This is a genomic window from Nocardioides gilvus (genome assembly GCF_003194605.1).
In the GTDB taxonomy this organism is placed as follows: domain Bacteria; phylum Actinomycetota; class Actinomycetes; order Propionibacteriales; family Nocardioidaceae; genus Nocardioides; species Nocardioides gilvus.
This window is the reverse complement of the sequence record NZ_QHKY01000001.1, coordinates 1,022,522-1,078,576: the sequence shown is the minus strand read 5'-3', so window position 1 is coordinate 1,078,576 and position 56,055 is coordinate 1,022,522. Positions and strand designations below refer to the sequence as shown.

The window sequence follows — 56,055 nt, the reverse complement described above, 5'->3', positions numbered from 1 at the left end:
GACGGGTGATCGGCACCCCCGGAGGCACCCCCGAACGACCGGCCCTCTTCTTCACCGGCCCGGACGAGTTCCGTGCGTGGCTCGAGGCGAACCACGACAGCGCCCCCGAGCTCTGGATGGGGTTGCGCGGCAAGCATGTCCCCGACCACGGGCTGACCTGGGTGGAGGCCGTCCCGGAGGCGCTCTGCTTCGGCTGGATCGACTCGGTGGCCCAGAGGATCGACGGGGACTCGCGACGCCAGCGCTGGACTCCACGGCGACGGGGCAGCAACTGGAGCAAGATCAACGTCGCCCACGTCGAGCGGCTGCTCGCCGAGGGCCGCATGCACCCGGCGGGAGTGGCGGCGTACGAACAACGCCGGGAGGACCGTACCGGCGTCTACGCCTTCGAGGGCGAGCGCCGGGACCAGCTCCCGGAGCCGCTGCTGGCCCGGTTGGAGGCGGAGCCGCTGGCGGCAGCCTTCTGGGCCGGCGCGATCCCGTCGTACCGCGCCACGGTGGTGCACTGGGTGACCTCCGCGAAGCGGGAGTCGACGGTGGAGTCCCGGATGGCGGACCTGGTCGAGGACTGTGCGCATGGTCGGCTGGTGAAGCCCCAGCGGTACGGCGACGAGCCGGCGTGGGTGCGCCGCCTGCGGGCGGAGTTGGGGCTGGCCTGAGCGGGGGCCTTACTGGGTGGGGTCAGCCTGTCGGGGCGGGCTCGCGGGGCACTAGGATGCACCGAGCAGCCAAAGCCGTCTGAGGAGTCTTCATGCCCATCGCAACCCCCGAGCGCTACGCAGAGATGCTGGACGCCGCGAAGTCCAGGTCCTTCGCCTACCCGGCCATCAACGTGTCGTCGTCGCAGACGCTGAACGCGGCCCTGCAGGGCTTCACCGAGGCCGGTTCCGACGGCATCATCCAGATCTCCACGGGCGGCGCCGAGTACCTCTCCGGCCCCACCGTCAAGAACATGGTCACCGGCTCCGCCGCCTTCGCAGCGTATGCAGCCGAGGTCGCCAAGAACTACCCGGTCAACGTCGCGCTGCACACCGACCACTGCCCCAAGGACAAGCTGGACGGCTTCGTACGTCCGCTGATCGCCCTGTCGGCCGAGCGCGTCAAGCGCGGCGAGGCGCCCCTCTTCCAGTCCCACATGTGGGACGGCTCGGCCGTGCCGATGGACGAGAACCTCGCGATCGCCGAAGAGCTCCTGGCTGCCTGCACCGCCGCCAACATCATCCTCGAGATCGAGATCGGTGTCGTCGGTGGCGAGGAGGACGGTGTCGTCGGCGCGATCGACGAGAAGCTGTACACCACCCCCGAGGACGCCCTGGCCACCGCTCGCGCGCTCGGCGTCGGCGAGAAGGGCCGCTACATGACGGCCCTGACCTTCGGCAACGTGCACGGCGTCTACAAGCCGGGCAACGTCAAGCTGCGCCCCGAGATCCTCAAGGCCGCCCAGGAGGCCGTGGCCTCCGAGCTCGGTCTCGACGCCGGCGCGAAGCCCTTCGACCTGGTCTTCCACGGCGGCTCCGGCTCCACCGCCCAGGAGATCTCGGACGCCGTCGACTACGGCGTCATCAAGATGAACGTCGACACCGACACCCAGTACGCGTTCACCCGCCCGGTCGCGACGCACATGTTCCAGAACTACGACGGCGTCCTGAAGGTCGACGGCGAGGTCGGCAACAAGAAGCTCTACGACCCGCGCTCGTGGGGCAAGGCCGCCGAGGCCGGCATGGCTGCCCGCATCGTCGAGGCCTGCGAGAACCTGCGTTCCGCCGGCACGAGCCTGGGCGCCTGACGGGCACAGCACCACATACGTTCACCACATCCGTACGGCCGGTTCCCCTCGGGGAGCCGGCCGTACGGCATTTCGCTGCCCCCCGCCCCCGCCGCAGCCCCCCCGGGACGTCATCGTCTCCGGTCGTCGGGGCGACCGCTGGTGATGACGTCCGGCAGGAGGGTCGGCGGGGTTCAGCGCGAGGCGACCGAGTCCACCTTCTCGGGCGGTGCGGCGAAGTGCCGGGGCCGCTCGAAGAAGAGGACGGCGACGAGCCCGAGGACGAACGCCACCGGGATCGCCCAGAGGGCCTGGCCCAGCGCCGCGGAGTAGTCGGCCGCCAACGCGGGGTCGATCGGCTCGGCAGCCTGCAGCCCGGACTCTCCTCCGCCCGAGGCGGGCAGGTCGTAGGCACGCAGGCGCCAGTCGATGACCAACGCCGACACGGCCGCCCCGAGCGTAGAGCCGATCTGACGGGTCGTGTTGTAGATGCCCGCCCCGGCGCCGGCCTGGTGCATCGGGAGGTTGCGGTTGGCGGTCGCCGACAGCGGGCCCCACAGGAAGGCGGAGCCGATGCCGAGCAGCACCATCGAGATGACCGCTGCCCAGACGGGGGTGTCGGCGTCGAGCACCAACGCCAGACCGGCCACCGCGATCGCCGCGCTGGAGAAGCCGAAGGCGGTGAGCGTACGCGGGTGCTTGCGGTCGGTGAGCCCGCCCACGGTGCGAGCCAGCACGATCGACCCCAACGCGAGCGGGGCCATCAGCAGGCCGGCCTCAAGCGGTGACCATCCTCGTACGGCCTGGGCGTAGAGCATCAGCGGGAAGCCCATCGTCATGAACGAGAAGGCGACCATCGTGATGGCGATGTTGGCGACCGCGAAGTTGCGGTCCCGGAAGAGCGTGAGCGGCAGCAGCGGCTCGGTGTTGTTCCGCGACTGCCAGAAGATGAAGAGCGCCAGCAGACCGACGCCGGCGATGATCAGGCGCCACACGGTGATCGGACCGTCGATGCGACCCCAGTCGTACTGCTGGCCCTCCTGCAGGCCGAAGACGAGACAGAACATCCCGGTGCCGAAGAGCACCACCCCGATCCAGTCGAACCGGTGCGGGTGGGTCGCCAGGTCAGGGATGTGGCGTACGGCCATCACGAAGGCCAGGACCCCGACCGGGACGTTGATGAAGAAGATCCACTCCCAGCCCCACGTCCCGACGAGGAAACCACCCAGGACCGGGCCGATGAGGGTCGCGGCGCCGGCGGTGGCGCCCCACAGGGCCATCGCCTGGCCGCGGCGCGCCACGGGGAAGATGCGGGTGATCACCGCCATCGTCTGGGGCGTCATGAGTGCTGCGCCGACTCCCTGCACGGCGCGGGCCGCGACCAGGGTGCCGATGTCGTCGGAGAGCCCGCACCACAGGGACGAAGCGGTGAAGACGACCAGTCCGCTCAGGTAGATCCTCTTGGGGCCGTAGCGGTCACCGAGGCGCCCGGTGATCAACAGCGGCACCGCATAGGCGAGCAGGTAGGCGCTGGTGACCCAGATCGCCTCGTTGACGCCTGCGTTGAGCTCGGTGATCAGGGCAGGAGTCGCCACCGTGAGGATCGACGTGTCGACCATGAGCATGAAGAAGCCCAGGACCAGCGCCCACAGCGCCGGCCAGGGGTGCTCGAGGGTCTCGTCGACGTGCTCGCGCGGGGGTGCCCCCTGCGCCTGACTCACCGGACCTCAGCCCAGGAGTTCGTCGTACGCCGCGGGGCTGGAGTCACGGAGGAACTCCGAGCACCGCTCCCACTCGGCGGTCTCGCCGATGGCGCGGGCCGACAGGGCGAGCAGGGCGAGGGCACGCAGGAAGCCGCGGTTGGGCTCGTGGTCCCACGGCACCGGGCCGTGGCCCTTCCAGCCGTTGCGGCGCAGCATGTCGAGGGAGCGGTGGTAGCCGACGCGGGAGTAGGCGTAGACGGTCACGTCGTCGGCGCCTGCGTCGCGGGCCTGCTCGGCCAGGGTGGCCCAGGCGATCGGCGACTCCGGGTGGTTGCGTACGACCGCTGCGGGGGCTGCGCCGTCGGCGAACTCAGCGGCTGCGGGGTCGACGGGAAGATGCGTGGGCGGGGGGCCTGCCATGAGGTCAAGGTGTGCCATGGGATGAAGGCTAGGCGCAGGCCCCCGGCGACGGCCACAGCACGGCCGGTTCGGGACGAAGCTGCGGGTGCGGTCAGTTCCGGTACGCGCGCACATCCGCCAGCAACGGCGCGCTCGCGGTGGCCAGGAGGAGCAGCGCCAACGGCACCACCACCGCGAAGCCGAATTCCAGGTAGCCCGCCGCGCCCAGCACGCCACCGCCGAAGAAGAGGCCGACGAGCATCGACAGCATCGCCAGTTTGCGCGGGTCTGCGACCACCGGGTCGAGGTGGTGGCTGCGGTGAAGGTAGGCCAGTTTGCCGAGTTCGATCCCGATGTCGGTGACCATGCCAGTGACGTGGGTGGTCCGGATCTGGGCGCCGGAGATCTTGGTGATCACGGCGTTCTGCATCCCCATCGTGAAGCAGAGGACAGCGACGAAGACGAGTTCGCGGTGTCCCCAGGTGAGCCGGTCGGCGAGCAGGCCGAAGAGCAGGACCAGCACCGCTTCGATGATCAGGACGTTCGCGTAGCGACTCCGCAGGTCGCGGCGCCGGCCCCAGTTGAAGACCACGGCACAACTGGCGGCGCCGGCGAGGAAGGTGGCCAGGCCGAGCACCCCCACGAGCACGACGTCGCGTCCACCACGGACCAGGTGGTCGGCGACGCCGGCGGTCAGGCCGGTCATGTGCGAGGTGTAGACCGCCACGGCCACGAAGCCCACGGAGTTGAGCACCCCCGCTGTGAAGGCGAGCAGGCTCGCGAGCTGCAGGTTGCGGCGCCGGGTGCGGAGAGGTCCGGCGACGCTCAGCAAGTAGCGCCGCAGGGTGAGCCACACAGCGCGCACCCGAACTCAGGCCGCTGCGGCACCCAACAGTGCGCGCACCTTCTCCGCGCCGAGCGCCACGATCAGGGTGGGCAGACGCGGTCCGCGGTCGGCGTCGACCAGGAGGTTGTAGAGCAGGGTGAAGAAGGCCTTCTGGTCCGCCTTCACCTCGTCGGTGGGCTTGTCGTCGAGGCTCAGGCCGCGGGCCAGCTTCGGCACCCCGTAGACCACCGTCGTCACCTCGTCCTGGGTCAGCTCGGCCGGCAGGTGGGCCAGGAGCAGGTCGACCCACTGGCGCTCGTCGGCGCCGAGGGACGCGAGGCGGGCGGTGTCCGGGGTCTCGCGCACGGTCGTACGCTCCTCGGCCGGCACGAACTCGGCCGTCCACTGCATGGCCTTGCTCAGACGCGGCTCGAGGTCGGCGACGGAGTCGTGCGGGAAGCCGACCGAGCCGATCACCTCGGAGATCAGGTCGGCGGAGCCCGCAGTCACGTCGGCGACCGAGGAGAGCGTACGGAAGGGGACCTTGACGGCGCTGGTCGCCAGCGGCGCGTCGGCGGTGCGGACGGCACGCTCGTGGGCGAGCACCGCGACGTCGCGCTTGGCGGGGTCGGCAGCCTTCTTGGTGAGCGCGTCCCACTCGTCGTAGAGCCGCACCACCTCGGGGCCGAAGTCGATGCTGAAGGTCTGCTTGGGTGCGCGGCGCACGTAGAGCCAGCGCAGGATCGAGGGCTCCAGGATCTTGAGGGCGTCGGCCGCGGTGGGGACGCCGCCCGAGGACGACGACATCTTCTGCATGCCGGCGAAACCGACGAAGCCGTACGCGACGAACGACGGCGCGCGGCCGCCGAAGACCTTCACGACGTCCTTGCCGACGGTGTACGACGACCCGGGCGTCGCGTGGTCGGCGCCGCCGGGCTCGAAGTCGACGCCCTCGAAGGTCCAGCGCATCGGCCAGTCGACCTTCCACACGAGCTTGCCCTCGTCCTGGGTGGCGACGTTGGTGACGCCTTCGAATGCGCAGGAGGTGCACGCGTACGCCAGGTCGGTGGTGTCGTCGTCGTAGGCGAGGAGGGTCGTGGTGTCGCGGCCGCACTCGCGGCAGTAGGGCTTGTAGGGGAAGCGGGCCAGGTCGGCTGAGGCCTGGATCGGGGCCTGGATCGGCTCCGTGTCCACCTCCGCGGTCGAAACGGCGTCGGCGTCGGCGTCCTCGCCGGTGGCGGGCGCTGCGGCCTTGGTGCGGTACTGGGCGAGGATCTTCTCGATCCTGTCGCGGTTCCGGATCGCGGTCAGGATCTGCTCGCGGTAGGCCCCGGACCGGTACATCTGGGTCTGGGAGATCTCCTCCATCTGCACGCCCATCTCGGCCAGCGCCTCACGCAGCGGGGCCTTGAAGTGCTCGGCCCACGACTCGTGGCAGTCCCACGGGTCCGGGACCGCGCTCAGTGGACGGCCGATGTGCTCGGCCCACGAGGAGTCGACGCCTGCGGGCACCTTGCGGAAGCGGTCGTAGTCGTCCCAGCTGTGCAGGTGACGCACCTGCTGGCCGCGGCGCCGCAACTCGTCTGCGACGAAGTGGACGGTGAGGAACTCGCGCAGGTTGCCCAGGTGGACCGGGCCCGACGGGGAGGCCCCCGAGGCACAGGTGACGAGGTCGCGGGCCTGGCCGTCGGCCCGGGCCTGTTCGGCGTGACGCAGGGCGTCGTCGGCCGCGCGCGTCACCCAGTCGACAGGCTCGCCGCCCTGTCCCTTGCCCTTGCCGCGTCCCCGGCCCTTGGCGGGCTGCTCACCCTCAGGGCGAGCGTCGGGGGTGGGCTGCGGCTGGGCGTCGGACGACACGGACGACTCCTGGTGCGAGAGGAAGGGATGCGAGGTCGAACGCTACCGGTCCCGGCTCGAAATACAGATGTGGCCGCAGGAACATCCCCCCACGGTGTCCTGCGGCCAACATCCAAAGGCGGCGGGGACCCCCAGGTTCCGTGCCGCTGAAGGGATTGTGCCACTAATTCCGTACGGGATCCGAGTTTTCCTGCCAGTGGCACTAAGATGCCACCATGAAGACCCCGCGTGTCCTTGAGTCCCTTGGCCTTCCGTCCAGTAGCCAACGCTTCTACCGACAACTGCGCGTGGCCGACGGTTTGAGCGTGGAAGAGGTGGCTGAGCGGCTGGAGATGAGTCCGGAGGAACTCGTCGACCAGATGGCCCCGCTCGTCGCCGTCGGTGTGGCCAGTCTCACAGACGGAACACTGCGGGTGGTGCCGCCCCAACACGCGGTCGGGATCCTGCTGGAGCGCGAGGCATCCGCGCTGGCCCTCGGCGTCGAGCGGGTCGCGAGCCTCGTCGCGAGCGTACGGTTGCTCGGCTCCGGATCCGCTGCGACCGACGGGCTGGATCCCGGCCTGCCCAACCAGCTCGACGGTGAGGTGGTGGACAGCGCGGCGCCGATGGAGATGATCGAGGCGTGGGTCGCGGAGAGCTCCGGCGACATCATGTTCCTGCGCCCCGACCAGTGGCGGCTCCCCTCCGAGCCGAGGTCCGCCGCCTTGTTCGACCAGGTTTTGCAGCAAGGGCGGCGCGCCCGCGCCATCTATCCCGTACGCGCTCTGCACGAGGCCCGCTCGATGCTGATCGCCCGCAGCGAGGCGGGCGAAGAGATCCGACTGCTCCCCGAGGTGCCGACCAGGCTCGGGATCGTCGGGCAGAACCGTGCCCTGATGCCGGAGTACCCGGGCGCCACCGGCATGCGCACGACAGTGCTGCGCGACCCCGGCCTGGTGGCCATCCTGTCCTTCTACTTCGAGGTGCTGTGGGACCAGAGCGTCGCCCTGCACAGCCTCATGGAGGGTGACAGCCGCGAGGAGTTGCAGGATCTGCTGCTCACCGAGCTGGCCTCGGGGGCGCGTGACGAACAGATCGCCCGGAGACTGGGGATCGGGTTGCGCACGGTGCGGCGCCGGGTCGCCAACCTGATGCTGGAGTTGGGCGCGGAGACCCGCTTCGAGGCGGGGGTGGAGGCGGTCCGTCGCGGACTGATCTGATCCGGGGCCACTGCTCGAGGGTCAGGGCAGGAGTATCGCGTACGCGTCGCGCTGCAGGTGCCACGTGCGGCTCGTCTCCGGGCCGTAGATCTCACCGTCAGCAGATGCCCAGAACTCCTCACCACTGATCGTGACCTCACGCCCCTGGAGGTAGAGCACGTCGTCACGCTCTGCGTGTTCGCCGCGGGCCACGTCAGCGGCGTACGCCATCGTGGCCAGCGCACCTTCCGGCAGCGCCACCATCACGTCGATGGCGCCGTCGGAGGCGTCCGCGTCCGGCGTCAGCTCCGCACCGCCGCCCACGGAGGTGCCGTTGCCCAGGGAGACCATGAGGACCGGGTCCTCGGTGGTCGTGACGACCTTGCCGTCGATCTCCACGCGAAGCTCGAAGGGGACGCTGGACACAGCCGCCTGGACAGCGCCGATCGGATAGCCGAGCTTGCCGAGGTTGACCTTGCCGGCGCCGAGCGCCCCCAGACGCTCCTTCCAGACGGCGCCCAGCTTGCTGGCCTCCGCGCCTGCTCCGACGTGCACGTTGTTGACCACGATCCCGCCGGTCTCGTCGACCAGCAGGTCGACCTTGCGCGGCGCACCCTCGAGCACGACCCGGGCCGCCTCGACGGGCTCGAGCGGGATCTCCAGGGTGCGGGCGAAGTCGTTGCCGGTGCCCAGGGGGAGCAGGGCCAGGGTGGACTCGGCCAGCGCGCCGCTGCGATGCAGGGCCGCGACCACGGCGTGCAGGCTGCCGTCGCCGCCGGCGACCACGATCGTACGTCCGTCGGCGCCCGCCAGGACGTCGTCGAGCTCCTCGGGGCTGGAGGTCGCACAGACCTCCACCTCGGCCACCTCGGTACTGCCCCGCCAGACCTCCAGCGCGGCCTCGAGCGACTCGTCGTCGGAGGTGCCGGCGCCGGAGTTCTTGATCACCAGGAGTGAACGCATGCCCGTGACGGTAGCCCCCGCTGCCTGCGCCGGGGTAGTCGGTGCGAGCACCTGTCCGCGCCTCAGGACCACGGGGAAGGCCGGCATGTTTGGTAGAGTCTCGGCGCAAGAGCTCCGGTGCCTTGTGCCGGAGCTATTTCTTTTGTGACGAAGGTGGCTGCAATGCCCGCGATCATGGTTCTGGGTGCCCAGTGGGGCGACGAAGGCAAGGGGAAGGCGACCGACCTCCTTGCCTCCACGACCGACCACATCGACTACGTGGTGCGCACGTCCGGTGGACACAACGCCGGCCACACGATCGTGATCAACGGCGAGAAGTTCGCCACCCACCTCCTGCCCAGCGGCATCCTCACGCCCGGGGCGACCTGCGTCATCGCCAACGGCGTCGTGGTCTCGCCCGAGGCCCTCTTCCGCGAGCTGGACCTGCTCATCGACCGGGGTGTCGAGCTGGCCCCGCTGGTGGTGAGCGCGAACGCCCACGTGATCGCCTCTTACCACTCGACCATCGACAAGGTCACCGAGCGGTTCCTCGGCAAGAACCAGATCGGCACGACCGGTCGTGGCATCGGTCCGGCCTACGCCGACAAGATCAACCGGATCGGCATCCGGATCGCGGACCTGTTCGACGAGGGCATCCTGAGGCAGAAGGTCGAGGCTGCCCTCGACACCCGCAACCACCTGCTCACCAAGCTCTACAACCGTCGCGCGATCGAGGTCGACGCCGTGGTCGAGGAGTTGCTCTCCTACACCGAGCGCCTGCGCCCGATGGTCGCCGACACCTCGCTGCTGCTCAACCAGGTCCTCGACGAGGGCAAGACGGTCCTCTTCGAGGGCGCGCAGGCCACGATGCTCGACGTCGACCACGGCACGTATCCCTTCGTCACCTCCTCCAACCCGGTCGCCGGCGGCGTCTGCGTGGGCGCCGGTGTCGGCCCCACCCGCATCGACCGCGTCATCGGCGTGATCAAGGCGTACACCACCCGGGTTGGCGCGGGTCCGTTCCCCACCGAACTGTTCGACGCCGACGGCGAGGCGCTGCAGCGCATCGGCGGCGAGATCGGCGTCTCCACCGGCCGTACGCGCCGGTGTGGGTGGTACGACGCGGTCATCGCGCGCTACGCGACCCGGGTCAACGGGCTCACCGACCTCTTCCTCACCAAGCTCGACGTGCTGTCGGGCTGGGAGAAGATCCCGGTCTGCGTCGCGTACGAGATCGACGGCGTGCGCCACGACGAGATGCCGATGACGCAGACCGACTTCCACCACGCGAAGCCGGTCTACGAGTACCTCGACGGGTGGACCGAGGACATCTCCGGTTGCCGCACCATCGAGGAGCTGCCCGCCACCGCGCAGGCCTACATCACCCGCCTCGAGGAGCTCTCCGGCACCCGGATCTGGGCCGTCGGCGTGGGTCCGGGCCGCGAGCAGACGGTGGTCGTCCACCAGGACTGAAACGCTCACCTCCTTGCCGGGAGGGCGCCCCGTGGGCACACTGTGCCCCATGTCACACCACACAGATCTCAGCGCCCTCACCGTCGTGATCACCGGCGCCGCCCGCGGCATCGGGGCCGCCACTGCCCGCCAACTCCGCGATGCCGGGGCGCGGGTGATCATCAGCGACCGGGATGAGGAACTGCTCGCCACCACGGCGGGCGCCCTGGGGGTCGACTCATACCCCCTCGACGTCACGGACCCAGAGCAGTGGGCAGGCCTGGCGGCGTACGCCGGGGAGGTCGACGTGCTCGTCAACAACGCCGGGATCATGCCGGTTGGCCGCTTCCTGGAGGAGTCGCCCGGCACCACGCGGGCCGTCTTCGAGATCAACACCCTGGGCCCGGTCCACGGCGCCCGTGCCTTTTTGCCCGGCATGGTCGGCCGCGGCCGCGGCCACGTGGTCAACGTCGCCTCCGCCGTCGGCCGGGTCGCGCTGCCCGGGGGAGCGACCTACTCCGCCTCCAAGCACGCGGTCGTCGGCTTCTCCGAGGCCCTGCGTGAGGAGGTCGCTCCGCTCGGCATCGACGTCTCGATGGTGCTTCCGGTGATCGTGCAGACCGAGCTGGCCCGCGGGGTGTCGAGCACCCGCGGCGTCCCGCCGCAAACTCCTGAGGAGGTGGCTGCCGTGATCGTCGACGTGATCCGCAAGCCCGCCGCCGAGACGTGGGCTCCCCGATGGGGGCAACCGATCGCCAAGTTCGCCTCCGTCCTTCCGCGCGGTGTGCAGGCGATGGCCAGCCGGGCGCTCAAGGCCGACACCGTGCTCACCGGCGCCGACGCTTCGGTGCGGGCGGCGTACGAGGCCGACGTACGCGGTCGCTGACGCGCAGATCCGGCCCACCCGCCGACGCTGTTCGCGCGCGCTGAGACGCCGCCGCCAGCGCCTTCCGGCGTCCCTAGGATGCTCGCGCCTTCCACGTCGGGAGGTCGACAACGGAAGGAACCACTCACCATGCGCCTTCGTGCACTCGTCTCCGTCGCGGCTCTCGTCGCCGGTGCCCTGCTCGTCCCTGCGCCGGCCCAGGCCCTGGAGCAGGACGAGGTCTTCGACGTCAAGCTCAGCGCCAAGGACATCCGGATCAACAAGGGCGGGTGCCAGGACATCCCATACACGGCGACCCACACCCAGGGCGTCCTGGAGTCGTTCAGCCTCGGGTCCTACGTCTACGCCAAGGACCGTGAGCTCTCCTTCACCTTCTCCAAGGTGGAGAACTCCGCCGGACCGCTGAAGGCCACGTGGTTCTGGTGCCCCTCCAACTACGGCCCCGGCACCTTCACGCTCAAGCAGAACCAGGTCCGCTGGATGCTCCACCCGGACCTGCCCACCACTGGCCAGTTCATGCTCAAGCAGGAGTTGAAGCAGACCCTCAAGCAGGACAGCAAGGCGAAGGTCAGCAAGGTCGCCAAGCGCAGGGGCCGGGTCAGCCTGACGGCCAAGGTCACCCACTTCAACCTCCTCGACTACACCAACGCGTGGACTCGTGTCCCCAAGGGCACGAAGGTCAAGCTGCAGCTCAAGAAGGGCAAGAAGTGGAAGACCATCGACACCGGTCGCGTGGGCAAGAAGGGCACCGTGAAGCTCAACGGCAAGGCAGCCAGGAAGAAGGCCACCTACCGCGTGGTCAGCTCCGCCTCCAAGCGCACCTGGTCAGCGACCAAGTCGTTCAAGCGCTGAGCACGTCTGCCGCTCCACGCCCCATGTCGTGACGCGTGACGCCCCGTCGGCCATGTCCGGCGGGGCGTCCCCGTCCCGCGGGGGCGACCGCCGGGTGAGGGTGGGGCGGCACGGCACCTAGAATCACCCCCTGTGAAGACCCTCGTGATCGGTACCGGCGGGCGCGAGCACGCGCTCGCCCTGGCCCTCTCCCGCGACCCGTCGGTCACCGAGGTGCACGCCGCACCGGGCAACCCTGGCATCGGGGCCTTCGCCACCCTGCACACCGTCGATGTGATGGATCCCGCCGCGGTGGCCGCGCTCGCCACCTCCGTCGCCGCCGACCTGGTCGTGATCGGCCCCGAGGCGCCGCTGGTGGCCGGGGTCGCCGACGCCGTACGCGCCGCTGGCGTCGCGGTCTTCGGCCCGTCCGCCGCTGCGGCCCAGCTCGAGGGGTCCAAGGCCTTCTCCAAGGAGGTCATGGCAGCCGCCGGCGTCCCGACCGCCGGCTCCCGCACCTGCACCACCGCAGCCGAAGCCGCGGCCGCGCTCGACGAGTTCGGGGCGCCGTACGTCGTCAAGGACGACGCGCTCGCGGCCGGCAAGGGCGTCGTGGTCACCACCGACCGCGCCGAGGCCCTGGCCCACGCCGCGACCTGCGACCGGGTGGTCATCGAGGAGTTCCTCGACGGACCGGAGGTCTCGCTCTTCGCGGTCTGCGACGGCACAGGCGCGTACGCCCTGCAGCCCGCCCAGGACTTCAAGCGCATCTTCGACGGCGGTCGAGGCCCCAACACCGGCGGGATGGGCTCGTACTCGCCGCTGCCGTGGGCGTCGGCGGACCTGGCGGAGATCGTGATCGCCTCCGTCGTGCAGCCGACCCTGGACGAGATGGTGCGCCGCGGTGCGCCGTTCGTCGGGTGTCTCTACGTCGGCCTCGCCCTCACCGAGACCGGCCCACGCGTCATCGAGTTCAATGCCCGTTTCGGGGACCCCGACATCCAGCCGGTCCTGGCGGTCCTCACCTCCCCGGTGGGCGAGCTGCTCGCCGCCGCCGCCGAGGGTGAGATCACCCGGGTCGAGCGGCCGACCTTCTCCGAAGGGGCTTCGGTCACCGTCGTCCTGGCCTCGGCCGGCTATCCGGAGTCGTCGTCGAAGGGCGACGTGATCACCGGTGTCGAGGCGGCCGACGCGCTCGACGACGTCGACGTCATCCATGCCGGCACCGCCGTCGACGCCGACGGACGTCTGGTCACCGCAGGTGGGCGGGTGCTCGCGGTCCGCGCCTCGGGTGCCGATGTCGCCGACGCCCGCGCGAAGGCGTACGCCGCCGCCGACCTGATCTCGTTCGACGGCCTCCAGCGCCGTGCGGACATCGCATCCGAACCACTGGGCGTCATCGAGGGCGCTTCACTCAAGGAGTCCGATCACTGATGTCTGCCACCGTCCCCAACGTCCTCGCCACCCGCTACGCCGGCGCCGACCTGGCCGCCATCTGGTCGCCGGAGCACAAGATCGTCCTCGAGCGCCAGCTCTGGGTCGCGGTGCTCAAGGCCCAGCGTGACCTGGGCATCGACGTGCCCGACGGGGTCGTCGAGGCGTACGAGGCCGTCGTCGCGCAGGGCGAGCAGGGCGTCGACCTCGACTCCATCGCCGCGCGGGAGCGGGTCACCCGCCACGACGTGAAGGCGCGGATCGAGGAGTTCTCGGCGCTCGCCGGCCACGAGCACATCCATAAGGGCATGACGTCGCGCGACCTCACCGAGAACGTCGAGCAGCTCCAGCTCAAGCAGAGCCTCGAGCTGCTGCGTGACCGCGCCGTCGCCACCCTGACGCGCCTCGCGCGCCTGGCCGCCGAGCACGAGACGACCGTGATGGCCGGGCGTTCGCACAATGTCGCGGCCCAGGCCACGACGCTCGGCAAGCGTTTCGCGACGGTGGCCGACGAGTTGCTGATCGGCGTCCAGCGCGTCGAGGAGCTGCTCGCCCGTTTCCCGTTGCGGGGCATCAAGGGCCCGATGGGCACCGCCCAGGACATGCTCGACCTCCTCGACGGTGACGCCGACAAGTTGGCCGAGCTCGAGACCCGGGTCGCCGCCCACCTCGGCTTTGACCAGGTGCTGACCTCGGTCGGCCAGGTCTACCCGCGCTCCCTCGACTTCGACGCCCTCTCCGCTGTCGTGCAGCTCGTCGCCGCGCCTTCCAACCTGGCGACCACGATCCGGCTGATGGCCGGCATCGAGCTGGTCACCGAGGGCTTCAAGGAGGGCCAGGTCGGCTCCTCGGCGATGCCCCACAAGATGAACACCCGTTCCTGCGAGCGGGTCAACGGCCTGGCCGTGATCACTCGCGGCTACCTCTCGATGGTCGGCGAGCTCGCCGGTGACCAGTGGAACGAGGGCGACGTCTCCTGCTCCGTCGTACGCCGCGTCGCGCTGCCCGACGCCTTCTTCGCCGCCGACGGCCTCTTCCAGACCTTCCTGACGGTGCTCGACGAGTTCGGCGCCTTCCCGGCCGTGATCCAGCGCGAGCTCGACCGCTACCTGCCCTTCCTGGCGACCACCAAGGTCCTGATGAGCGCCGTACGCAACGGGGTCGGCCGCGAGGTCGCCCACGAGGTGATCAAGGAGGCCGCCGTCGGGACCGCCCTGTCGATGCGCGCCGGTCAGGTCGAGAACGACGTCTTTGCCAAGTTGGCCGCCGACGAACGCCTGGGCCTGACCCGGGAGCAGATCGAGGCCCTGGTCGCCGAGCCGATCACCTTCACCGGCGCGGCGGTGGCCCAGACCCAGGCCGTCGTACGCAAGGTCGACGCGCTCGCGGCCCGGCACCCGGCCGCAGCGGCGTACGTGCCCGGCGCGATTCTCTGAGGTTCCTCACGGACCGCCTCGCTCTGTGCGGTGTCTGAGTGTCACCCGGTGACACCCAGACACCGCACAATGCGTCTGCTCCGGCGCGTCAGGGCTTGATGTCGAGCGCGACCTCGAACTCCATCAAGTTGGTGCCGGTGGCGACCGGCTTGCCGTGCTGCCCGGCGTGGGCCGCGCGGGCGTCCCCGTCCCGCCAGGCGACGAACGAATCCTCGTCGGCCCAGTGGGTGACGACGAAGTAGCGCTCCTCGCCTGCGGTTGGACGCAGCAGCTGGAACCCGAGGAAGCCCGGGCTGCCGGAGATGTAGTCGGCGCGTTCGCTGAAGCGGCGCTCGAGCTCGGCGCCGGCCTGGGCGGGGACGGAGATGGCGTTGATCTTCACGACTGACATGACTCCACGCTAGCCACGGTCGTGGGGCTTCACCACATGCCCAGGTGAGGGACACCGTTTCGAGCCGGCGTCGGGCGGGTAAAGGCACGCGGGGGCAATGGTGACCGCGACGTCGTGGTCCACGACGAGAGGGGCACCAGTGCCTGATCCGAGCACCGACGACGCCCTGGTGAGCCGCGGCGAAGGTGGCAAAGTTCTCAGCACCGGCCCGGGCGGCGTCCATCTGGCGGTGTTCGTCCCGGCCATGGTGACGCTCGTCGTCGTCTCCGGAGTGGCCATTGCCTTGCCGGACCAGACCCAGGCGTTGCTGGGTGACGTGCAGAGCACGATCGTGGAGGGCTTCGGCTGGTACTACGTCCTCGCGGTCGCCGGATTCGTCGTCTTCTCCCTGTGGATGGGGCTGAGTCGTTTCGGCGACATCAAGCTCGGTCCTGACGAGGAGGAGCCGGAGTTCAGCGTGCTGGCCTGGTTCGGCATGCTGTTCGCGGCCGGTATGGGGATCGGGTTGGTCTTCTGGGGAGCCGCGGAGCCGCTGACCTTCACCTATTCCGACGTCAAGCCCGGGATGACCGGCGAAGGCCCGGAGCTGGCGCAGAAGGCGATGGCCCAGGTCTTCCTGCACTGGGGCTTCCACGCCTGGGCGATCTACGTGGTCGTCGGGCTCGCGCTCGCCCACTCGATCCACAGCAGGGGCAACCCGGTCTCCATCCGGTGGGCGCTCGAGCCCCTCCTCGGCGACCGGGTGCGCGGCTGGATGGGAGACGTGGTCGACACCGTCGCGGTGGTCGGCACCGTCGCTGGTGTTGCGACCTCGCTCGGGCTCGGCGTCACCCAGATCTCGTCCGGCCTCGTCCACATGGGCCTGTTCGACGAGACCAGTGACGAGCTGCTGGTGGGGTTGATCGTGGTGATCACGCTGCTTGCCACCGCCTCGGTGGTCAGCGGGGTGGGCCGTGGGATCAAGTGGCTCTCCAACCTGAATCTCGGGCTGGCGGCGATCTTCCTGCTGGCGGTGCTGGTGCTCGGCCCCAGCCTCTTCCTGCTCCGTGAGTGGGTCCAGAACATCGGTGTCTACGCCCGCGACGTGCTTCCCCTGTCATTCAGCACGAGCGCTTTCACCGGTGAGGAGGGGCAGCGGTGGCAAGCGTCGTGGACCACCTTCTACTGGGGTTGGTGGATCTCCTGGGCGCCGTTCGTCGGTGTCTTCATCGCCCGCATCTCCCGTGGTCGTACGGTGCGGGAGTTCGTCGCCGGGGTGCTCCTGGTCCCCACGATGGTCACCTTCTTGTGGTTCTCGGTCCTGGGTGGCGCAGCGATCCACCGGGAGATGTTCGGCGAGGGAGGACTGGTCGGTGAGGATGCCGACGGCAACCCGGTCGTGGTCGCGGAGAACGTTCTCTTCGACCTGCTGGGCGGCCTGCCTGCCGGGACGTTCCTCTCCGGGATGGCGATCGTGCTGGTGGTGATCTTCTTCATCACCTCGGCCGACTCGGGGTCCCTCGTGGTGACCATGCTCGCCTCCGGCGGAGAGGCGGAGCCGCCGACGTGGAGTCGGGTGCTCTGGGCGGTCGTCGAGGGCCTGGTCGCCATCGGCCTCCTGCTCGCCGGAGGCCTGGTGGCACTGCAGACCGGCGCCATCATCACGGCGCTGCCGTTCAGCCTCATCATGATCGCGATCTGTTTCGCTACCCACCGGACCTTCCGTGCCGAGCACCTGATGCTGCTGCGGGCCGAGCGACGTCAACGCCGTGAGGAGTGGCAGCGTCACGTCACCTCCGACCTGACCGACAACTTCGACGAACACTTCGGGGCCCCGGTCAACAAGCAGGTCGAGCGGCTCTTCTCCCGCCGCGATCGCCAGCGGGGCATCCGGCGGAAGGACTAGATGGTTAGGCTGCGCGGGTGGCCGACCTCAACATCCCCGCAGCCCCCGCCATCGACGGCACCACCCATCTGCACAGCGGGAAGGTGCGTGACCTCTACCGGATCGACGCGGGCGAACACGCCGGCCGACTCCTGATGGTGGCCAGTGACCGGATCTCTGCCTACGACTACGTGCTCACCTCCACGATCCCCGACAAGGGCGAGATCCTCACCCGGATGTCGCTGTGGTGGTTCGAGCAGCTGGCCGACCTCGTCCCGAACCACATCGTGTCGTCCGACGTGCCTGCCCAGGTCGCCGGCCGCGCGGTGGTGTGCGAGAGCCTCGACATGTACCCGGTCGAGTGTGTGGCTCGTGGCTACCTCACCGGCTCCGGGTTGGCCGACTACCGCGCCTTCGGCGAGGTCTGCGGGATCGCGTTGCCCGTCGGGCTCGAGGACGGCTCCCGCCTGCCGGAGGCGATCTTCACCCCGGCCGCCAAGGCCGCCGTGGGCGACCACGACGAGAACGTCTCCTACGCGGCGGTGGAGAGCACCGTCGGGGCCGAGCGCGCCGCCGAGTTGCGCGACCTGACGCTGAAGATCTACTCCCGCGCCGAGGAGATCGCCCGCGAGCGCGGCATCATCCTGGCCGACACGAAGTTCGAGTTCGGCGCCCGTGCCGACGGCACCACCGTGCTCGGCGACGAGGTGCTGACCCCCGACTCCTCGCGCTTCTGGTCGGCGGCCGACTGGTCCCCGGGCCGCACCCAGCCGTCGTACGACAAGGACAAGGTCCGCAACTGGCTCACCAGCCCTGCCTCGGGCTGGGACAAGGCCTCCGACACCCCGCCGCCAGCCCTGCCCGACGAGGTCGTCGAGCTGACTCGGGCGAAGTACGTCGAGGCGTACGAACGTCTCACCGGCACCCGTTTCTAGAAAATTGAAAGTTTTTTCTCTTTGGGTGCATCCAGGAGGGGCCTGACTCCGGATAAGAGAGCAACAGGGCGCCACAGGGGCGTCTTGATGTTCGAGGAGAAGTCCCATGAAGCGTCTTGTTGGTTCCCTCGCGGCCCTCGCCACCGCCGCCACCCTGTTCACCGTTGCTCCCGCCACCGCCGCTGACGCTGCGAAGCCCAAGGAGCGTTCGCTGGTCTCCGTGCTGACCTCGGACGGCAACCACTTCGACAGGAACGCAGGTGACTTCGACATCGTCACCGAGGCCGCCCTGGCCGTCGTCGCAGCCAAGCCCAACTCTGCGGTCGGTGTGCTGGCTGACGGCAGCGTCCGCGCCACCGCCTTCGTGCCGACCGACCAGGCCTTCCGCGTCCTCGTCAAGGACCTGACCGGCAAGACGTTGCGCTCCGAGAAGCGCATCTTCAACACCTTGGTCAGGGTCGCCGGCGTCGACACCATCGAGCAGGTGCTGCTCTACCACGTGATCGCGGGCAAGAAGCTGACCAGCAAGAAGGTCCTCAAGGCCAACGGCACCCGCTTCAAGACCGCCCAGGGCGAGAACGTGCGCATCAAGATCCGTCGCAGCCACGGCACCCCTGTGATCTCCATCGTTGACCAGGACCGCAACGACCGCAACGCTCGCGTGATCCTCAAGAAGGTCGACATCAACAAGGGCAACAAGCAGATCGCCCACGGCGTCGACCGCGTGCTGCGTCCGATCAACCTCCCCTGACGGCCGCTGCCCCACCACATGCAGCCCCCGACCCCCGGCTCGTCGTGCGGACCCCAAGCCGCGTGGCGAGCCGGGCAGGGGGACTGTACGGTGAGCAGGTGAGTTCGTCATCCGGGGTCGAGGCAGACGTCCTCGATCTGGCCACGGGTCTCCGTGACGGAGACCGGGAATGCCTTGCAGAGATCTTCCGGCGCTGGTCGCCGTTGGTGCACACGATCGCGTTGCGCTCGCTGGGCACCCACCACGAGGCCGAGGACGTCACCCAGATGGTCTTCATCTCGGCCTGGCGCAGCCGTCACACCCTGACCCCGACGGAGAACGCCCTGCCCGCCTGGCTCGTCGGCATCACCCGCCACCGGATCTCCGACCGGCTCGGCGAACGCTCCCGCGAGGCCCGCAAGGTCGCCTCGGCCGTGGCCATGGTGCCCGGGTCTCGCTCAGGTGGCTCGCCGGGGGGCGCCTCGGCGGAGGCTGCCGACGTCGATGCCGCAGCAGGTGTCGTCGACCGGCTCGTCGTGGCCCAGCAGCTCGAGGCGATGGGAGACCCCAGAGGTGCGATCCTGCGGCTCGCCTTCCACGAGGACCTCACCCACGAACAGATCGCAGAACGTACGGGTCTCCCGCTCGGGACCGTCAAGAGCCACCTGCGCCGCGGCCTGGCTCAACTGCGCAAGACGCTTGAGGAGGTACGTCCATGAGTGCGCACGACGGCCCGCCCTCGGGCCCGCACGCCGCCGAGGAACTCCTCGCTGCCCTGGCCATGGGGGAGGGCCCCGAGGAGGTCGACGAGACCACCCGGTCCCACGTCGCCGCATGCGACTTCTGTACGTCCGAGGTCGCCGCCCTGCGCGAGACCCTCGCCCTGGTCGTCGCGGCCGGTGCCGAGACGTTCACGGCGCCGCCGGCCTCCGTCTGGGCTGCGGTGAGCGCCGGTCTGGGCGCCGAGACGAGTGAGCCAGCACCGCCTGCGCCGAGGGTGGCTGCTCATGGTCCGTCGGGCGCCGAATCTGCCCAACTCACCGATCCTTCCGATGCCGTGGTGACGCCGTTGACCCGACGCCGCGCCCCCGTGCCTGTGTGGTTGGCCGCCACCGCTGCCGCGGTCGCGCTGGCTGCCGGGGTCGGGATCGGGACGCAGGTCGTCGGCGACCCCGAGGAGAGTGGGCCCTCGGTCCAGGTCCTCGGCTCCACCGAGCTCGCCTCCCTCGACGACTCGCCCCAGGCGCGAGGCTCCGCGCAGGTGCAACGCCGCGACGATCGCGTCGTCCTGCGCGTCGAGCCCTCCGATCTCGACGGTCCCGAGGGCACCCGCGAGGTGTGGTTGATCAACACCGACGGGAGCCGGATGGTCTCCCTCGGACTGCTCGCGGCGGGCGACGCCGGTGAGTTCGACTTCCCCGAGCGCCTGCTGGAGCAGGGGTACCGGATCGTCGACATCTCCTACGAGCCCGACGACGGTGACCCGACCCACTCGGGCCAGAGCCTCGCGCGGGGCACGATCGACGGCTGAGCCCTGTGCGCAGTCGGCGCCACCCACTACATTCGTGGGCATGACGAATCTCGCGTCCCTGCTCTCGGAAACCGCCGCCACTCACCCCGATCGCACCGCGATCGTCCTGGGGGAGACCCGGCTCAGTTACGACCAGCTCAACCAGTACGCCGACCTCGTCGCCAGCCTGCTCGCCTCCCGTGGCGTCGGGCCGGGCGACAAGGTTGCGCTGACCTGCCCCAACCTGCCCTACTTCACGATCGCCTACTACGGCATCCTCAAGGCCGGCGCGACCGTCGTACCGCTCAACGTGCTGCTGAAGGGCCGGGAGATCGCATACCACCTGGCCGACTCCGAAGCGAAGGCGTACTTCTGCTTCGAGGGCACTCCCGACCTCCCGATGGGGCAGGAGGGTCACGCCGGCTACCAGGCGACCGAGGGCTGCGAGCACTTCTTCGTCATCACCGCCGAGATGGGCGCAGCCTCACCGATCGAGGGGGCCGAGACTATGGTCGGTGCGATGGCGGGCGCCAGCGCCGGATTCGTCGCCCCGGAGATCGCGACCGACTCCGGCGCCGTCATCCTCTACACGTCCGGCACCACTGGCCAGCCCAAGGGCGCTGAGCTGACCCACGGCAACATGCTCTCCAACGCCCTGACCAGCGACCGCCTCTTCGGTGCGGACGTGGAGCACCCCGACACGTACCTGTGCGCCCTCCCGCTCTTCCATTCCTTCGGGCAGACCGTGATCCAGAACAGCGCCATCGCGTACGGCGGCACGATCGTGATGCTGCCGCGCTTCGACGCCGCGGCTGCCCTGCAGTTGATGGCGAAGGAGGAGATCACCTTCTTCGCGGGCGTGCCGACGATGTACTGGGGTCTGCTCGGCGTGCTGGACGACTCCGGGGTCGACGTCAAGGCCCTCGCCGACAGGTTGCGGGTCGCGGTCTCCGGCGGTGCGGCGCTGCCCGTCGAGGTGCACCGGGAGTTCGAGCGCCGCTTCGGCGTCACGATCATGGAGGGGTACGGCCTCTCGGAGACCTCGCCGGTGGCCAGCTTCTCCGTCTTCGGGGAGCCGGTGCGGGTGGGTTCCATCGGGCCGGCCATCCCCGGCGTCGAGATGAAGCTGATCAGCCCCGAGCCGGGTCACTGGGACGAGGTGCCCGCCGGCGAGATCGGCGAGATCGCCATCAAGGGCCCGAACGTGATGAAGGGCTACTACAACCGCCCCGAGGCCACGGCCGAGGCGATCCAGGACGACTGGTTCCGCTCCGGCGACCTGGCCCGTGTCGACGACGACGGCTGGTACTACATCGTCGACCGCTCCAAGGACCTGATCATTCGCGGTGGCTACAACGTCTACCCGCGCGAGATCGAGGAGGTGCTGCTGACGCACCCCGACGTCTCGCTGGCCGCGGTGATCGGTGTGCCTCACGACAGCCACGGTGAGGAGATCAAGGCCGTGGTGATCCGCAACGCCGGGGCGACCGTGACGGAGGACGAGCTGTTGGCGTGGGGCAAGGAGCAGATGGCGGCGTACAAGTACCCGCGCATCATCGAGTTTCGCGACTCCCTGCCGATGACCGCGACCGGGAAGATCCTCAAGCGCGAGCTCTGAGAGGCGTACGAGGAGGCGCGGCCGGTCGGGCCGGTCGCGTCACTCGTAGCGAGGGTCGTACTCGAAGACGACCCACCCGGTGGTGGACCCGTCCCGCTTCTTTTGCCACAGCACCTCGATCTCCACCGGGGTCGAGGCTGTCGAGTCCGAGTAGCCGTCGACGAACATGCAGTCCTCGACGACCTCGGGGTCCTCGACCACTTCGGGATTGATGTCGTCCCCGGACTCGCAGGGCTCCGACTCGACCTCGTAGCCCGCTCCTTCGTAGACGTCCTCGGCTTCCTGCTTGGTCATGCCCGCGTAGGCGTAAGAGATCGTGGTGTTCTTGAAGGGGTAGCCCTCACCCACGTCGTCGATCATTCGGTAGTGGTGAGTCTCCGCCGCGGTGGGGTCGCCGAGGTGGTCCAAGTTCTCCTCGGCCCACTCCTCGACCATCGGGGTGGCGAGGACCGAGCCGCCCTCGGAGTTCAGTTCGAACTCGGACGGGTCGTAGGCGCCGGCGCCGGATGACATCGCTGTGATGAATGCCATCTTCAACAGAACCCCCGTGAGGGCAAGGGCCCCGAGCGTCAGGAGCACCAGTGCCCCCACGCGCAGGGCCCTCTCCCGGCCGGATCTGGGGCTGAGTCGCTCAGACATGGTGGTTCCTTCAAGTCGAAGTACTGGAAGTGCCAGTCAAGTGGCTGACGCGCCGGTGCGCCGCGGTACTGCTACTCATTTCCCCGGTGGGTCTCCGCATGGACAAGGCCCTGAGCGTTCCGTGCACCGAGGTTGGGAGAGGAGCAGCGCCGTAGGCTGGCGGCCATGGGAAAAATGGTCGGAATCGCCTTCGGGCTCCTCATGCTGATCTCCGGTGGCGTCTGGACCGCTCAGGGGCTGGGCTGGATCGGCGGCACCGCGATGAGCGACGTGGAGATTTGGGCGACCATCGGTCCGATCGTCGCCGGACTCGGCGTGGCGCTGATCATCGTCTCGGCCAAGGGTCAGCCCAAGTAGCAGCTGCCCCCACTCGGGACGTCATCACGTTCGTTCGCCGGGGCGACCGCTGGCGATGACGTCCGCCGCTCCCCGCCCGGGACGTCATCACGTCCGTTCGCCGGGGCGACCGCTGGCGATGACGTCTGGCGCTGGCGGATAGACTCGACGCAGGACTTTCCCCCGCGCGCACCAGGAGCAGACCCCGTGGCCACAGTCGTCGTTGACGTCATGCCCAAGACCGAGATTCTCGACCCGCAGGGGAAGGCCGTCCTCGGCACGCTCCCGCGCCTGGGGTTCGCCGGCTTCACCGACGTCCGTCAGGGCAAGCGGTTCGAGCTCACCTTCGACGGCGAGGTCACCGACGAGGTGTTGGCCCAGGTCACCGAGCTCGCGGGGACCCTACTCAGCAATCCCGTCATCGAGGACTTCGAGGTCCACGTGGAGGACGCCCGATGAAGGTCGGTGTCGTCACCTTCCCCGGCACCCTCGACGACGTCGACGCGAGCCGCGCCGTCCGTATCGGCGGCAACGAGGCCGTCGCCCTGTGGCACGGTGACCACGACCTGCGCGGTGTCGACGCGGTCGTGCTGCCGGGCGGGTTCTCGTACGGTGACTACTTGCGTTGCGGCGCGATCTCCCGCTTCTCCCCGGTGATGACCGAGGTGATCGAGGCGGCGAGCAAGGGGATGCCGGTCCTCGGCATCTGCAACGGCTTCCAGATCCTGTGCGAGTCCCACCTGTTGCCCGGCGCGTTGATCCGCAACGACCACCGCAAGTTCAACTGCGTCGACCAGCGCCTGCGCATCGAGAACAACACGACCGCCTGGACCTCGGCCTACGACGCCGGCCAGGAGATCGTCGTCGTGCTGAAGAACGGTGAGGGCAACTTCATCGCCGACGAGCCCACCCTCGACATGCTCGAGGGTGAGGGTCGTGTCGTGGCGCGCTACGTCGGCGACAACCCGAACGGCTCACGCCGCGACATCGCCGGCATCACCAACGAACGCGGCAACGTGGTCGGCCTGATGCCGCACCCCGAGCACGCGGTCGAGGCGCTCACCGGGCCCGGCACCGACGGTCTGGGCTTCTTCACGAGCCTGGCCGAGCGCGTCTTCGCATGAGCACGACGCCCACTCAGCCGGCCCGCTCGACAACGGTGACGCCGCGGCGGTTCTTCCTCTGGATCTCGCGGGCGGAGGCGGTCACCTGGGCGCTGCTGCTGCTCGGGCTCTTCCTGAAGTACGTCACCGAGACCACGGACCTCGCGGTCAGCGTCTTCGGCATGGTGCACGGCGTCGTCTTCATCACCTACTGCCTGACCAACGGACTGCTCTGGGTCGACCAGAAGTGGAAGTTCGGCCAGCTCGTGCTGGGCGTGCTGTGCGCGATCCCGCCCTTCCTCACGTTGTGGTTCGACCACCACGCCGAGCGCAAGGGCCTGGTCTCCGACCGTTGGCGCCTGCGCGACGAGGAGCCCTCCTCCCTGCTCGAGAAGGCGGCCGCATTCGTGATCCGCAAGCCGCTCCTGGGCCTCGTCGTCGGCCTCGTCGCAGTGGCCGTGCTCACCGCTGTTGCACTGGTGATCGGTCCTCCTGGCGGCGGGGACCACTGAGGGTCCCTCGGTTCCCCTACACTCCCCACCGTGCCCGCTCGCTTCACGCATTTCCTTTCAGTAGCGGCCGGATGGCTGGTCGTGGTGGTGGTTGCCACCGCCACCGCGATCGGGTTCGTCCACCGCTTCCTCGCGCCCGAGGGTGAGCCGTACTTCCTCTTCACCGAGGTCTTCGGTGACCATCCGGCGGCCTCCCTGCTGATCTGGGCGCTCTGCCTGGCTGCGTACGCCGCTCTCTTCCGGCTGCTGTGCCGCCGCCTCGACGCGTGGCGCCACGGCGTCGTCTCCGCGCCGCCGAAGAGGCCTCTCACGCAGAAGATCGAGCGGCTGACGCAGTGGGCCTTCTCGCGGTGGTACCGCGCCGCGCTGGTGCTCGCGATCGCCTGGTCTCCCTGGATCCTGCTGTCGTGGCCCGGTCAGCCCAACCCCGACTTCGCCCGGATGATCGGCGAGTTCCTGCTGCAGCGCTCCGACTTCACCGACGGGGTGATCGCCCCGTACGAGGCGTACCCGACGTCGTACTACCTGATGCCGGACGGCGAGCGCATCTGGTCGAACCACCACAACTTCTACCTGATGCTCTACTACGGCGCGGTGTCGAAGGTGAGCATCGTGCTCTTCGACAGTCTGATGCCGGGGATCTTCCTGATCAGCACGCTCTCCCTGCTCTTCACCCTGCTCGCCTTCGGCCGGGCCTTCGCGATCCTGGGCCGCTTCGTCTCCAGCTGGAAGGTCCGTGCGCTGGCCCTCGGCCTGGTCGCGGCATCTCCGCTGATCGCCGTGTGGAGCATGTCGCACACCAAGAACCACCTCTTCTCCGCGGCGCTGGTGTGGTGGCTGGCCCTGGTCGCGCAGTACGTCCACTCCCGGGAGCCGGTGGGCCGGCGCTGGTACGTCGAGACCACGCTGCTCTCGTTCATGGTCGCTGTCTCCGTGCTCTTCGGGTGGATGCTCCTGGTCGCCCAGGCGCTGGTCATGCTCGGCGTGCGGCGGGGGAGATACGCGCCGCTCGCCGTGATGGCGGTCCCGGCGCTGCTGGTGCACGGCACCGTCTCCGCGGCGGTGGCGGTCGGGGTGCTGATCCCCTCGGACCCGATCGAGACCAAGGGGGTCCAGCTGCAACAGCTGGCGCTGATCCTCTCCGAGCACCCGGACGCGCTCTCGACCCAGGACCGTGCCGCGTTGTCCAAGATCTTCGACCTCGAGGCGATGGCTGAGGCCTACGACCCCGACATCTCCGACCCGGTGAAGTCGTCGGGCCCGTACGCGACGAAGACCGAGAGCTTCCGCTACCAGACGGTGCAGCCCGAGGACTGGGACGACTTCACCGGGATCTGGCTGCGCGCCGGCGCCGAGCACCCCGACACGTTTGCCGACGCCCTGGTCTCGAAGAGCTACCGCTACCTGGATCCCTTCGACCGCGGCACCCACTGGTACCCGCCGTGGGCGGGCGACTACGAACGTACGGTCGGGGAGCACTCGGTCGCGCCCGTCGCCCTCAACAGCGGCCCGCGCCCGGCCCTGCGTGAGGCGGCGTACACCTGCTACGACGCCGCCCTGTGTCGCCCGCTGTTGTCGCACTCGCTGCGTACGGTGCTCCTGGTGCTGATCTGCGCGGCCGCGATCACCGTGGGTCGCCGCTTCTCCTGGCTGTGGGCGATGCCGTTCGCACTGCAGGTCGGCGTGGTGGCGATGTCGCCGCTCGCAGCCGGAGGTCGTTACGCGCTCGGTTTCACCTACGGCCTCGCTGTCGTCATCCTCCTGATGGCGATCGACGATCGCCAGCCTGCTCGGGAGCGGGCGGGGAGGCCACCCGCCGATGCGAGAACAGCCAGCGGTACCCGAGGAAGTTGACGACCATCCCGACCGCCATCGCGGCGATCTTCGCGCCCGGGGTGACGACGGCGTCGGGCAGCGCCGGGATGAGCTCAGCGCTCACGGCGATCACGCCGAGGATGACCAGCGACTGCACGAGCAGGCCGGTGAAGAGCGTGACCGCGACGAACCGCAGGTAGGTGCCGACGCCGCTCGTCTCCGAGCGGAACACCCAGGCCCGGTTGAGGAAGAAGCTGACCGTCATCACCACCACCGTCGACACGACGTTGGAGACCACCGGCGCCAGGCCCACGGCCAGGGCGAGGAGGGAGAAGAGGGCGACGTCCAGGGCCGAGTTGAAGAGCCCGACCAGCACGTACCGGTCGAGGCTGCGCGACCCGATCTTCATCGTGTCGGCGTGGCCGGGAGCTGCAGGTAGAAGAGACGTCGGGTCTCCTGGCGGCCCCGCAGCACCCCGTTGAGGATCAGCCCGACACCCAGCATCAGCACGGCGATCATCACCAGCGTCGCGGCCAGGATCGCGGTCGGGAACCGCTCCACCACGCCCGTACGCAGGAAGTCGGCCACCACGGGCAGGCCCAGCACCAGTCCGAGGGCCAGGGAGAGCGCACTGGCCAGGTTGCAGACCAGCAGCGGCCGCTCGTGGAGCAGCAGGTGGCCGAGCAGGCCGAGGATCTTGAAGCCGTCGCGGAAGGTGCTGAGCTTGGACTCCGACCCCTCCGGGCGGTCCTTGAACCCGATCGGCACCTCGATCTGCGGCACCCGCAGGTTGGCCGCGTGGATGGTCAGCTCGGTCTCGATCTCGAACTCCTCGGAGTTCGCCGGGAACGACTTGATGTAGCGGCGCGAGAAGACGCGGTAGCCCGACAGCATGTCGGTCACGGGCTCCCCGAACGCGAAGCTGGTGACCCGGTTGAACATCGAGTTGCCCCACGCGTGGCCGGGGCGGTAGCTGCTGGTGTCCTGGGTGTCGACCCGGCAACCCAGCACGTGGTCGTAGGGCCCCGAGAGCAGCGTCTCGACGAGCATCGGCGCGGCAGAGGCGTCGTACGTGTCGTCGCCGTCGATCAGCAGGTAGACGTCGGCCTCGATGTCGGCGAACGCGCGTCGTACGACGTTGCCCTTGCCCTTGCGGGACTCGAAGCGCACGATCGCGCCGGCCTCGAGGGCGACTTTGGTGGTGTCGTCGCTCGAGTTGTTGTCGTAGACGTAGATCGTGGCGGTGGGGAGTGCGGCGCGCAGGTCGGCCACGACCGTGGCGACGGTGAGCTCCTCGTTGTGGCAAGGGACGATCGCTGCGATCTCCAGGTCGTCGAACTTCATGAGCACCTCTCGGGTCCGGTGTGGGACGTCTCGTCGGGCACTTCGGCGGATCCGGACCCAGCCAGTCAGATTACTGCGCCGGGGCCTGCGGCGGGGGCTCGCCACCCGCGGTGGGACGACGGGAGGCCGTGCTTGAATATATTTTCGACCTTCCTCCGTCCCCCAAGGAGAACCATGTTCCAGCACATCGGCGTCCTCACCCTCGTCGAGTCCGCCACCGACGAGCAGCGCGACGCTCTCGCGCAGGCCCTGCGTGACCTCGTCGGTCAGGTCCCCGGACTGAGCGGCGCGAAGGTGCTGACCGATGCGGGAATCCGCGACGGCAACGCCGACGTGCTCTTCGCCATGACCTTCGACGACCAGGACTCGTGGGCCGCGTACGGCGCCCACCCGGCCCACGTCGCGGTCGTGGAGACCCACGTCAAGCCGGTGCTGGCCGCCAAGGTGTTCATCCAGACGACCGGCCCGGACTTCCTCGCCTGAGTGACGGGTAGATTGGTCCCCGTGGCCGACACCTCTCGCACCTCCGTCCAGCTCGACACCGTGGCCGTGGCCACCCAGGACCCGGAGCGCGAGCAGCCGTGGGCCGATCTCGGCCTGAAGGCCGACGAGTACGCCCGCATCCGCGAGATCCTGGGCCGCCGCCCGACGAGCGCCGAGCTGGCGATGTACTCGGTGATGTGGAGCGAGCACTGCTCCTACAAGTCGACCAAGGTGCACCTCAAGCAGTTCGGTGAGATCCCGCAGGAGACCCCGCTCGCTTCGGGCGGAGTCGGTGAGGGCGCCAAGATGCTCGCCGGCATCGGCGAGAACGCCGGCGTCATCGACATCGGCCAGGGCTACGCGGTCACCTTCAAGGTCGAGTCGCACAACCACCCCTCCTTCGTCGAGCCCTACCAGGGCGCGGCGACCGGCATCGGCGGCATCGTCCGCGACATCCTCGCGATGGGGGCCCGCCCGGTCGCGGTGATGGACCCGCTGCGCCTCGGCCCGCTCGACGCCCCGGACACCCGCCGGGTGCTGCCCGGCATCGTGGCGGGCGTCGGCGGCTACGGCAACTGCCTCGGTCTGCCCAACATCGGCGGCGAGACTGTCTTCGACGCGACGTACGCCGGCAACCCGCTGGTCAACGCCGGCGCGATCGGCGTGCTGCGCCACGAGGACCTGCACCTGGCCAACGCCTCCGGGCTCGGCAACAAGGTGATCCTGTACGGCGCCCGCACCGGTGGCGACGGGATCGGCGGCGTCTCCGTGCTCGCCTCGGAGACCTTCGACGAGGGCGGCCCGGCCAAGCGTCCCGCCGTCCAGGTCGGCGACCCGTTCATGGAGAAGCTGCTCATCGAGTGCACGCTCGAGCTCTTCGCCGCGCGCCTCGTCGCCGGCATCCAGGACCTCGGCGGTGCCGGGCTCTCGTGTGCCACCTCCGAGCTGGCGTCGGCCGGTGACGGCGGCATGCACGTCGAGCTCGACACGGTGCCGTTGCGCGACTCGACGCTCTCGCCCGAGGAGATCCTCATGAGCGAGTCGCAGGAGCGGATGATGGCGGTCGTCGAGCCCGACAACGTCGACGCCTTCATGGCGATCTGCGCCAAGTGGGACGTCGAGGCCGTCGTGGTCGGTGAGGTCACCGACACCGGTCGCCTCGAGATCGACTGGCACGGCGAGCGCGTGGTCGACGTGCCGCCCGCCAGCGTTGCCCACGACGGCCCCGTCTACGAGCGCCCGTACGCCCGCCCGACGTGGCAGGACGCCCTGCAGGCCGACCGCGCCGAGGCCCTGGCCCGCCCGACGACCGGCGACGAGTTGAAGAAGACCCTGCTGACGCTGGTCGCCTCGCCGAACCTCTGCGACAAGTCGTGGGTCACCGACCAGTACGACCGCTACGTGCGCGGCGACACGGTGCTCTCCCAGCCCGACGACTCCGGGATGATCCGGATCGACGACGAGACCAACCTCGGCGTCTCGCTCTCCACCGACTGCAACGGCCGCTACGCCAAGCTGGACCCGTACGCCGGTGCGCAGCTGGCGCTCGCCGAGTCCTACCGCAACGTGGCCGCCGGTGGCGCGCTCCCGATGGCGATCTCCGACTGCCTCAACTTCGGATCGCCCGAGGACACCGACGTGATGTGGCAGTTCGCGGAGGCCTGCCGCGGGCTCAAGGACGGCTGCCTGGAGCTCGGCATCCCGGTCACCGGCGGCAACGTCTCCCTCTACAACCAGACCGGCGAGACCGCGATCCTGCCGACCCCGGTGGTGGCCGTGCTGGGTGTCATCCAGGACGTCACCAAGCGCACCCCCAGCCACTTCACCGGCGAGGGTGAGCAGATCTTCCTGCTGGGTGAGTCGCGCGAGGAGCTCTCCGGCTCCGAGTGGGCCCACGTCGTGCACGACCACCTCGGTGGGCTCCCGCCCCGCGTCGACCTGGCCGCCGAGAAGGCGCTCGCCCGGGTGCTCGTCGCCGCGTCGAGCCAGGGCGTCGTGACCTCCGCGCACGACCTCTCCGACGGTGGTCTGGCGATCGCTCTGGCCGAGGCAGCGTTCCGGCACGAGATCGGTGCCCGGGTCACCCTCGCGGGGGACCCCTTCGTCGCTCTGTACGCCGAGTCCGCCGCCCGTGCCCTGGTCACCGTGACCGACGACCAGGTCGAGGCGCTCACCGCGCTGGCCGCTGAGCACGGCGTACCGCTCACCCGTCTCGGCACCACCGGTGGCAGCGAACTCGTCGTCGAGGACCAGTTCAGTGTCCCCGTCGCCGAGGTCAAGTCCGCCTGGGTCGCGACACTGCCCGCCGCGATGGCCTGACGCCTGTGCAGGCCCCGGTCAAGGTCGTCGTCCCGCACGCGCTCGTCGCTGCGGTCGGGGAGATCGACGGGGCGACGGTCGAGGGCTGGGACGCCGACGGCGACGCCCCGCAGCAGGTCGACCTGTGGGTGCCGGCGTACGTGATGAAGGCCGACGTGATCGACCGGGCCCGCGAGATCGAGGGGCTGGGCGTGGTCCAGTTGCAGTCCGCCGGCTTCGAAGGCGTGCCCGACCGGCTCCCGGCCGGGGTGACCCTGTGCAACGCCAGCGGGGTGCACGACGACGCCACCGCCGAGCACGCCGTGGGTCTGATCCTGGCCTCGCTGCGCGGCCTGCCGGAAGCGGTCCGGCACCAGGACGAGGGGCGTTGGGTCCCGACTCCCGGTCGTCAGTCGTTGGCCGACTCCCGCGTCCTGATCCTGGGCTACGGCTCGATCGGTCGGGCGCTGGCCGAGCGGCTGCTCCCGATGAAGGTCCACGTCACGGGTGTGGCAAGTCGCCCCCGCGCCGACGACCTGCTCGGTGACGTGTACGGCTTCGGTGACCTTCCGGCCCTGCTGCCCTCGCAGGACGTCGTGGTGCTCCTGGTGCCGCACACCGCACGTACGGAGCAGATGATCGACGACGCCTTCCTGGCGAAGTTGGCCGACGGTGCCTTGGTGGTCAACGTCGCGCGCGGGAAGGTCGTGGACACCGACGCGGTGCTGCGCGCCGCCGGGCGACTGCGCTTCGCCCTGGACGTGACCGACCCCGAGCCGCTGCCCGGCGGGCACCCGCTCTGGTCGGCCCCTGACGTGCTCATCACCCCGCACATCGCCGGCGGCACCACCGCGATGGTGCCCCGGATCGCGTCCTTGATCCGTGAGCAGGCCGAGCGGCTCGTGCGCGGCGAGGGGCCCCTGCACGTCGTCCACCAGAGCTGAACGGTCGCCATCATGTCGGAAGCTCGGCGGATCTGAGGCGTTTCGCACGCTCACCGCGGCGAGCTTCCGACGTGGTGGTCAGGCGCCTGTTCGTCATCCGGCGGGGTCTTGAAGTCACGAGCACCGCGCCCCAATACTCAGGTGGTGGCCGGGGGACATCTGGCTGCGCTCGGGAAGAACGACCGGGCTTCGCCCACGTACGGAGGAACAATGCGTCGTGCAGTCGCACATCTGATGACAACGAGTCTGGTCGCCACCGCGCTGGTGACCGCGGCGTCCACCTCGTCGACACCCGCTGATCGCGGCGCAGGGGCGTCCGACGTGGTGACCGCCGACCTGGTGCCGGTGGCGGCCAGGAAGAAGCGCATGGTGGTCGTCCAGCAGAACACCGATGCCAAGCAGGTGACCTTCGACGCGGCCGTCGCGAAGGCGCGCTCGGCCCAGGCGATCACCCTGCAGGAGGTCTGCAAGAGCTGGGTCGACAGCGCGAAGAAGGCGAGGTGGACCGTGGCCTTCACCCCGACCACCAAGGCCCTCAAGTGCGACAACGGCACGAAGCGCAAGGGGGTGGCCGTGATCATTCCCAAGGCGGTGAAGCGCGTCTCGGTCACGAAGTTCAAGCTCAAGGCGGACATCGGACGTACGCCCAAGCTGTTGTGCGTGAACTACACCCGCAAGGGTGTCCGCACCCACGTGTGCTCCACCCACCTCGTCGCCTTCAACAAGCCCATCGAGGACGAGCCGGCGCAGAACGCCGACAAGATCCGTCGCAAGCAGGTCACCCAGATCCGCAACAAGACCAGGAAGTGGATCAAGAAGGGCGACCTGGTGGTGGTCGGTGGGGACTTCAACGCCGTACCGAAGTCGCGCGAGATGTCCGCCATGTACGGCGGCCTCTACACCGAGGTGAACCAACTCAACGGGAAGGGCGGCCGCCAGGGGGAGGAGACCACCGACCCCGGCAAGAAGGGGGACCGTCGCAAGATCGACTACGTCTTCTTTTCCCGCAACCGCGTGCCCGTCAAGAACTGGGGCAAGTTGGAGCAGATCGATCACCCGGAGGGTCACGCCGGCCACTGGATGATGATCGCCAAGGCGGCGATCGGGCGCTAGTCGCCGCGACCACGCGCCAACGTCTTCAAGCGTGGAGGGTTTCGGGCATCAGGTGCCCGAAACCCTCCACCTTGCCGGGTTTCGGGCCGCGGTCGACGTCGACGCCGAAGGTGGTCGAGGCGTCGTGTCGACTTATCCTTGTGAACATGTCCCCCCGACTTCGCCCCGCAGATCGTCTCGAGGTGGCTGCCGCCGTGGCCGCCGACCCTCGCACCCCTGAGCAGAAGAAGATGCTGACCAAGCACTTCATGGCCGTCCTCGCCGACAAGGCCCCCGGCAACTCCGTGGAGGTACGCGTGCCCGGATACGCGGCCGTCCAGGCCATCGAGGGCGTACGCCACACCCGCGGCACGCCGCCGGCGGTCGTCGAGATGGAGGTCGACACCTGGCTCGAACTGGCCACCGGGTCACTGAGCTGGGGGTACGCCTACACCTCCGGCCGGATCCGCGCGAGCGGTGAGCGAGCCGACCTGACCCCGCACCTGCCGCTGATGCAGGATTGACCCCATGGACGTCACCTCGATCGCTTGGCGCACCGACCTCGCACTGCTGACCGCTTCGGGCAGCACGGTGCAGGACCTCGGGACCCATCTCCTGGTGACGACCCCGGACAACCCCGAGTACCACTGGGGCAACTTTCTCCTCCTGCGCCGGCCGCCGCTCCCCGGTGGCGCGCGCGAGGCGATGGGGGTGTTCGACTCGTGGTTCCGCGACGCCCGTTACCGGGCGATCGCGATCGACAACCAGACCATCGACGGTGGCGTCGAGACGGCGGAGTTCGAGCAAGCCGGCATGGACCGTGACGTCTCCGAGGTGCTGGCGGCCGAGCGGCTGCTGGCCCCTTCGCGACCCAACGTCGAGGCCGGTTTCCGCCCGCTGACCTCCGACGAGTGGGACAAGTGGGTCGACCTGGACCTGGCGACGTATGCCGGTCAGGACCCCCGCTACACCCGTACGTTCGTCGAGGGACGCGCGCGGCAGGAGAAGCGCCTTGTGGAGGCGGGCCTGGGACGACGCTGGGGGGCGTTCGTCGACGGTCGCCTCGCCGCGAGTGCAGCTGCGTACGACACCGGTCGTGGGATCTTCCGCTTCCAGAGCATCGTCACGCACCCGCGCCGTCGTCGTCAGGGACTGAGTAGCACCCTGCTCCACCTGATGACCGAGCGGGCGCTGACCGAAGGGGCCAGCACGTTCGTGACCGTTGCTGACCCGGCCGGCCCGGCCATCGGCATCTATCGGGCCTTGGGGCTGCGTACGGTCGAGACCGTCACCGAGCTCAACCAGAACCTCCCCGGCGAGATCGCCTGACTGCTCGGCTCACCACCGGGACGTCATCGCCTCCGGTCGTGGGAGCGATCGCTCGTGATGACGTCCGCCGGGTGGGGCCCTGGGACGTCATCGCCTCCGGTCGTGGGAGCGATCGCTCGTGATGACGTCCGGCGGGTGGGGCCTTGGGACGTCATCACCTCCGGTTGTGGGAGCGATCGCTCGTGATGACGTCTGGCGGGTGGGGCCTTGGGGCGTCATCACCTCCGGTCGTCGGGGCGACCACCAGCCATGACGTCCTGCGAGGGCCGCGGTTAGTGTGGCGAGCATGACTGAGCAGTTGCGCGCCCGCATCACCGAACTCCTTCCCGGCCTGCGCGCCGACCTGGAGGATCTCGTACGGATCCAGTCCGTCAGCGCCGACCCGGCCCGCGCCGGCGAGGTGCAACGCAGCGCCGAGGCCGTACGCGACCTGTTCGCCGCGGAGGGCTTCACCGCCCGCATCGTCTCGGGCAACGACGACGGGTCCGCGCCCGCCGTCATCGCCCGCAAGGAGGGCCCGGCCGGCGCGCCGACCGTGCTGCTCTACGCCCACCACGACGTGCAGCCGGAGAACGACCACGCCGACTGGGACTCCGCGCCCTGGGAGCCCACCGAGCGTGGGGAGCGCCTGTACGGCCGCGGCACCGCCGACGACAAGGCCGGGATCGTCACCCACCTCGCGGCTGCGCGCGCGTACGGTGACGACCTGCCGGTCACGCTCGTCGTCTTCGTCGAGGGCGAGGAGGAGACCGGTTCGGACTCACTCCCCGCGCTGCTCCAGGCGCACCGCGACGAGCTCGCGGCCGACGTCATCGTGATCGCCGACTCCGGCAACTGGGACATCGGGGTCCCCGCCCTCACCACCAGCCTGCGCGGTCTGGTGCGTGCCGACGTCGAGGTCCGTACGTTGACCCACGCCGTCCACTCCGGCATGTGGGGAGGCCTGGCCCCCGACGCCCTGATCGCACTGTCACGGGTCATCGCCAGTTTTCACGACGACGCCGGCAACCTGGCCATCGAGGGCTTGTACGCCGGTCCCGCCGCCGACGTCGACTACCCGGAGGAGCGTCTGCGGGCCGAGTCCGGGGCCGTGCCCGGCATCGAGTGGATGGGCTCGGGCTCGGCCGTGGAGCGGCTGTGGACCAAACCTGCCCTGAGCATCACCGGTCTGGACGCTCCCCAGGTCGACGGCGCCTCGAACACCCTGGTGCCGTCGGCGCGGGCGAAGGTCAGCCTGCGGATCGCTCCCGGCGACAACGGCGCCAACGCCTTCGCCTGTCTGGAGGCCCACGTCGCGAAGCACGTGCCATGGGGTGCGGAATTCTCCGTGACGTTGGTCGACGCGGGGGAGGCCACCGCGATCGACGCCACCGGTCCTGCCTACGACGCGGCGCGCGCCGCCTTCACCGAGGCCTGGGACGGGTCGCAGCCGGTCGACATGGGCGTGGGCGGTTCGATCCCGTTCATCGCCGAGTTCCTCGAGACATTCCCCGAGGCCAGCGTCCTGGTCACCGGCGTCGAGGACCCCGACACCCGGGCGCACGGGGCGAACGAGGGGTTGCACCTGGCTGAGTGGGAGAAGGTCCTGCTCGCCGAGACGCTGTTGCTGCGCAACCTGGCGCAGGGCTGACCCCCGGAGGCCGTGCCGGCCCCCTGTCCGGAAATCGAGCGAGCCCCCGCGCTGACTGCGGGGGCTCGCTCGATTGCGGGGTGACTACACCGGGACGACGACCGTCCAGGCTCCTGGCGCACCACCGTTCTTGGCGACGGCCGAGAAGACGAGGCTCGTGGGCGCAGCCCCTTCGTAGTAGAAGAGGCTGCTGACGAACATCGTCATCTGCGTCTGGGTCGCCGGCGCCACGGGGGCCTGTAGGTCGTACGTGCCGAAGAACGGCAGGTCGAAGGAGATCTCCACCTCCGTGGTGCCGACACCTGCGACCGCGATGCCATTGCTGGCGGTGCCCTGCGGGCTGATCGGACCGAAGGGAAGAGTCAAGTCATAGCCGGTGATCGGGACGTCCGACGTCACGGTCATGATCACGCCGGTGGCGGCGGCGCCTCCGGTGTTCACGAACTGGGGCGCGGACACGACGACGACTGTGTCACCGCCGGTGGTCCCGAGCCGGACGTTTCCGGCCTGACGGTTGGACAGGCTCAGGTCCGGTGCTGGACCGGTGGGCGGAGTCGTGGCGAACGCGGGAGCCGCGGCAGCGACGGAAACGACGGGGATGGACCAGGCAGCGGTGCGTATGACCGTGCGGCGGTTCGGGGTGGGACGGGTCATGAGGTTCCTCCGGAGGATGACGGGAATCTCTCATATATTCTCTATACTACGAGCCGGGGTCAACCCTTTTCCGGGACGAACTGTCCTGGAGCCGAAGTCTTAACACTGGTGAAACGCAGGAAACCCCCGCCGTGGCGGGGGTTCAGGTGACGCCTGGGCTGCCTGGAGGCGGCGAAGCGCGTACTGAGGGGGTGCCCGTGTTGCGGATGACGACACCGCACCGGAAAGGCAGAACGCCCGACCGGGGATCCCGGTCGGGCGTTCTGTAGTGACTGTTTGCGATCAGACGATGTTGAAGGTCGCGATCGTGTAGTCCTGACCAGCCTTCGGGGCCAGCGCGGAGGCGTAGACCCCGAGAGCGGTGCCGTCCGCCGCGTAGCCCTGCAGCTCCGAAACCGGCGGCTGCAGCGTGATGGTGACGGGGCCGCTGAGACCAGCCGGGACGGGGAGCGCCTCGGCGCCGGTACCGCGAGCGATCGTGACCAGGTCGCCGCCGCCAGCGGGCCAAGGGGCCCTGTCGATGGTCAGCGGAGTGATCGAGTCGAGCGAGATGGTTCCGCTCAGGCGCGACGTGGAGGTCGACGTTCCGCCAACCTCTGCCGGCGGGCCGGACCCATCGCCCAGGGGGCCGGCAATGATGCCCACGAGCAGGGCGGGGATCGTCACGGTGGAAACCGTCTGCGCCGGGTCGGCAACCAGGCCCGCGGGAACTTCGAGCGGAACTCGCGCCTCGACATCGACCAGGATGTCGACGGTGGTCAACGGCGCGCCGCCCAGCGTCGGGTGGAAGACGAAACGCTTGTTGACCGTCTGGTACGTGACCTCGCCGGCGGGCGGGGTCGTGGCGAAGGCAGGCGACGCAGCAGCAACGGCGACGACCGGCGCTGACCAAGCAGCGGTGCGGATAACTGTGCGCCGGTTCGGCGTGAATTCAGACATGTGGGGTTCCCTCCCGATATGCGGTGCATGCGACCGGCCGCGCAACACGATGTAGCGCGCCCTCTCCGGCCTGTGACTTAAGACACTGAGAAGCACCGTAGGGGAACAGCGCAGGGTTCCACAAGAGGGGTTACTCGCCAGTTCGAATGACGAGATTTTGCCAAACGTGCCCGCATTTCTGCTTGACAGGGTAAAAGCCCGTCAGTTGCGCGGCAGGACCACGCTGAAGGTCGTGCCCTTGCCCAGCTGGGACTCGAACGTGATCCGGCCGTTGTGCCGCTCGACGATGCGCTTCACGATCGCGAGCCCCAGTCCGGTGCCGGGCAGGGCCACGGCTGCGGGGTTGGTGGAGCGGAAGAACTCGTTGAAGAGGTTCGCCTGGTCGATCTCGGAGATCCCCAGACCGGTGTCGGAGACGTCGAGACGTACGTTTCTGGGGCCCTGGCGCAGGCTCACCGTGATCTTGCCGCCCTCAGCGGTGTACTTCGCCGCGTTCGAGATCAGGTTGGCGAGGATGCGGTCGATGCCCTCGGGCTCGGCGAACACCTTGAAGGCCTCGTCGCTGGCGTCGACGTCGACCTGCAGGTTCTTGCGGTTGATCGTGACGCGGAGCATGTCGATCGTGTCGAGCACCGACGCGCGCAGGTCGACCGCGACCGGGGCGAACGGCGCGTGCGGGTCACCCGCATGGGCCAAGGTCAGCAGGTCCTCGATGATGCGTTGCATCCGCGCGGCTCCCCGCTCCACCGAGGAGACCGAGTTGCGGGCGGAGCGGCTCAGCTCGGGGGTGGCCTCGAGCATCTCGGCGTGGCCGAGGATCGAGGTCAGGGGGTTCTTCAGCTCGTGGGAGAGGGTGGCGATCAGGTTGGACTTGTAGCTGTCCAACTCGCGCAGCTCCTCGACCAGGCGACGCTCCCGCTCGAAGGAGCGAGCGTTGAGCAGGGCGCGACCGAGGTCGTGCCCGATGTCCAGCGCGACGCGCTTCTCGGTCTCGCTCCAGTTGATCCGCCCACCGCGACGGGTCAGGACGAGGTTGCCCAGGCACTCCTTGCCCGCGCCGAGCGGGATGAAGAGCATCGACGTCACGCCGATGGTGCGCATGAAGGAGAAGATCGCCTCCTCCTGCTCGGAGGTCAGCACCCCCACCGAGGGAAGCGTGTCGGCCAGCACGCCGACGTCCTGCAGATCCCACATCATCCGCGCCGCTACCCGAGCGATGCGACGCAGCTCGTCGGTCAGGCGGATGTCGGCGCCGTTGGAGGCGTGGACGATGTTCTGACCTTCACCGTCCTGGTCGAAGGCCTGGATCCACATGCCGAAGGCGTCGAAGCACCGCGTCACGGCTGTCTGCGTGACCTCGAGGATCCGCTCGATCGAGAGCTCTGAGCTGGCCTCCCGTACGACGAGACGCGCGGCGTCGGCCAGACGTACCTGCGCAGCCAGCTCGGCGCGCTCGATCACGTTGAGCACTGCCGGCCGGGTCTGGATGATGAACTTCTCGAGCTCGCTCAGTCGTGCGCCCGCCGGGCGCAGCCCGTCGACGGGGGAGTCCACCGAGATCAGCGCGCGCAACTGCTCCTCGCTGTCGTACAACGGTGCGACCAGCAGGTCGTACGGGTGCCAGCGGTTGGGGTCGTCGCTCGCCTCGAGGTTGACGGGGACCCAGGCGAGCTCCTCGGGCGGGATCTCGAGCTTGTCGTGCGAGATGAAGCGCAAGGGGCCCCAGTGCTCGGCCTTGAGGAGCTCTTCGGCGACCTGGTCGACCTCGACCAGGTGTCCCATGAGGGCGCTGCGGGCCTGCTCGTCGCCGGCGACCGCAACGGTCTCCATCATTCCTGATGCGTTCACGAGGCTGATCGAGGCAACCTCGAACCCGAGGAGGTCGGTCACGCTGGTGAGGATCGTGTCGAGAGTGTCGACGAAGATCGGATCACGGTCCGTCATTGGCATTGCGCAGCACCTCCCCCCTCGCTCCGGTGTGCTCGGGCGTGCTACCCGAACATTCCCTACCCGGTCTGTCTCAATCAGAGTAGCGGGGCTCCCCACCGCCGCGTACCCAATTTGTGTTATCCCTCTTGCAAAATCATCCAGTGGTGTTCAGCAGCAGCGTACGGCGGAAGCAGTGGTGCCCACGGCGCCGTACACTCTCCGTGTGGGCCAGGCCAGCAATGTGCGCAAGGGCGGCGACGGGAGACTGTCGGCCGCCATCGATCCTCAGGACCAAGGTCCCCAGGACGCCTGTGGCGTCTTCGGTGTCTGGGCGCCCGGTGAGGACGTCTCCAAACTCACCTACTTCGGCATTTACGCCCTGCAGCACCGCGGCCAGGAATCGGCCGGCATCGCGGTCAGCAACGGCAAGCAGATCCTCGTCTACAAGGACATGGGTCTCGTCTCCCAGGTCTTCGACGACGCGACGTTGGAGTCGCTGAAGGGTCATCTCGCCGTCGGCCACGCCCGCTACTCCACCACCGGCGCGAGCACGTGGCACAACGCCCAGCCGACCTTCCACCCGACGGCCCACGGGTCCCTCGCGCTGGCCCACAACGGCAACCTGACCAACACCGCTGACCTGGCCGAGATGCTGGCCAACACCGACGACGCAGACCCGCGCATGCCGGTCTCGACCAACGACACCAGCGTCGTTACTGCCCTGCTGGCCCACCACCCCGGCATGACCGTCGAGGAGCGCGCCCTCGAGCTGTTGCCGCAGGTGAAGGGTGCCTTCTCCTTCGTCTGGATGGACGAGCACACCCTCTACGCGGCCCGCGACCCCCAGGGCATCCGCCCACTGGTCCTGGGGCGCCTCGAGCGCGGTTGGGTCGTGGCCTCAGAGACCGCGGCCCTCGACATCGTCGGCGCCTCCTTCATCCGTGAGATCGAGCCCGGCGAGATGATCGCCGTGGACGCGGACGGCCTGCGTACGAGCCGCTTCGCCGAGGCCGCGCCCAAGCACTGCCTCTTCGAGTTCGTCTACCTTGCGCGTCCCGACACCTTGATGAACGACCAGCGGGTGCACAGCGTCCGCGTGGAGATCGGTCGCCGTCTGGCGCGTGAATTCCCAGCGGACGCCGACCTGGTCATCCCGGTGCCGGAGTCGGGGACGCCCTCCGCCATCGGTTACGCGGAGGAGTCGGGCATCCCGTACGGCGTCGGCCTGGTCAAGAACTCCTACGTCGGGCGTACGTTCATCCAGCCGTCGCAGACGATCCGCCAGCTCGGCATCCGGCTCAAGCTCAATCCGTTGCGCGACGTCATCGAGGGCAAGCGCCTGGTGGTGGTCGACGACTCCATCGTCCGCGGCAACACCCAGCGCGCCCTGATCCGGATGTTGCGCGAGGCCGGCGCTCGCGAGGTGCACGTACGCATCTCCTCACCGCCGGTGAAGTGGCCCTGCTTCTACGGCATCGACTTCGCGACCCGCGCCGAATTGATCGCCAACGGTCTGAACAACGACGAGATCATGCGGTCGATCGACGCGGACTCGCTCGCCTACATCGACCTCGAGGACCTCGTCGACGCCACCACGGTGCCGAAGCAGAACCTCTGCCGGGCCTGCTTCGACGGCGAGTACCCGATCCCGCTGCCCGACCCCGTCCTCGGCGGCAAGGGTGTGCTGGAGCAGGAGCAGTTGTCGCTGACGTTCAACGGCACCACCACCGGGGACGTGGACGGTCTGGCTGCCTCCCTGGCGGGCGCCGGCGCGAGTGACGCGCTCGAGCGACCCTGATCACCGAGCGACCCTGATCACCGAGCGACCCTGACCGTCCAGCGCAGATGACCACCCTGACCTCCCTGTTGACCCCCATGCCTTCCAGGAGCAACTCGTGAACGACGCAACCAACGCCTACGCCGCCGCCGGCGTCGACATCGAGGCGGCCGACCGCGCGATCGACCTGATGAAGGAGTGGATCGAGAAGGCGCGTCGCCCCGAGATGCTGGGCGGCCTGGGCGGCTTCGCCGGACTCTTCGACGCCTCCGCGCTCACCGCGTACAAGCGCCCCTTGCTCGCGACCTCGACCGACGGTGTCGGCACCAAGGTCGCCATCGCCCAGAAGATGGACATCCACGACACCATCGGCCACGACCTGGTCGGCATGGTCGTCGACGACCTCGTGGTCTGTGGCGCCGAGCCGCTCTTCATGACCGACTACATCGCGACCGGCAAGGTGGTGCCCGAGCGCATTGCCGCGATCGTCAAGGGCATCGCTGAGGCCTGCGTGCTGGCCGGCACCGCCCTGGTGGGCGGCGAGACCGCGGAGCACCCGGGGCTCCTTGCCGCCGACGAGTACGACGTGGCGGGCGCGGCCACCGGTGTCGTCGAGGCCGACGACCTGCTGGGGGCCGAACGGGTCCGGGTCGGCGACGTGGTGATCGCCATGGAAGCCTCCGGGTTGCACTCCAACGGCTACTCGCTGGTGCGCCACGTGCTGCTCAACTCCGCGAAGTGGGAGCTGGACAGGCACGTCGACGAGCTCGGCACGACGCTGGGCCAGGAGCTCCTGGTGCCGACGCGGATCTATGCCAAGGCCTGCCTCGACCTCGCGAAGCGCACCGAGACCCATGCCCTGTCCCACGTCACCGGCGGTGGTCTGGCGGCCAACCTGGAGCGCGTGATGCCGGCCGAGTTGACGGCCGTCGTGGACCGCACCACCTGGACTCCGCAGCCGATCTTCGACCTCGTACGCCGCGTGGGCAGCATCGCCCAGGGTGATCTCGAGGCCACACTCAACCAGGGTGTCGGCATGGTCTCGCTCACGGCCCCGGGCGACGTCGACGCCGCGATCGCCGGGCTCGAGGAGTTCGGGATCCACGCCTGGGTGGCCGGCGAGGTCCGTGCCGCCGACGGGGCCGACGCCGGCAAGGTCACGTTGACGGGTCAGCACCCCGGCTGGTGACGCCAGCCCGCGGACCGCAGGGTGACGTCGGCGTCACCTCACCAGGTGGGCAGTTCGAACCCCGAGATCCTTGACTTCATCCCGTACTGCTGGTTCGTCAGGGCCACCATCATGTCGCCGAACTGGTGGTTGAACCATGCCCCCTCGATGCGGGCGATCGGCTTGAGGTCCTTGCCGGTCTGCGGGTCCACGGCGGTCAGCACCATCGGGGTCCTGCTGCTGTCCTCGATGTCCTCGGTGTGCTCGTACGAGACTCGTACGACTCCGGACGGCGCGACGAAGTAGGTCTCGTCGCGGCCCCAGGCATCCCCGTCGTGCGGGTCCAGCGTCAGGTCGTCGTCCTTCCAGAGGGTTTCTCCGGTCTTGAGATCGTGAGCCCTGATCCCCCAACGGTTGCCCTCCATCTCTCCCTCGCGGTCGATCCGGGCCCTCGCGAGCAGCACCTCGTCGTTGCGGCCGATCTCGACGATGGCGGGCTCGTAGGCGTAGGTCCATGGCTTCGCCAGCGGGGCGGGCTCGCCGTCGGCGTCGACGAGCGGGGGGAGGTCGGCGTGGGTGAGCCGGTCGCTCAGGTCAACGCACGCCGCCTCGTCGTCGGGCTGCGGAGCCCCGGTGCGTGCTGCGAAGCATCGGCTGCGGCCGCGCGCGTCGACCACGGCAACCGTACGTTCGTCCGCCCCCACGGCGCGCTCGGGCGCGAGTCCGAACAGGTCGAGCGCGTCGTCACGCCACAGCGTCTTGCCGGTGTCGGCGTCCAGCACGGTGACGCGGTTGCAGCTCTCGGTCTGGGTCGACCCGCCGGGATCTTGGGTGTATGTGGACCAGAAGATCGGCACGATCCCGTCGTCGGAGATCTGCGAGGGGGTGAGGCAGGGGAAGCGTTCGGGCTCGACCATCGGCGCGTGGGTGCGGCCGGTCCGGGCATCGACCAGGAGAGTGGGCCCCGTGCTGGAGGACATGTTGCGCCCCATGCCGGAGGTCATCGCCTGGTAGGCCATCCAGTGGTGCGCCCCGACAGCCTCGGGGTTGGAGTTGACGCCCGCGATCGACCACTCCGCCTTGAGGGTGGGCGGCGGGGTGGCGGGCGCTGCCGAGGGCTCAGCGGGGTCGTCGCCCCCGAATCCGATGTTCGTGCAACCAGTGAGCAGGAGAGTGCCCAGCACGGCGCCGGTCAGCACAGCGTGGCGGCCCAACCCCCGAGCGACTCGGACGCCCCGGACGATTCGGACGATTCGGACGACTCGAATGCCTGCCGGGATGTGTCCCACGTCACGTGTCATGCCCGGAGTATGACAACACGCCCGCGAGTTGGCGAGAGATTCACCATGTGGGCAACTCAAAACCAGAGATCGTTGACTTGAAGAGCAGATCCTGTTCGGTCAACGCCACCGTCATGTCGCCGAACTGGTGGTTGAACCAGGCGCCCTCGACGCGGGCGATCGGTCGCAGGTCCTTGCCCGTACGGGGGTCGACCGCCGTCAGCACCATCGGGGTCAGATGAGCCGACTCCTCGTCAGCGGGGTGCTCGTAGGAGACGCGGACGATGCCGGACGGCGCCACGAAGTAGGTCTCGTCCCGGCTCCAGGCATCCCCCTCGTGACGATCGGGCGTGAGGTCGTCGTCCTGCCAGAGCGTCTCGCCGGTCTCGAGATCGTGGGCGCGTACGAACGGACCCTCGGAGCTCCGCTCGTTGAGGAGGCGCACCAACAAGACCTCGTCGGTGCGTCCGATCTCCTGGGAGTCGGCCTCGGGGTCGGAGGGCGACCTGGCGGGTTTGCCGTCGGGGTCAGTGAGCTCCGGAAGGTCAGCGCCGGTGAGCCGATCGTGCAGGGCGGTGCAGGCCGGGTCGTCCTCCGCGAGTGGCTTGCCGTCGGAGGTTGCGAAGCACACGCTCCTGCCCTGGTGACCCACCAGGACGATCGCCCGGTCGTCGGCACCGAGGGTGGGGGCGGCGCTCGTCCCGGTGACATCCTGTGGCCCGCCACCGGTACCAGGCGCAGGGTCGGGAGCAAGCCCGGTGAGATCGAGGTCGTCGTTGCTCCACATCTTCTTCCCGGAGGTGGCGTCCCACACCGTGATGACGGAGCAGCCAATCTTGCCGGTGGCGTCGGACTGGCGGGGCGTCAGGAGTACCGGGGTGGCGCCACCGTCGGAGATCAGGTTCGGCAGCTGGCAGGGCCAGCCACCGGGGACACGCTTCGGGTGGGTCCGGCCGGTGCGGGCGTCCACGAGGAGCAGAGCACCGGGGGAGGTTGTCCTGTAGCGGCTCACTCCGCTCGAGAAGACCTGGTGGGTCGCCCAGTGGTGGGTGCCGGTGCGGTCCGGGTTGGCGAGGTGGCCCTCGATCGACCACTCCGCTTCGAGCGTGGCAGGTGGCTCGTCCTCGCTCTCCAGGAGCCCGCTGAGGCCCTCGGTGCATCCCGAGAGCAACCCCGCGCAGAGCAGTGCTCCCAGGATTGCGGTCAGCGCGTCACGTCTCGTTCTCCCCCGTGTCATGGACGGAGTATGGCAATGGGCCTTCGATGGGGGAAGGCTCGGACGGCGCGCGCGTAGTGGGTCTCGCCGCGGGCGAGGCCTCCAATTGTCGACGTGGTGTGCGGGAACAACCAAGGAGCAGGTACGGTTACCCTCAGGAGTATTCAGACCAGTAGACCGGGAGCCACGGCGTACGCGCCAGGAGCCCCGGCCAAGTGTGCGAGGGGGTCGGACCCTATGGGGCGCGGCCGAGCTAAGGCTAAGCAGACGAAGGTCGCTCGCGACCTGAAGTACCGCACTCACGAGACGGACTTCGGGGCGCTGGCGAAAGAGCTGCACGGAAGTGACAGCGGCGAGCGGGAGCAGTCGGACGACACCGACGACTGGTCCGGCCATGCAGACCCGCCGCGAGATTGACTCCCGGTGACATGAGTCGTACTTCGGTCTGACCTGTCACCCAGCTGGACACCGCACCATCACCCGACGTCGTGGCACGACGGCCGGTGTCTCGAGCGATCGCCCTCAGCGGTCGTGCGAGCCTCCGCGCGCGTGACCCGCTTCGGGTGATGGTGCTGTCAGCGCTCTCGCATGATGACCACGTCGCCGTGCGTGCCGTAGCCGAGCAGGTCTCCGCCTGACTGCGTCCCGTCGAACGTGAGCAGCAACCACCCTCGGTCGGTCTCCACCAGCGTGGGCCACGGAAGGTTGCTCGGGTAGGGCGCGTCCAGCTGGCCCACCTCGTTCAGTTCGGTGTCGAAGATGGGGAAGCGTTGCCGCAGCGCCCTGGCGCTCTCCGGACCGTCGCTGGCCAGGACCCGCAGGGCGCCACCGACGCGCAGCCAAGTGGTGCCCTCCGTGGCGCGACGACCCGTTGCCGCTGCGCTGAGCGTGAGGCGGTCCAGGGTCGGTCCCTGCGCCAGCACGGGGTGGAAGACGAAGTACTTGCGCGCACTCACGTAGCCGACCCGCCACGTCTCGCCGTCACGCAGCAGGTGAGGGTCCCACACCCCGACCGAGGTGAACCCGTCCGTCGGCAGTGAGAGTTCGTGCGACGTGAGCAGGTGCTCACCGCGCAACAGGTCTGCGTCGCTCTCCGCGAGCGTGACCCGCACCGGCCGTTGGGTCGGCTCGAAGTCGCCCCAGGTGCTCGTGGCGACCAGCCACCGGTTGTCGTCACGGACCAGGTGAGTGGCGTGGTCGCCGTACGCCCCCTCCCGGTCCGGGCGCGTGAAGAAGAGGTCGCTGCGGTGCTCGAGCTCGAGGGTGTCAGGGTGCAGGCCCCAGAGGCTGGTGTGCGCGGTGTCGAAGAAGCCCGGCCCTGCCGAGGTCGCAGTCAGCAGGAGGTGGTCGCCGTCGCGCACCGGGGTGCCGTCGGCCTCGGTGACCAGCCGCAGGTCACGCAGTCCCAACTGGCCGAACCCTCCCGCCACGACGTCGCGCAGCGCGGCGCCACCTGTCTGGCCACCCGCCTGGGCACCGGCCTGGGCACCGGCCTGCAGGGCACCCAGCCACTCCGATCGGCGTACGTCGACCCGCTCACCGAGGTCGTGCCGCGCGTGCGCCTGCCACTGGGCGTCGCTGCGGCACAGGAGGGTCAGGTGGGTGCCGGTGAGGGTGAGCGCCAATCCGTCGGGGCGGTGCCTCAGGGTGCCGTGCCGGCGACTGACGTGGGAGGTCGTCCGAGGCCGACCGCCCGACTCGGTCGTGATGTCGATGCCCACCTGACCGGAGACCGAGTCCCACCAGGCGACGAAGGTGTCGGTGCCGCTGCTCAGCGTCAGCTCCACGCGGCCCTCGACCAGGGCGGTGGCCGAGACGCTCGCCTGCACGGCGGCGTACGGCGCCTTCCGCGGGCAGGGGGTCAGTGTGCCGACCGGGCACGGGCGGGCACTGTGCGGGGAGACCAGATCGACCGGCCGGAGACGGGCGACGATGTCGAACGGGGGCAGCACCTCGCCATTGTGCCGGTGGGGTGGTCGGCGTCGCGCACGGGTCGGGCGGAGGCAGGGAAAAGCAGTAGGGCCCGACTCATCAGCCGGGCCCTACTGTGCTTGTGGGCAGGGGCGGGGTCGAACCGCCGACCTTTCGAGTTTCAGTCGAACGCTCGTACCAACTGAGCTACCTGCCCAAGCGAGGGAAACCCTACATGAGCCGCGGGCCGGGGGCGAAAACCGGGTCGCTGGCGTCGAGTGAGCCGCTTTGGGGCAGGTGGGGGGTCTGTGCATATGATGTGTCCGCACCGCTGGCCCCCATCGTCTAGCGGCCTAGGACGTCGCCCTTTCACGGCGGTAGCACGGGTTCGAATCCCGTTGGGGGTACGACCCGAAAACGATGCGGACCCCGATTGGGTGCCCGCGCCGGGTGTGGGTTAGAGTTTCACTCGCTTCGCCCCCTGGGCGAGGTGTTCAAGCAAGGCCCTGTAGCGCAGTTGGTTAGCGCGCCGCCCTGTCACGGCGGAGGTCGCGAGTTCGAGTCTCGTCAGGGTCGCCAGTACGAGCCCCGCCTCTTCGGAGTGCGGGGCTCGACTCATTTGACGCCCTGATTGTCGCTGGGATCGTTTGTGCGGTGCCTGGCTGTCACCAGGTGACACCCAGGCACCGCACTGTTGCTCCATGTCGGCTTCTGACCTCCCGTCGATGTACGCAGGCGGCGCGCGCTTCGCGCCGGTGGCTACAGTCGGCGGCGTGGAGGTCAGCGAGGTCACCGGGGAAGAGTTCGACGCGTACGTCGCGGAGGCACTCGACACCGTCCCTGACGAGCTCGCGCGGCTCGTACGCAACGTGGTCGTGCTCGTCGAGGACGACGCGCCGGCCGACGACCCGGACCTGTTGGGCTACTACGACGGATTCGCGCTGACCGAGCGGCAGGCCAACCACTCAGGGGCGTTGCCCGACCGGATCCTGCTCTTCCGTCGCCCCTTGATCGAGATGTGCGAGGACCGGGACCACCTCGTCGCTGAGATCGGCATCACCGTGGTGCACGAGATCGCCCACCACTTCGGCATCGACGACGCGCGACTGCACACCCTGGGCTACGCCTGAGGCCTCGACAGGCCCCGCTGCGGCGTCAGCAGTCGTCGAGTTCAGCAACCGTTGGAATGACCGCTCCTGGTGAGGCGGGAGGACCACGGCGTCGGGTCCTTGCCGTCGGCCTGGTTGAGGAACTCGCTGAGCAGCCACTGCTGCATCTCGATGTGCTCTGGGGTACGCGCCAGGGCGAGCAGTCGCTGGCTGCGGCAGAAGGTGTCTGCCAGTTCGAACATCTCGAGGATCGTCCGGAACACCTGCGACGACCGGGGCGAAGCCCTGAAGGCGAAGTCGGAGACCGGACCGGTCTCACGCAACCCAGCCGCGAGCTTGGCGAGGGTCGCCGGCGGGAACTGGTGCTCGAAGGTGTCGAACATCTGCGAAAGGTCCCCGGCCAGGGGGTACTCGGTGTCGTGGGAGAGCGAGAGCAGTCTCAACTCGCGACGCAGGTTGGCGTACTGGGTGAGCATCGACTGGAAGACCGGGACGTCGACCTGGCACAGGGTCACGATCATCGAATCCGGGAGGGGGGTCCAGTCGGATGAGTCCGGGTTGAGGTCACCCACGATGACGCCCTCGGGGTATTCGTCGTGGTGGGCCCGTGCCGGCTCGAACCAGACGACCTTGCCGCCCCGCTCGATGGAGGCGCCCCAGGCGATCGATGACATCGCCACCATCGCCAACCCCCGTCCGCTGGTCGCCAGATCCGCTTCGTCCACCTCGTCTAGCGAGATGTAGGAGGCCGGCTCGCGGGGGAGGACGGGAGGACGGCGGGAGGCGTCGAAGATCTCGATGCGCGGGTGGTGGACGGTGCCGCGCACCCGGATCGACACGGGTGCCTCGCCGTGCAGGATCGCGTTGGTCACCAACTCGGAGACACCCAACTCAGCACACTCGATGAGATCGGTGCGCCCAAGGTCTTCACAGGCCTCAATGATCCAGCGCCTGGCTCGGGCGACCGAGCTGGGAGCGGGCTCAAGCTGAAGGGCTTCCTTGTTCAGCGGCAACAGGGGTCCTTGGGACGAGGGTGGGTGCACACAGGCCTTGGCGAGACACGAGCCAAGTACCCGTCCCGAGATGGACGCAAACATCGTGACAGTCCGTCATTCCATTGTGCCACTCGCCACTCCGTCCCATGCCCTCGCCAATCCGGTGTGATCGGAAGAACGTGCCGGTCGACTTGGGTGAGGTGCCCGTTCCGCGAGACACTGGTAAGGAGTATTTTTGCTGCACCCCCTCAAGGAAGGCTTCACCCATGGCTGGCCAGACCGAGATCCGTCCGGAACGACACCGGGTCGTAGTGATCGGTTCCGGGTTCGGAGGACTGTTCGGGGCCAAGGGCCTGGCCAGGGCCGACGTCGACGTCACCCTGATCGCGAAGACCACGCACCACCTCTTCCAGCCGCTGCTCTACCAGGTCGCGACCGGCATCCTCTCCGAGGGATCCATTGCCCCGCCGACGCGCGAGGTGCTGGCCAACCAGAAGAACGCCAAGACCCTGCTCGGCGAGGTCATCGACATCGATCTCGAGGCCAAGCAGATCACCTCCGAGGTGCTCGGGCGGCGCACCGTCACCGCGTACGACTCCCTCCTCGTCGCCGCGGGCGCGACCCAGTCGTACTTCGGCAACGACCACTTCGCCGACCACGCCCCGGGCATGAAGAGCATCGACGACGCCCTCGAGTTGCGCGGTCGCATCTTCGGCGCCTTCGAGATGGCCGAGCTCGGCGCCAGCCGGGGCGACAACGTCGACCACCTCCTGACCTTTGTGGTCGTGGGTGCCGGTCCGACCGGGGTCGAGATGGCCGGCCAGATCGCCGAGTTGGCACACCGCACGCTCAAGCACGACTTCCGCGCCATCAACAGCCGCGAGGCCCGCGTGGTGCTGGTCGACGCGGCTCCGCAGGTGCTGCCACCGTTCGGTGCCAAGCTCGGGGAGAAGACCAAGCGCGAGCTCGAGAAGCTCGGCGTCGAGGTGGTCCTCGGGGCGATGGTCACCGAGGTCGACGAGCGCGGTCTGACCATCGCGTTCAAGGACGGACGCACCGAGCGCATCAACTCGGTCGCCAAGATCTGGGCGGCCGGCGTCCAGGCCTCCTCGCTCAGCAAGACCCTCTCGGAGCAGACCGGCGCCCCGCTGGATCGCGCGGGACGTATCTCCGTCAACCCTGACCTCACGTTGCCGGGCCACCCCGAAGTCTTCGTGGTCGGTGACATGATCAACCTCGACAAGCTCCCCGGTGTCGCCCAGGTCGCGATCCAGGGCGCCAAGTACGCCGCCAAGGAGATCGACGGTCGGCTCAAGGGCAAGGCGCCGCAGCAGCCCTTCAAGTACTTCGACAAGGGCTCGATGGCGATCATCAGTCGCTTCAGTGCCGTCGCCATGGTGGGCAAGTTGCGTCTCACCGGCTTGATCGCGTGGCTGATGTGGCTCTTCGTCCACCTGATCTACATCACCGGCTTCAAGGGCCGCGTCAGCGCGCTGCTGCACTGGTCGATCTCGTTCCTGGGCCGCGGCCGTTCGGAGCGTACGACCACCGAGCAGCAGATCTTCGCGCGCGCCGCGTTGAAGCGTCTCGAGGGCGGCGCGGCCGACCTGGTCTCCGAGCCGGGGGAGTACGACCGCGAGCGCCTCGAGGCCGAGCGTCGCGCCGAGCTCGAGGCCCAGGCCGCCGAAGAGGCGCGCCTGACCGACGCGAACGAGCGCGGCACCAGCGTCCGCTGACGACGCCTGCAGGCAACACGAAGGGGCAGCCGGATCTCTCCGGCTGCCCCTTCGTCGTACGTCGGTGGTGCGGCTGCGACTCAGTCGCGCTGACGCTGCTTCTCGATCTCCTCGGGGGAGAGTCCGCGCAGCCACTTCGGCATGATGAAGAGGCCGACGGCCTCGGCACACACGCCGTGCTCGCTGACGATCTGGCCGCGGGTCCAGGTCTTGACGCCCTCGGTGCGGTCGTACCAGGCCTCGATGCGCAGGGGGGTGTTGAGCTTGGTGGGCATCTTGTAGTTGATGCTCAGGTTGGCGGTCAGTCCCGGGTGACCGCTGCTGGCCGCCAGCTCACCGGTCGCCTGGTCAAGGAGCAGCGCGATGACTCCCCCGTGGAGGTGGCCGGGCGGGCCTTCGTAGAGAGCACCGGGCGTGAAGTCGGCCGAGAGGCGGTTGCCGTCCTCGGTGAAGGTGAACTCGAGCGGCATGGCGGCCGCGTTGCGCAGGCCGACGACTGTGTTGCCCCAGCCGGCGACGCCGGTGTGGCCGCAGTGCTCGCCGTGGGTGCCGGGGATCTGGGAGGCGGCGAGGCGGGCGGTGATCGCCTCGACCTCGGCCTGGGCGCGGGCGACCTCATCGGCCTCGACGGTGGTGCGCAGCGTGGCGTCGGCGAGGTCGCGGACGCTCTGGGTGAAGGAGGCGTAGAGCTCCGCAGGGACGGTGCTCTGGGGGGTTTCAGACATGGGTCGAGTTTAGGTGCGTCCGGGCTCGTGGGTTGCCCCGACGAGAGTCATTGGGGGCCAGGTGAAAGCGAGATCACACCGCGTGGTCACTAGGCTCAGCGCCATGACCACTGAGAGCGCAACCTACTCCGGCGTGACCCTGGACCCCGTCGCCAACGTCTACTTCGACGGTGCGTGCGTGAGCCACACCTTCCACCTCGCCGACGGCACGAGGAAGTCCGCGGGCGTCATCTTCCCCGCGACGTTGGAGTTCGGCACGGAAGCGCCGGAAGTGATGGAGCTGCATGCCGGCTCCTGCCGGGTGCAGCTGGCCGGCAGTGACGAGTGGACGACGTACGGCGCGGGTGAGTCCTTCTCGGTGCCCGGCTCCTCGTCGTTCGCCATCGAGGTCACCGAGACCCTGTCGTACGTCTGCCACTACGGCTGAGTCGCGCCCAGCGGCGTCCACACGCGCGAGAGCCCGGACCTGGTGGTCCGGGCTCTCGCGTGCTTGTAGGCCCTGTCGGACTCGAACCGACAACCAACGGATTAAAAGTCCGGAGCTCTGCCAATTGAGCTAAGGGCCCCCGGGGTGTGGAAAAGATCCGAGGGACCTGGATCCGCACTCCGTGTGGCAGCGTACCGAGCGCGGCTGTGGTGGCGCTCATCTGGGCCCGGTCCCACGGGGGACAGCGCTGCGAGCGCCCGCACTGCGCCTACCAGGCTTTCGTCGATCAGCGAAGTGTGGATGTCTGTTCTCAGGTCGTGCCATGCTGCGATGCGTGACTGAACGGAACCGCAGCCCCTACTCGCCGACCGTCTCCGGCTACGCGCTGGCGATCCTGGTCGCTCTGAGCGTCTTCGCCCTCGGGCTGCTCCCGGTGGAGGCGTTGTTCAACGGCACCTGGGAGTTCCACTGGAGTGCCGTCCTCGCGATCATGGTGATCGGCGCCATTCCTGCCGCGCTGATCGGTGTGCCCGGTGCTGCCATCGTGCACTTCACGACCCGAGGCGTGGCCGCCCAGCGGTGGCACGTCCTCGCTGCGACCGTCGCTGGGGTGGTGGCCGGCGCGCTGGTTTACCAAGACCTCCCGATCGCCCTCCTGCTGGGTCTCGGCACCGGTCTGGGACGCCTTGCGGTGAGTCACGAACGTTTCCTCGGGGACGGACACCACGTCTGAGCGGGTTGACCGGCCGATAGGCTCACCGCGCGCCGGGTCGGACGCCGAGCTCCCCGGGGCGCGCGGGTGGTCGGGCGGCGCACTCACCCCTGCCGCCGTACGCGCGCGGTCACGACCCCCTCGAAAGGGAGCCTGTGTTCCTGTTCATCGTCGCTCTTGTCTTCCTGCTCATCGCGCTGGCCGTCTTCGTCGGGGGAGGCAAGGGCAAGCGGCTCGTTGCCTTCGTGCCGCTGCTGATCGGTGTCCTGCTGCTCGCGATGTCCTCCACCACGATCATCCAGGCCAAGAACGTCGGTGTGCTGACCACCTTCGGCAAGCCGACCCGGTCGCTGACCGCGGGTCTGCACGTGAAGGCGCCGTGGCAGACGGTCACCGAGCTCGACGGCACCAAGATCACCAACAAGTACGGCGACGAGCAGCGCATCGAGGTGCGCATCGGTGACGGCACGACTGCCGGGGTCGAGACCGCGATCCGTTGGTCGATCGTGGCCGAGAAGGCCGACGAGATCTACGCCGATTACCGCAGCGACGACGTCAACGAGAACGTACGCGAGGCGCTCGTCGAGACCGTCTTCAAGAACGCCGTCAACGCGGTCTTCGGTCAGTACAACCCGACCGCCGAGCTCGTCACGGTCGACCCCAACTCCGACAAGCGCCTCAACTACGTGCCCGACTACGACGGGCTGGCTGCCGAGGTCACCGAGTCGATGAAGGAGCGCGTCGCCGACTCGGGTGGCTACGTGAAGATCGAGTTCGTGACGATCTCCGGCATCAGCCTCTCCCCGGAGACGCAGAAGAAGATCAACGAGTTCCAGGCCGAGGTCGCCCGCACCCAGGTGGCGCTGCAGGCCGAGCGTACGAACCGGGCCCAGGCCGCGGCCAACAAGGCGCTGTCCAACTCGGTCACCGACAACCCCAACGTCCTGGTCTCGCGCTGCCTCGACACCCTCCAGACGATGGTCGACAAGCAGCAGCCCATCCCGGCCGGTTTCACCTGCTGGCCCGGCGGGGGCGCCAACCTGGTGCTGCCCGGCGGCAGGAACTGACCCGCACCTGCTTTGTACGCAGATGGCCCGGACCCCCGCTGATCTGCGGGTGGTCCGGGCCGTCTGTCGTCGTGGCTCTGCGGGGTCTCAGATCTTCGGACGCTTGGGCAACTTGCGTTCGGTGATCTCCTCGCGGGCCTCCGTGACTGCCGGCGCCAGGGCCGCGACCGCCGCGTCGAGCCGGGTGCCCTGACCGATCCGGGCCCGGACCATGTCGTTCCAGCCGGCGGTGTCGGTGAGCACGCAGTCATCCGCGCACCTCGAGGCGGCCCCGGCAGCCGCGCGTACGGAGTCGGTGTTGGCCCCCAGCGCGCTGGAGATGGCGTCGAGCTCGTCGCTGACCGACTCCGCAACGTCCAGCGCGGAGAGCGAGTTGCGCAGCCGGTCGCGGGCCTGGGCTGCCCCGGAGAGCCGGGCGTACGCGTCCCCCTCCGGGCCGTTGCTCTCGAGGGTGTCGCCGCGACGGATCAGGGCGCCGAGTGAGGAGTCGAGGGCGGCGTAGTCCGTGCTCACGCTTTGCACGGTGCTCTCGATCTCGCTGAGCGCCTCCAGGTCGGCCTCCTTGGCCTCCTTGGCCTCAGCCAACTCGCGCTGCCAGGTCTCCCAGGTCTTGGTCGCCTCACCGAGCATCTTGTCGGCCCGGGCGATGGACTCCTCGGCCTCGGCTCCGGAGTCCGGCAGGAAAGCGACGTCGGCGACGAGCCGGTCCCGGATGCCTGGCCAGCGAGACAGATTGTTGGGCCGCAGGTTGGCGAGCCTGCCCAGCTGGGTGTGGAGCTCGGTGTGCTGCACCAGCTCCTCGGCGTCCGTCTCGGCGCCGATACCGGCGGCGGCGGTGCGCAGGGCGTCCGCGCTCCCGGCAGCATCGGTGCCCACGGCACGTACGTCGGCGACGCGCTCGGCCGCGCGGAGGTCGGCGAGCATCATGTCGGTCTTCTCGACCGCGAGTTCGGAGGCCTGGGCGCCGATGAGGTCAGCAACCCTTTCGGCCAGGTCGGCCCCGGGAAGGTCATCGGCCTCGCCGCCCGCCTTGGCCACGTCGGCGCTCACGGAGTCAAGACCCTCGAGCGCGGACGTGAGGGAACCACGTGCTTCGAGCCACGGGGAGAAGTTGTCGGTGCTCAACTCGGACAGATAGGCGCCGGCAGTGGCGACCTCTCGCTCGGCGAGGGTGGCGCGCCGCGCGGCGACTGCCACCTCGGTGCTCGAACCATCGGCGGCGGCAGTGGTCTCCTCGAACTCGTCGGACAACTCGCCCAGGGCGGTGCCGACGGCAGCGACGTCCTCGAGGGTCGTGGCCTCGTCCAGCCCCTGTACGACCTCGATGAAGCCGCCGTGCGACGTCGCGAAGGCGTCACGCACCGGGGCGTCCTGCTGGTGCTGCCACCAGAACCATCCCCCTGTGGATGCGGCGATCAGGATGACGAGGAAACCGATCCCGATGAGGGCAGCACGCCCGCGCGGCCTCTCGTCCTCGTCCTCATCCTCGTAGTCGTCACCGTCCTGGTGCCGGAGCGACGCCAGTGACGTGCGAGGGGGGAGGGGGGAGAGTGGTGCGGGTCCAGCGGGCGCGTCGGGTGAAGCGGGCGCGTCGGGTGGAGCGACGAGCGGCATCGCCTCGACGTTCTTGGGGGACTCGCTGGACTCGGGGGACTCAGGAGCATCTGCGCTGGTGGTGCTCGACTCGGGGTAGAGGATCGCGAGGAGTGCTGCTCGGGCCGCTTCGGGGTCGCCCGGGTGATACTCGGCGGGCTCCTCGGTGTCGATCCCTCCGTCGATCTCTCCGTCGAATTCTTCGGCGGCGTCCTCGGTGACGGGTTCTTCGGCGGGCTCCTGGGCGGGCTCGTCGGCGTCGGCGCCTGACTCTTCGTCGGCGTCCTCGGCGTCCTCGGCGGTCCCCACTTCGACCGGCTCCTCGGCGGTCCCCACTTCGACCGGCTCCTCGGCGGTCCCCACTTCGTCGACGGGCTCCGCGCCGCCAGATCCTTGGGCGGCGGCGACTGCGGCGTCGTTGGCCAGGATGGCCGGGATCGCGGGCTCCTCGACGGAGATGGGCTGCTGGGCATCGGTCCCGAGCTCGTCGGCGATCTCCTCAGGTGCAGGTGCCTCGGCCGGGTCGTCCTCGTCGGCGCTCTCGTCGGGGGTGGGCTGCTCGCCAGGGTCGCCAGGGTCGCCAGGGTCGCCAGGGTCGCCAGGGTCGTCGGCGGTGTCCTCGCCGGTGTCCTCGGGGGTGGCCTCCTCCGCGGTGGCCTCCTCGGAGTCGGGCTCCGCGTCGCCGGATCCCTGGGCAGCGGCGACGGCGGCGTCGTTGGCCAGGATCGCGGGGAGGGCAGGGGCCTGCGGGGTGGCCACGTCCTCAGGCGCTGCCTCCTCTTCCGTCTGGACGGGAGAGATGGTCGTCAAGGTGTCTTCGGGTGCGGACGCGTCGTCGTCACCATCGACGCGGCCTTCAGCTGCGGCGATCAGGAAGGCCGGCACGACTAGGGAGTCGTCGATCACCGATCGGTCGCCCACATCCCTGGGCTCTTCGTCGGAATCGACCGCGTGCCCTGGTTCGACAGCCCCAGTCGGCTCAGTCGCCTCGTCCACCGCGGCTTCGTCGGCGTCATCTGTCGGCTCAGTCGCCTCGTCCACCGCGGCTTCGTCGGCGTCATCCGTCGGCTCAGTCGCCTCGTCCACCGGGGCTTCGTCGGCGTCATCCGTCGGTTCCGTTGGCTCGCCCTCGGCTGCATCGCTGGCTTCCTCCGCCGACTCCTCCGTCCCGGGCAGGTCGGAGGGACGGTGAAGGAGTGAACCGCTGACCACGGGCTCAGTGGGGCGACGTACGGGCACGGTCTTGAAGAGTCCGGTGCCCCAGAGCCCGGCAGGAATGGTGATGCGCGTCGGCGCGTCTCCCGCAGTTGCCTGGTCTCCCTCGGTGGCCCGGCCGCCACTTGTCTGGCCGCCAGTTGTCTGGCCACCCTCTGACGGCTTGCCGCCCTCCGGCTCCGCGTCGGGGGCGGGCCCTGCGCACTCATGAGTCGCGTCTCCCGCCCGGGACCCGCACTGCGGGCAGGGGTCGTCGATCTGTGGTTCGTCCATGAATGGGTCCCCCCGTGGCGATGCGTCAGACTGCGGCAGCACTCTAT

General features: G+C 69.1%; 51 protein-coding genes, 4 tRNA genes and 1 pseudogene. 36 read left to right on the top strand and 20 right to left on the bottom strand.

The window, feature by feature from the left end:
* Positions 1-5 precede the first annotated feature (5 nt).
* A complete protein-coding gene (locus DNK52_RS05255; RefSeq protein ID WP_204163369.1) occupies positions 6-659 on the top strand; it encodes a YdeI/OmpD-associated family protein in 654 nt (217 codons plus the stop codon).
* Between the two features lie 92 nt (positions 660-751).
* Complete coding sequence (fbaA, locus tag DNK52_RS05250) at positions 752-1,786, top strand: class II fructose-bisphosphate aldolase (RefSeq protein WP_110239858.1); 1,035 nt, start codon at positions 752-754, stop codon at positions 1,784-1,786.
* A 173-nt stretch (positions 1,787-1,959) separates the two neighbouring features.
* Here the strand turns inward: fbaA and DNK52_RS05245 are convergent, their stop codons facing one another.
* The 4 genes from DNK52_RS05245 to lysS all read right to left on the bottom strand — a co-directional run bounded on the left by DNK52_RS05245 (position 1,960) and on the right by lysS (position 6,550).
* Positions 1,960-3,486: an MFS transporter gene (locus DNK52_RS05245; protein WP_275426132.1), complete on the bottom strand. Its 1,527-nt coding sequence runs from the start codon at positions 3,484-3,486 to the stop codon at positions 1,960-1,962.
* Positions 3,487-3,492: 6 nt separating this feature from the next.
* The gene (locus tag DNK52_RS05240) at positions 3,493-3,906 is read right to left on the bottom strand and encodes a DUF3151 domain-containing protein (RefSeq protein WP_110239857.1); all 414 of its coding nucleotides are present in this window, start codon (positions 3,904-3,906) and stop codon (positions 3,493-3,495) included.
* Between the two features lie 73 nt (positions 3,907-3,979).
* The gene (locus DNK52_RS05235) at positions 3,980-4,723 is read right to left on the bottom strand and encodes a YoaK family protein (protein ID WP_110239990.1); all 744 of its coding nucleotides are present in this window, start codon (positions 4,721-4,723) and stop codon (positions 3,980-3,982) included.
* 15 nt (positions 4,724-4,738) lie between these two features.
* Positions 4,739-6,550 carry a lysine--tRNA ligase gene (lysS, locus tag DNK52_RS05230; RefSeq protein ID WP_110239856.1) on the bottom strand — a complete coding sequence of 604 codons (1,812 nt, stop codon included), beginning with the start codon at positions 6,548-6,550 and terminating at the stop codon, positions 4,739-4,741.
* 215 nt (positions 6,551-6,765) lie between these two features.
* Here lysS and DNK52_RS05225 point away from each other — a divergent pair, with 215 nt between their 5' ends.
* Positions 6,766-7,749, top strand: coding sequence for a helix-turn-helix transcriptional regulator (locus DNK52_RS05225; RefSeq protein WP_162598621.1), 984 nt, complete (start codon positions 6,766-6,768; stop codon positions 7,747-7,749).
* Positions 7,750-7,770: 21 nt separating this feature from the next.
* Here DNK52_RS05225 and DNK52_RS05220 read toward each other — a convergent pair whose 3' ends face one another.
* Positions 7,771-8,691, bottom strand: coding sequence for a diacylglycerol/lipid kinase family protein (locus DNK52_RS05220; RefSeq protein ID WP_110239854.1), 921 nt, complete (start codon positions 8,689-8,691; stop codon positions 7,771-7,773).
* 162 nt (positions 8,692-8,853) lie between these two features.
* On the opposite strand from DNK52_RS05220, the gene DNK52_RS05215 reads away from it, so the two are divergent.
* The 5 genes from DNK52_RS05215 (at position 8,854) to purB (ending at position 14,709) form a co-directional block, all read left to right on the top strand.
* Positions 8,854-10,143 carry an adenylosuccinate synthase gene (locus DNK52_RS05215; protein WP_110239853.1) on the top strand — a complete coding sequence of 430 codons (1,290 nt, stop codon included), beginning with the start codon at positions 8,854-8,856 and terminating at the stop codon, positions 10,141-10,143.
* Positions 10,144-10,192: 49 nt separating this feature from the next.
* Positions 10,193-11,008: an SDR family oxidoreductase gene (locus DNK52_RS05210; protein WP_110239852.1), complete on the top strand. Its 816-nt coding sequence runs from the start codon at positions 10,193-10,195 to the stop codon at positions 11,006-11,008.
* A 129-nt stretch (positions 11,009-11,137) separates the two neighbouring features.
* Positions 11,138-11,860, top strand: coding sequence for a hypothetical protein (locus DNK52_RS05205; protein WP_110239851.1), 723 nt, complete (start codon positions 11,138-11,140; stop codon positions 11,858-11,860).
* Between the two features lie 132 nt (positions 11,861-11,992).
* Positions 11,993-13,273: a phosphoribosylamine--glycine ligase gene (gene purD / locus DNK52_RS05200; protein ID WP_110239850.1), complete on the top strand. Its 1,281-nt coding sequence runs from the start codon at positions 11,993-11,995 to the stop codon at positions 13,271-13,273.
* Positions 13,273-14,709: an adenylosuccinate lyase gene (purB, locus tag DNK52_RS05195; RefSeq protein WP_110239849.1), complete on the top strand. Its 1,437-nt coding sequence runs from the start codon at positions 13,273-13,275 to the stop codon at positions 14,707-14,709. The genes purD and purB overlap by 1 nt, the downstream gene beginning before the upstream one ends.
* Before the next feature lie 88 nt (positions 14,710-14,797).
* Here the strand turns inward: purB and DNK52_RS05190 are convergent, their stop codons facing one another.
* Positions 14,798-15,100 carry an antibiotic biosynthesis monooxygenase family protein gene (locus DNK52_RS05190; protein ID WP_110239848.1) on the bottom strand — a complete coding sequence of 101 codons (303 nt, stop codon included), beginning with the start codon at positions 15,098-15,100 and terminating at the stop codon, positions 14,798-14,800.
* A gap of 139 nt (positions 15,101-15,239) precedes the next feature.
* Between DNK52_RS05190 and DNK52_RS05185 the strand changes: the two genes are divergently transcribed.
* From DNK52_RS05185 to DNK52_RS05160, 6 genes and pseudogenes are all read left to right on the top strand, one after another.
* Positions 15,240-16,985, top strand: a complete 1,746-nt coding sequence (locus DNK52_RS05185) for a BCCT family transporter (protein WP_239455390.1) — start codon at positions 15,240-15,242, stop codon at positions 16,983-16,985.
* Positions 16,986-17,035: 50 nt separating this feature from the next.
* Positions 17,036-17,887, top strand: a pseudogene (locus tag DNK52_RS05180) (phosphoribosylaminoimidazolesuccinocarboxamide synthase); the annotation flags it as partial.
* 118 nt (positions 17,888-18,005) lie between these two features.
* Complete coding sequence (locus tag DNK52_RS05175) at positions 18,006-18,650, top strand: fasciclin domain-containing protein (protein WP_110239845.1); 645 nt, start codon at positions 18,006-18,008, stop codon at positions 18,648-18,650.
* A gap of 98 nt (positions 18,651-18,748) precedes the next feature.
* Positions 18,749-19,348 carry an RNA polymerase sigma factor gene (locus DNK52_RS05170; RefSeq protein WP_110239989.1) on the top strand — a complete coding sequence of 200 codons (600 nt, stop codon included), beginning with the start codon at positions 18,749-18,751 and terminating at the stop codon, positions 19,346-19,348.
* A complete protein-coding gene (locus DNK52_RS05165) occupies positions 19,345-20,160 on the top strand; it encodes an anti-sigma factor (protein ID WP_110239844.1) in 816 nt (271 codons plus the stop codon). Before DNK52_RS05170 ends, DNK52_RS05165 begins: the two co-directional genes overlap by 4 nt.
* Before the next feature lie 40 nt (positions 20,161-20,200).
* Complete coding sequence (locus DNK52_RS05160; RefSeq protein ID WP_110239988.1) at positions 20,201-21,757, top strand: long-chain-fatty-acid--CoA ligase; 1,557 nt, start codon at positions 20,201-20,203, stop codon at positions 21,755-21,757.
* Between the two features lie 39 nt (positions 21,758-21,796).
* Here the strand turns inward: DNK52_RS05160 and DNK52_RS05155 are convergent, their stop codons facing one another.
* Positions 21,797-22,396 (bottom strand): hypothetical protein, encoded by a 600-nt coding sequence (locus DNK52_RS05155; protein WP_162598620.1) that lies wholly within the window; start codon positions 22,394-22,396, stop codon positions 21,797-21,799.
* A 165-nt stretch (positions 22,397-22,561) separates the two neighbouring features.
* On the opposite strand from DNK52_RS05155, the gene DNK52_RS05150 reads away from it, so the two are divergent.
* From DNK52_RS05150 to DNK52_RS05130, 5 genes are all read left to right on the top strand, one after another.
* Complete coding sequence (locus tag DNK52_RS05150) at positions 22,562-22,753, top strand: hypothetical protein (protein ID WP_110239842.1); 192 nt, start codon at positions 22,562-22,564, stop codon at positions 22,751-22,753.
* A 186-nt stretch (positions 22,754-22,939) separates the two neighbouring features.
* Positions 22,940-23,191: a phosphoribosylformylglycinamidine synthase subunit PurS gene (purS, locus tag DNK52_RS05145; RefSeq protein WP_110239841.1), complete on the top strand. Its 252-nt coding sequence runs from the start codon at positions 22,940-22,942 to the stop codon at positions 23,189-23,191.
* Positions 23,188-23,856, top strand: a complete 669-nt coding sequence (gene purQ, locus DNK52_RS05140) for a phosphoribosylformylglycinamidine synthase subunit PurQ (protein ID WP_110239840.1) — start codon at positions 23,188-23,190, stop codon at positions 23,854-23,856. The genes purS and purQ overlap by 4 nt, the downstream gene beginning before the upstream one ends.
* Positions 23,853-24,347, top strand: coding sequence for a DUF3817 domain-containing protein (locus tag DNK52_RS05135; RefSeq protein ID WP_204163368.1), 495 nt, complete (start codon positions 23,853-23,855; stop codon positions 24,345-24,347). The genes purQ and DNK52_RS05135 overlap by 4 nt, the downstream gene beginning before the upstream one ends.
* A gap of 30 nt (positions 24,348-24,377) precedes the next feature.
* A complete protein-coding gene (locus DNK52_RS05130; protein ID WP_162598619.1) occupies positions 24,378-26,201 on the top strand; it encodes a DUF6020 family protein in 1,824 nt (607 codons plus the stop codon).
* Here DNK52_RS05130 and DNK52_RS05125 read toward each other — a convergent pair.
* Both DNK52_RS05125 and DNK52_RS05120 read right to left on the bottom strand, forming a co-directional pair.
* On the bottom strand, positions 26,101-26,571 hold the full coding sequence (locus DNK52_RS05125) for a GtrA family protein (RefSeq protein ID WP_110239987.1): 471 nt from the start codon (positions 26,569-26,571) through the stop codon (positions 26,101-26,103). The genes DNK52_RS05130 and DNK52_RS05125 overlap by 101 nt on opposite strands.
* A complete protein-coding gene (locus tag DNK52_RS05120; protein WP_110239837.1) occupies positions 26,568-27,506 on the bottom strand; it encodes a glycosyltransferase in 939 nt (312 codons plus the stop codon). The genes DNK52_RS05125 and DNK52_RS05120 overlap by 4 nt, the downstream gene beginning before the upstream one ends.
* Before the next feature lie 174 nt (positions 27,507-27,680).
* Between DNK52_RS05120 and DNK52_RS05115 the strand changes: the two genes are divergently transcribed.
* The 7 genes from DNK52_RS05115 to DNK52_RS05085 all read left to right on the top strand — a co-directional run bounded on the left by DNK52_RS05115 (position 27,681) and on the right by DNK52_RS05085 (position 35,282).
* On the top strand, positions 27,681-27,989 hold the full coding sequence (locus tag DNK52_RS05115; protein ID WP_110239836.1) for a Dabb family protein: 309 nt from the start codon (positions 27,681-27,683) through the stop codon (positions 27,987-27,989).
* 21 nt (positions 27,990-28,010) lie between these two features.
* Positions 28,011-30,308, top strand: coding sequence for a phosphoribosylformylglycinamidine synthase subunit PurL (gene purL, locus DNK52_RS05110; RefSeq protein WP_110239835.1), 2,298 nt, complete (start codon positions 28,011-28,013; stop codon positions 30,306-30,308).
* A 5-nt stretch (positions 30,309-30,313) separates the two neighbouring features.
* Positions 30,314-31,231, top strand: coding sequence for a 2-hydroxyacid dehydrogenase (locus DNK52_RS05105; protein ID WP_110239834.1), 918 nt, complete (start codon positions 30,314-30,316; stop codon positions 31,229-31,231).
* A gap of 234 nt (positions 31,232-31,465) precedes the next feature.
* Positions 31,466-32,344, top strand: a complete 879-nt coding sequence (locus DNK52_RS05100) for an endonuclease/exonuclease/phosphatase family protein (protein ID WP_162598618.1) — start codon at positions 31,466-31,468, stop codon at positions 32,342-32,344.
* Positions 32,345-32,490: 146 nt separating this feature from the next.
* On the top strand, positions 32,491-32,847 hold the full coding sequence (locus tag DNK52_RS05095) for a sterol carrier family protein (protein WP_110239832.1): 357 nt from the start codon (positions 32,491-32,493) through the stop codon (positions 32,845-32,847).
* Positions 32,848-32,851: 4 nt separating this feature from the next.
* A complete protein-coding gene (locus DNK52_RS05090; RefSeq protein ID WP_110239831.1) occupies positions 32,852-33,652 on the top strand; it encodes a GNAT family N-acetyltransferase in 801 nt (266 codons plus the stop codon).
* A gap of 286 nt (positions 33,653-33,938) precedes the next feature.
* Complete coding sequence (locus DNK52_RS05085) at positions 33,939-35,282, top strand: dipeptidase (protein ID WP_110239830.1); 1,344 nt, start codon at positions 33,939-33,941, stop codon at positions 35,280-35,282.
* 84 nt (positions 35,283-35,366) lie between these two features.
* On the opposite strand, the gene DNK52_RS05080 is transcribed toward DNK52_RS05085, so the two are convergent.
* The 3 genes from DNK52_RS05080 to DNK52_RS05070 all read right to left on the bottom strand — a co-directional run bounded on the left by DNK52_RS05080 (position 35,367) and on the right by DNK52_RS05070 (position 38,819).
* Complete coding sequence (locus DNK52_RS05080; protein ID WP_110239829.1) at positions 35,367-35,936, bottom strand: hypothetical protein; 570 nt, start codon at positions 35,934-35,936, stop codon at positions 35,367-35,369.
* 282 nt (positions 35,937-36,218) lie between these two features.
* The gene (locus tag DNK52_RS05075; RefSeq protein ID WP_110239828.1) at positions 36,219-36,875 is read right to left on the bottom strand and encodes a hypothetical protein; all 657 of its coding nucleotides are present in this window, start codon (positions 36,873-36,875) and stop codon (positions 36,219-36,221) included.
* Positions 36,876-37,076: 201 nt separating this feature from the next.
* Positions 37,077-38,819: a sensor histidine kinase gene (locus DNK52_RS05070; protein WP_239455389.1), complete on the bottom strand. Its 1,743-nt coding sequence runs from the start codon at positions 38,817-38,819 to the stop codon at positions 37,077-37,079.
* A 208-nt stretch (positions 38,820-39,027) separates the two neighbouring features.
* Between DNK52_RS05070 and purF the strand changes: the two genes are divergently transcribed.
* Together purF and purM are read left to right on the top strand one after the other, a co-directional pair.
* Positions 39,028-40,602: an amidophosphoribosyltransferase gene (gene purF / locus DNK52_RS05065; RefSeq protein WP_239455388.1), complete on the top strand. Its 1,575-nt coding sequence runs from the start codon at positions 39,028-39,030 to the stop codon at positions 40,600-40,602.
* A gap of 97 nt (positions 40,603-40,699) precedes the next feature.
* Positions 40,700-41,770 carry a phosphoribosylformylglycinamidine cyclo-ligase gene (gene purM / locus DNK52_RS05060; protein ID WP_110239825.1) on the top strand — a complete coding sequence of 357 codons (1,071 nt, stop codon included), beginning with the start codon at positions 40,700-40,702 and terminating at the stop codon, positions 41,768-41,770.
* A gap of 38 nt (positions 41,771-41,808) precedes the next feature.
* On the opposite strand, the gene DNK52_RS05055 is transcribed toward purM, so the two are convergent.
* Together DNK52_RS05055 and DNK52_RS05050 are read right to left on the bottom strand one after the other, a co-directional pair.
* On the bottom strand, positions 41,809-43,050 hold the full coding sequence (locus DNK52_RS05055; RefSeq protein WP_162598616.1) for a PQQ-binding-like beta-propeller repeat protein: 1,242 nt from the start codon (positions 43,048-43,050) through the stop codon (positions 41,809-41,811).
* Between the two features lie 40 nt (positions 43,051-43,090).
* On the bottom strand, positions 43,091-44,266 hold the full coding sequence (locus DNK52_RS05050; protein WP_162598615.1) for a hypothetical protein: 1,176 nt from the start codon (positions 44,264-44,266) through the stop codon (positions 43,091-43,093).
* Between the two features lie 216 nt (positions 44,267-44,482).
* On the opposite strand from DNK52_RS05050, the gene DNK52_RS05045 reads away from it, so the two are divergent.
* Positions 44,483-44,662, top strand: coding sequence for a DUF3073 domain-containing protein (locus DNK52_RS05045; protein ID WP_110239822.1), 180 nt, complete (start codon positions 44,483-44,485; stop codon positions 44,660-44,662).
* 158 nt (positions 44,663-44,820) lie between these two features.
* Here the strand turns inward: DNK52_RS05045 and DNK52_RS05040 are convergent, their stop codons facing one another.
* Entirely contained in the window at positions 44,821-46,197 is a 1,377-nt protein-coding gene (locus tag DNK52_RS05040; protein ID WP_110239821.1) for a hypothetical protein, read from the bottom strand.
* Positions 46,198-46,299: 102 nt separating this feature from the next.
* Positions 46,300-46,373: transfer RNA gene (locus DNK52_RS05035), tRNA-Phe, on the bottom strand.
* A gap of 117 nt (positions 46,374-46,490) precedes the next feature.
* On the opposite strand from DNK52_RS05035, the gene DNK52_RS05030 reads away from it, so the two are divergent.
* The 3 genes from DNK52_RS05030 to DNK52_RS05020 all read left to right on the top strand — a co-directional run bounded on the left by DNK52_RS05030 (position 46,491) and on the right by DNK52_RS05020 (position 47,286).
* Positions 46,491-46,563, top strand: a tRNA-Glu gene (locus DNK52_RS05030).
* 95 nt (positions 46,564-46,658) lie between these two features.
* Positions 46,659-46,735 (top strand) — tRNA-Asp (locus tag DNK52_RS05025).
* Between the two features lie 122 nt (positions 46,736-46,857).
* Entirely contained in the window at positions 46,858-47,286 is a 429-nt protein-coding gene (locus DNK52_RS05020; protein WP_239455387.1) for a metallopeptidase family protein, read from the top strand.
* 41 nt (positions 47,287-47,327) lie between these two features.
* Here DNK52_RS05020 and DNK52_RS05015 read toward each other — a convergent pair whose 3' ends face one another.
* Positions 47,328-48,278 carry an ATP-binding protein gene (locus DNK52_RS05015; RefSeq protein WP_110239820.1) on the bottom strand — a complete coding sequence of 317 codons (951 nt, stop codon included), beginning with the start codon at positions 48,276-48,278 and terminating at the stop codon, positions 47,328-47,330.
* A 248-nt stretch (positions 48,279-48,526) separates the two neighbouring features.
* On the opposite strand from DNK52_RS05015, the gene DNK52_RS05010 reads away from it, so the two are divergent.
* Positions 48,527-49,996: an NAD(P)/FAD-dependent oxidoreductase gene (locus tag DNK52_RS05010; RefSeq protein WP_110239819.1), complete on the top strand. Its 1,470-nt coding sequence runs from the start codon at positions 48,527-48,529 to the stop codon at positions 49,994-49,996.
* An 80-nt stretch (positions 49,997-50,076) separates the two neighbouring features.
* On the opposite strand, the gene DNK52_RS05005 is transcribed toward DNK52_RS05010, so the two are convergent.
* Entirely contained in the window at positions 50,077-50,721 is a 645-nt protein-coding gene (locus DNK52_RS05005; RefSeq protein WP_110239818.1) for a PaaI family thioesterase, read from the bottom strand.
* A gap of 103 nt (positions 50,722-50,824) precedes the next feature.
* Here DNK52_RS05005 and ppnP point away from each other — a divergent pair, with 103 nt between their 5' ends.
* Positions 50,825-51,148, top strand: coding sequence for a pyrimidine/purine nucleoside phosphorylase (gene ppnP / locus DNK52_RS05000; RefSeq protein ID WP_110239817.1), 324 nt, complete (start codon positions 50,825-50,827; stop codon positions 51,146-51,148).
* 66 nt (positions 51,149-51,214) lie between these two features.
* Here the strand turns inward: ppnP and DNK52_RS04995 are convergent.
* Positions 51,215-51,287 (bottom strand) — tRNA-Lys (locus DNK52_RS04995).
* 195 nt (positions 51,288-51,482) lie between these two features.
* Between DNK52_RS04995 and DNK52_RS04990 the strand changes: the two genes are divergently transcribed.
* Both DNK52_RS04990 and DNK52_RS04985 read left to right on the top strand, forming a co-directional pair.
* Positions 51,483-51,881, top strand: coding sequence for a hypothetical protein (locus DNK52_RS04990; RefSeq protein WP_162598614.1), 399 nt, complete (start codon positions 51,483-51,485; stop codon positions 51,879-51,881).
* Between the two features lie 134 nt (positions 51,882-52,015).
* Positions 52,016-52,927 (top strand): SPFH domain-containing protein, encoded by a 912-nt coding sequence (locus tag DNK52_RS04985; protein ID WP_110239815.1) that lies wholly within the window; start codon positions 52,016-52,018, stop codon positions 52,925-52,927.
* 87 nt (positions 52,928-53,014) lie between these two features.
* Here the strand turns inward: DNK52_RS04985 and DNK52_RS04980 are convergent, their stop codons facing one another.
* Entirely contained in the window at positions 53,015-56,008 is a 2,994-nt protein-coding gene (locus tag DNK52_RS04980) for a hypothetical protein (RefSeq protein WP_162598613.1), read from the bottom strand.
* Between the last annotated feature and the right edge of the window lie 47 nt (positions 56,009-56,055).

Bases quoted from the DNA above. Each gene is read 5' to 3' on its own strand.
- DNK52_RS04980 (WP_162598613.1), bottom strand. From the start codon at position 56,008: ATGGACGAACCACAGATCGACGACCCCTGCCCGCAGTGCGGGTCCCGG.
- DNK52_RS05005 (WP_110239818.1), bottom strand. From the start codon at position 50,721: ATGTCTGAAACCCCCCAGAGCACCGTCCCTGCGGAGCTCTACGCCTCC.
- DNK52_RS05095 (WP_110239832.1), top strand. From the start codon at position 32,491: ATGTCCCCCCGACTTCGCCCCGCAGATCGTCTCGAGGTGGCTGCCGCC.
- DNK52_RS05125 (WP_110239987.1), bottom strand. From the start codon at position 26,571: ATGAAGATCGGGTCGCGCAGCCTCGACCGGTACGTGCTGGTCGGGCTC.
- ppnP (WP_110239817.1), top strand. From the start codon at position 50,825: ATGACCACTGAGAGCGCAACCTACTCCGGCGTGACCCTGGACCCCGTC.
- DNK52_RS05055 (WP_162598616.1), bottom strand. From the start codon at position 43,050: ATGACACGTGACGTGGGACACATCCCGGCAGGCATTCGAGTCGTCCGA.
- DNK52_RS05220 (WP_110239854.1), bottom strand. From the start codon at position 8,691: ATGCGTTCACTCCTGGTGATCAAGAACTCCGGCGCCGGCACCTCCGAC.
- DNK52_RS05150 (WP_110239842.1), top strand. From the start codon at position 22,562: ATGGGAAAAATGGTCGGAATCGCCTTCGGGCTCCTCATGCTGATCTCC.
- purQ (WP_110239840.1), top strand. From the start codon at position 23,188: ATGAAGGTCGGTGTCGTCACCTTCCCCGGCACCCTCGACGACGTCGAC.
- DNK52_RS05075 (WP_110239828.1), bottom strand. From the start codon at position 36,875: ATGTCTGAATTCACGCCGAACCGGCGCACAGTTATCCGCACCGCTGCT.
- DNK52_RS05205 (WP_110239851.1), top strand. From the start codon at position 11,138: ATGCGCCTTCGTGCACTCGTCTCCGTCGCGGCTCTCGTCGCCGGTGCC.
- DNK52_RS05225 (WP_162598621.1), top strand. From the start codon at position 6,766: ATGAAGACCCCGCGTGTCCTTGAGTCCCTTGGCCTTCCGTCCAGTAGC.
- DNK52_RS05010 (WP_110239819.1), top strand. From the start codon at position 48,527: ATGGCTGGCCAGACCGAGATCCGTCCGGAACGACACCGGGTCGTAGTG.
- DNK52_RS05050 (WP_162598615.1), bottom strand. From the start codon at position 44,266: ATGACACGGGGGAGAACGAGACGTGACGCGCTGACCGCAATCCTGGGA.
- DNK52_RS05080 (WP_110239829.1), bottom strand. From the start codon at position 35,936: ATGACCCGTCCCACCCCGAACCGCCGCACGGTCATACGCACCGCTGCC.
- DNK52_RS05240 (WP_110239857.1), bottom strand. From the start codon at position 3,906: ATGGCACACCTTGACCTCATGGCAGGCCCCCCGCCCACGCATCTTCCC.
- DNK52_RS05160 (WP_110239988.1), top strand. From the start codon at position 20,201: ATGACGAATCTCGCGTCCCTGCTCTCGGAAACCGCCGCCACTCACCCC.
- fbaA (WP_110239858.1), top strand. From the start codon at position 752: ATGCCCATCGCAACCCCCGAGCGCTACGCAGAGATGCTGGACGCCGCG.
- DNK52_RS05090 (WP_110239831.1), top strand. From the start codon at position 32,852: ATGGACGTCACCTCGATCGCTTGGCGCACCGACCTCGCACTGCTGACC.
- DNK52_RS05155 (WP_162598620.1), bottom strand. From the start codon at position 22,396: ATGTCTGAGCGACTCAGCCCCAGATCCGGCCGGGAGAGGGCCCTGCGC.
- purB (WP_110239849.1), top strand. From the start codon at position 13,273: ATGTCTGCCACCGTCCCCAACGTCCTCGCCACCCGCTACGCCGGCGCC.
- DNK52_RS05045 (WP_110239822.1), top strand. From the start codon at position 44,483: ATGGGGCGCGGCCGAGCTAAGGCTAAGCAGACGAAGGTCGCTCGCGAC.
- DNK52_RS05120 (WP_110239837.1), bottom strand. From the start codon at position 27,506: ATGAAGTTCGACGACCTGGAGATCGCAGCGATCGTCCCTTGCCACAAC.
- DNK52_RS05215 (WP_110239853.1), top strand. From the start codon at position 8,854: ATGCCCGCGATCATGGTTCTGGGTGCCCAGTGGGGCGACGAAGGCAAG.
- DNK52_RS05210 (WP_110239852.1), top strand. From the start codon at position 10,193: ATGTCACACCACACAGATCTCAGCGCCCTCACCGTCGTGATCACCGGC.
- DNK52_RS05070 (WP_239455389.1), bottom strand. From the start codon at position 38,819: ATGACGGACCGTGATCCGATCTTCGTCGACACTCTCGACACGATCCTC.
- DNK52_RS05190 (WP_110239848.1), bottom strand. From the start codon at position 15,100: ATGTCAGTCGTGAAGATCAACGCCATCTCCGTCCCCGCCCAGGCCGGC.
- DNK52_RS05100 (WP_162598618.1), top strand. From the start codon at position 31,466: ATGACAACGAGTCTGGTCGCCACCGCGCTGGTGACCGCGGCGTCCACC.
- DNK52_RS05135 (WP_204163368.1), top strand. From the start codon at position 23,853: ATGAGCACGACGCCCACTCAGCCGGCCCGCTCGACAACGGTGACGCCG.
- DNK52_RS05175 (WP_110239845.1), top strand. From the start codon at position 18,006: ATGAAGCGTCTTGTTGGTTCCCTCGCGGCCCTCGCCACCGCCGCCACC.
- DNK52_RS05085 (WP_110239830.1), top strand. From the start codon at position 33,939: ATGACTGAGCAGTTGCGCGCCCGCATCACCGAACTCCTTCCCGGCCTG.
- DNK52_RS05165 (WP_110239844.1), top strand. From the start codon at position 19,345: ATGAGTGCGCACGACGGCCCGCCCTCGGGCCCGCACGCCGCCGAGGAA.
- DNK52_RS05115 (WP_110239836.1), top strand. From the start codon at position 27,681: ATGTTCCAGCACATCGGCGTCCTCACCCTCGTCGAGTCCGCCACCGAC.
- DNK52_RS05020 (WP_239455387.1), top strand. From the start codon at position 46,858: ATGTCGGCTTCTGACCTCCCGTCGATGTACGCAGGCGGCGCGCGCTTC.